Below are 57671 nucleotides of genomic sequence, written 5' to 3' on the forward strand. Positions count from 1 at the left end.
TCGAGGAGCTGTTTGTCCATCACCGCGAGCTCGGCATCGAGATCGGCGATATGCTCGCCCATCGCCGCGAAGGCCACCTTGGCAGTTGCGGGTATCTCGGGCGCCTCGGCCAGGACCGCCAGCAGCGCCTCGATATTGGCCGTGCCTTTGGCCGCGATCACGCCGAATTCGGCCGCATGCCCACGTAGCGCGTTGATCGCCGCAGTCCGTTGCCCGACCAGCAACTCCCGGTGCTTCACGATGATAGTCGCCGCCTGTTCGTCGAGGCTCTTCACCGGCACCGTCGGCATGCTCGGCCGCGACGCCGCTTCGCCGATCACCTCGGAATCATTGCGGTCGTTCTTGTTGCGCTTGACGAAAGGTTTCACATACTGCGGCGGGATCAGCTTCACCCGATGGCCCATGGCACCGAGCCGGCGGCCCCAGTGATGCACGTCGGCACAGGCTTCCAACGCCACTTCGATCGGCTCCAGCTTGGCGAAGAACGCCTCGACCTGCGACCGCCGGAGATCACGACGCAGCACCGGCCGTTCCACCTCATCGACCCCGTGGATCGTGAAGACATGCTTGGACGTGTCGATCGAAATCCGCTTGTATGCCATCGGGCGGCCCTCTCCTTGGGTTGGTTCACGACCCTTTCTTGGCACATCCGATGCCGTGCGGCCGTCCACCCCAACAATCTTGTCAGGTCGCCCAGTTGTTTGGTGCTTGCTTGCGGATTCCATCTGGGCCAGCGGTCATGCGACCGCGCCAACAGGCCGGACACATGAACGCCTTCGACCTGAAGCTCATCTCTCGTCCGACCCATTGAACCCCAGGGGCCGTCCACACATGGTATTACTTCCCTTTCCCCTTCACGGCGCTCCACGCCGTGCGCGCGGCCATGCGGGCGGTGATGAGGGCGCCGGCGACGGTGCCGGCGAGGGTCGGATGGCAGGCTTCGCCGGCGAAGGTGAGGCGACCTTCGGCGAGCGGCGTCGCGAGCGCGCGGCGGGCGCTGGCGGCGCCTGGCAGCGGGTAGGCATAAGCGCCGAGGAAGCGGGGATGGCTGCCCCAATCGGTGACAACGACGCCGGGGGCGAAGGCGCGGGCGGCGCGGGCGCCGAACAGGCGGGTGAGTTCGGCGCGGGCGAAATCCTCTGCGGCTTGGGTGCCGGCGCGGGCGAGTGCCCAAGCGGTCTCCCCGCCGAAGAAGCCGATGACGTGATCGCGCCCGCGTGGCCAGGCATTGAAGGCCATGAAGGGCTCGCCACGGGCGTCGAGCCGGCGCTCAACAAAGCACCCCGGCGGCAGGTCGAGCCGATCCTCCCCCGCCGCCCGTAATGCGACCTTACTCAAAAGCCCCATCGGCAGGGCAGCGATGGCGGCGGCGGTCATGTCTGGCAAAGCAGGCGCGAAGCTGATCCCGCCGGCGGCGAGGACGCCGGTGGAGACGGTGACGATGGCGGCCTTGGCGCGGATCGCCCCACGCGGCGTCGCGAGCACGACCTCATGCCCGCCCCAATCCAGGCGCGAGACCGGGGTTGTGAGCGAGAGCGTCCTCGGCGGCGGGGCGAGCAGGCGCAGGACATAGGCGCCGAACCCATCTGGCGGCAAGAGGTTGGTGCCCTCCAGCCGGTTCGCCCGCCAATCGGCGAGGCTCAGCCGAGCGGGGTCGGCGGCGGCGATCAGGGTGGCCTCGATCGCCTCGATATTGGCGTGCCAGGGGTTGGGCGGCAGGGCGTCGAGCGCGGCGGCGAAGCTCGGGTCGGGGCCGGGGGCGTCGGCGCGGGCGATGAGAGCGGTTTCCAGGACCTCCGCGGCAGCGTCGCGCGCAGCGAGTTCGGCCTCGCTCGCCCGCCGCCCATCGACGATGGAAATGCGGCGGCGGGTGCGGGCGGTATCGATCAGGGTCTCGCCGCGCCACCGGCCGAGGCGAGCGAGCGGGTTGCGCTCGGCGTTATGGAGCCAAGAGGCGCCGTGATCGAAGGGGGCGCCACCGAGGGCGGCGGGATGGTCGGTGAAGGCGCGGCCGCCCGCGCGCGGCAAGGCTTCGAGGAGGGCGACGCGGGCGCCACGCCGGGCGAGCCAGGCAGCCGCCGCGAGCCCGGCGACACCGGCGCCGACGATCGCGACATCGATCTCGCTCACCCCATCGCCGTCAGGCGGCGCCGCGCCGCCGCTTCCAGCGTGTTTTCGAGAAGGTAGGCAATGGTCATCGGCCCGACCCCACCCGGCACCTTGGTAATCGCGCTCGCCTTTGCCGCGCACTCGGCGAAGGCGACATCGCCGCGCAATTTGCCGTCCACGCCGCGATTGATGCCGACATCGATCACCACCGCCTCCGGGGCGATCCAGTCGCCACGCACCATTTCGGCGCGGCCGACGGCGGCGATGACGATCTCGGCGCAGCGGCATTCGGCAGCGATATCGCGGGTGCGCGAATGGAGCAGCGTCACCGTCGCATCCGCCGCTGTCAGAAGGGCTGCGACCGGCCGGCCGACGATCGCCGAGCGCCCGAGCACCGCCGCGCGCGCGCCGGCGAGCCGGGTTCCGGCCTCGGCGAGCAGCCGCATCACCCCGCGCGGCGTGCATGGCACGAGGGCGGGGAGACCAAGCGCGAGATAGCCGGCGTTGATCGGGTGGAATCCGTCCACGTCCTTGGCCGGGTCGATCGCCTCGATCACACGCTGGGCGCGGATATGGGCGGGAAGTGGCAGTTGCACCAGAATGCCGTCGGTCGCGGGATCGGCGTTGAGGTCGGCGATCAGGGCGAGCAGCGCCGACTCGGGGGTGGTCGCGGGCAGCGCGATGGTACGCGCCGCTATGCCCGACTCCCGGGCCGCGCGCTCCTTGTTGCGGACATAGACGGCGCTCGCCGGGTCATCGCCGACGATCACCACCGCAAGACCGGGGCGATAGGGGAGCTGCGCGATTTTCGCGGAGATGTCGGCGCGCATCCGCTCGGCAAGCGCTTTGCCGTCGAGGACGAGCGCGGTCACGGCCTGCGTTCTCGCATCACCTCAGAACAGCCCGGCGCGCCAGAGGCTGATCTGGATTTCGCCGAGCAGGATGCGCAGCGCTTGCAGCAGCACGACGAGGATGATCGGGCTGATGTCGATGCCGCCGAAATAGGGCAGGATCGAGCGGATCGGCCGCAGCGCCGGCTCGGTGATACGGTTGAGGAAATCGGCGATCGTCCAGACCAGCCGGTTGCGGGTGTCGAGCACGTTGAAGGCGATCAGATTGCTCATCACCGCGGCCAGGATGACGGCCCAGAAATAGAGCGTGATCAGCTCATTGAGCAGCCAGAAGAGTGCGTTCATGCGAACCCGATCAGGCGCGCGGGACGGCGCGCGGAAGGAGGGTGAAGGATCTCCCCCACCTCTAGCCAGGAAGTGCGCCGGCTTCAATCCCGGAGCGTGCGAAGCCGCGGATCGAGCCAATCGCGGAGCCCGTCGCCGAGCAGGTTGAGCCCCAACACCGCCGCCATGATCGCAAGCCCGGGAAAGATCGCAAGCCGCGGCGCCGTGAAAATATAGGTCTGCGCGTCGTTCAGCATCCGCCCCCAGCTCGGCGCCGGCGGCTGTGTCCCAAGCCCGACATAGGCGAGCCCGGCCTCGGCGAGGATGGCGAGCGCAAACTGGATGCTCGCCTGCACGATGAGAAGGGCGGCGATATTGGGCAGGATGTGCGACCGGCTGATCGCAAGCTCATTTCGCCCAAGCATCGCCGCGGCGCGAACGAAATCCCGCGCCCCGAGCGCCCGCGTCGCGCCGCGGGCCAAGCGGGCGAAAACCGGGACATTGAAAATCCCAATCGCGAGCGCTGCGGCCATCGCCCCGGGCCCGGCGAGCGCGGTGATGATGACGGCGGTGAGCAGGGCGGGAAACGCAAACAGGAGATCGGCGCCACGCATCACCAGATCATCGACGATCCCGCCGCGCCGCCCGGCGATGAGACCGAGCGGCACGCCGGCCGCAATGCCGGCCGCAACCGCGATCACCGCGATGGCGAGCGAATGATGCCCGCCGGCGATCAGCATCGAAAACACGTCGCGCCCGAGAGGGTCGGTGCCGAGCCAATGGGCGGCGGAAGGGGGCGCGAGCCGGTGCGCGATATCGATTTCGGTTGGCGGATAGGGCGTCCAGACCAAGGCGAGCAACGACATCGCCAGCATCAAAGTGCTGAGCGCGCCACCAATGATGAGCGCGACATGCCTTCGCATCAATGCCCACCTTGGGCGCGAAGGCGCGGATCGATCAACACATAGGCAATATCGACGAAGAAATTGACGACGATGACACTGCCGGCGAGCAAGACGACGAGTGCCTGGACGACGATAAGATCGCGCCCGGCAATCGCCTGGAAGACCAGCCGGCCGAGCCCAGGCAGCGTGAAGACGTTCTCGATAATGATGGTGCCGGCAAGCAGAAACGAGAATTGCAGGCCGAGGATGGTCACCACCGGGATCAGCGCGTTGGGCAACGCATGACGCCAGAGCGCGCGGCCAGGGCTTAGCCCCTTGGCGAGCGCGGTCCGCATGTAATTCTCCGCCAGGGTTTCCAGCATCGAAGCGCGGGTGATGCGGGCAAGGATCGCGCCTTGCGGCAGCGCCAGCGCCAAGGCGGGCAGGATCAGAGCGCGCGCGCCCGGCCATACCCCGCCGCCCCAGCCCGGAAAGCCACTGGCGGGGAACCACGCGAGTTTCACCGAAAATAGCAGGATCAAGAGCAACCCGAGCCAGAAATTCGGCACCGCGACGCCAACCTGCGCCGCCGCCATGGTGAGCGTATCGCCGACCCGGCCGCGGTTGGCGGCGGCAAAAACCCCTGTTGGAATGGCGATCGCCGTGGAGACTGCGATCGCCAGCAACGCGAGCGGCAGGCTGACCCCGATGCGATCGACGATCAGCCCGGCAACCGGCACGTGATAGGTGAAGCTCTCGCCGAAATCCCCGACCAGCATGGCGCCGAGCCAGGCGAAAAGCCGCACGATCGCTGGCCGGTCGAGGCCCATGGCGTGATGCAGCGCCGCCAGCGTGTCCGGCCGCGCATTGACGCCAAGGATCAGCGCCGCCGGATCACCAGGCAGCACATCGAGCACGAGAAATACCAACACCGCCGCTGCGAACAAAGTCAGCGCGAGCGTGAGCAGACGCGACCCGAGATAGCGGATCATCGAAGATAAGAAAGAATTTCTTCTTTTTCTGAAGAAAAAGAAGCAAAAAGACTTTCTTCCCGGTGTACTCGGCGTGGCAAGCGCTCTCGAGCCGGGTAGTGTCGTAGACATTGGTCAACGAAAAAGAGCAAATCTCTCATCTCAATTTCCCCAATAAGCGCCGGTGACGTCATTTGCCGGGATCGGATCATTGATCCAAAGACCATGCAGATGAGCGTTCCAGACGCCGATTTTCGGGAGGACGTAAAGGAAGACGTTGGGCTCGTCTTCGGCAAGCTTGCGCTGCATCTGCTGCAAAAGATCGATGCCGGCGGCGGGATCGGGGGTTTCACGATAGCGTTGAAAAAGCGCCCGGAAATCGGCGTTGGCGTAATTGAAATAATAATGATCGCGGGCATAGATCGCGAGATCGCGGGGCTCGGTATGGGCGATGATCGTCATGTCGAAATCGGAACGCTTGAACACCTGATCGAGCCAGGTCGCCCATTCCATCGGCACCAGCTCGACCTCGAGCCCGACCGCCTGCAGCATCGCCGCGATCACCTCACCGCCGCGCCGGGCGTAAGGCGGCGGCGGCAGCGCGAGCTTAAAGCGCATCCTCGGCGCGATCCCGGCCTCGGCGAGCAACGCCTTGGCGCGCGCCGGATCATAGGGGTAGGTCGCGGCGAGATCGATGAAACCGGGGTCGTTTGGCGTGTAATGCGAGCCGATGATCCGCGCCGCGACCGATATCGTCGCAGCCACCAGCGCGCGGCGGTCGATCGCATAGGCCAGCGCACGGCGGACGCGAATATCATCGAACGGTTTGCGGGCATCATTAAGGGCGAGCAGGGTTTTGCCTTCGGTCGCGCCGATAACGACGGAAAATCGTGAATCGGCGCGAAGTTGCGGCAGGATTTCAGGGGCGGGAAAATTGCCGAAAGCGTCGATGTCGCCAGCAAGGAGAGCGGCCGCGGCGGCGGCGGGATCGGCGATGAATTTGAAGGTAACGGCGGCAAGCTTCGGCGCGACGCCCCAATAGCCGGGAAAGCGCGCGAGGTCAACATGGTCGCCCTTCACCCAGCGCACGAAGCGGAACGGGCCGGTGCCGATCGGGTTGGTTTGATTGCCAGCCGCAGAATTAGGTGCGACCATCACCGCATCCCCCCAGCCGAGACCATAGAGAAAATCGGCGTCCGGCCGCTTGAGGGTGATCACCGCGGTTTCTGGCGCCGGGCAGTCGATCGCCGCGATCGGCTCGAAAATCTCCTTCTGCGCGTTGGTGCTGTCTGGCGCGCGGGCGCGGTCGAGGGAAAATTTCACGACGCCGCAATCAAACGGCGTGCCGTCATGGAAGGTGACATGCGGGCGAAGCGCGAAGCGGTAGGTCTTGCCATCGGGCGATATCGTCCACGACGCGGCAAGGCCGGGAACGGTATGGCCTTCGCCATCGATCCGCGTCAGCCCCTCGAAAACATTGGCGTAAACGATTTCGCGGATCGCCGCGGCGGCACCGGCGGTGGGGTCGAGGCCCGGCGGCTCCAACACCATCCCGAGCGTGAGCGTATCCTTGGCCCAAGCCGGGCCGGCGCCCGCGAGGATGATCCCGATGACCGCCAGCCACCATTGCGCCCGATACGTCATTGTCGTCTCCCCGTTCAAGGCGGCGAGACTGTCGCGAGCGCTGGCGACGCGGTCAAGAGGCGGCGGCGCGGTCGAGGAACCAGAGCGTCTCGCCGAGCGGGTGGAGATGCGCTGCCGGCACGTCCGCGCGGCCTTCGCGCACGGCACGACAGATCGCCGCCTTGCCCCTGCCGGCGACCAGAAAAGCCGCCGCGCGGCAGCTTTCAAGGGCGGGATAGGTCAGGGTGATGCGGATTTCGGGCCGGCCTTGCGCCACGGAGGCGACCCAAGCGCTGCGTTCGGCGAGCACCGCCTGGCCGGGGATGAGGGAGGCGGTATGGCCGTCTTCGCCGAGGCCGAGAAAAACGACGTCGAACAACGGCCGAGCGGGGTCGAGCGTCTCGGCACCGTAGGTCCGCTTGAGCAGCGCCTCATAGCGCGCGGCCGCGTCCGCGGGCGTACCATCGGTCGGGATCGGGTGGATGTTCGCCGCCGGGATCGCGATGTGATCGAGAAGGGTGCGCCGCGCCATGCCGTAATTGCTTTCGGGATGATCCGCCGGCACGAAACGCTCATCGCCCCAGAAGAGTTCGACACGTGCCCAGGGAATCGTGTCGCGATAAGGCGACGCCGCGAGTTTTTCGAACAGATCGCGCGGGGTCGAGCCACCGCTCAAAGCAATGCGCGTCGGCCCCGCGCCTTGCGCAATGCGCGCAACGAGCCAGTCGGCAACCGCCGTCGCAAGCGCCGCGCGATCGGCGGCGATGTGGAGGGAATCATGCATCCGAGAGCAGACCGAAAGGAAGAAAATCTTCTTTTTCTGAAGAAAAAGAAGCAAAAACACTTTCCTCCCGTTTCCCCTGCGCCGGCAATCTCCAACAGACAAACGTTTTTTGGTTCTTTTTTTTAAAAAAGAACAACAAGTCTACCCTCCCTAACCTTCCGATCCGGTCATTTTGTGGGTTGCTCGACATGGCCGCCGAAACCATAGCGCATGGCGGACAGCAGCTTGTCGGCAAAGCTTTCATCTTCGCGCGAGCGGAAGCGCGCATAAAGTGCTGCAGAGAGCACGTTGGCCGGCACCGCCTCGTCGATCGCCGCTTCGATCGTCCAGCGGCCCTCGCCGGAATCGGCGACATGGCCGGAAAAATGCGATAGATTGGGATTTTCCGCGAGCGCCGCGGCGGTGAGATCGAGCAGCCAGGACGAAATCACGCTGCCCCGGCGCCAGACCTCGGCGATATCGGGGAGGTTGAGGGTGAAACGCTCGGATTCCGGCAGCGCTTCCGAGACGCGATGGCGGAGAATATCGAACCCTTCCGCATAGGCCTGCATCAGGCCGTATTCGATGCCATTATGCACCATTTTGACGAAATGCCCGGCGCCGGCCGGGCCGGCGTGGAGGTAGCCCTGCTCGGCGCGGTGGTCGAATTTCTCCCGCCCCGGGGTCCGCGGCGCATCACCGGCGCCAGGCGCAAGCGCGCGAAAAATCGGGTCGAGATGATCAACGGTCGGCTTATCGCCGCCGATCATCATGCAAAACCCGCGCTCGAGCCCCCAAACGCCACCCGACGTGCCGACATCGACGTAATGCAGGCCGCGCTTTCGCAATTCGCTCGCGCGGCGGATATCGTCCTTGAAGTAGGTATTGCCGCCATCGATGACGATGTCTTCTTTTGTGAAGATTTCAGCGATTTTGGCGATGGTGTCCTCGGTGATATGGCCTGCGGGCAGCATCACCCAGGCGATACGCGGCGGCGCGAGCTTCTCGGCGAGTGCCGCGAGTGAGGGGGCACCTTCGGCGCCCTCCTTTTCGAGGGTGGCGATCGCGTCGGCCGAGAGGTCGAAGACGACGGTTTGATGGCCCGCGCGCATCAACCGCCGGGCGATGTTCGCGCCCATCCGGCCGAGTCCGATGATGCCGAGTTTCATGGTATTTTCCTCACGATTTTAGGGCGAGAGCACCCGCGAGAGCAGCCTCGAGGGCGGCGAGAGCGTGCGCGAGGTCGCCGCCCAGATGAATGCGAAGCACGCGCCGTTTGCGCTCGCCGAGCACCTCGAGATCCCCCAAGGCCTGCGCCGCTTTGACGACGCCAAAGCTCGCGCGCTGGCCGGGGACCGCGATGTCGTTCGCGTCCGATGCCGTGATCTGCAGGAAAATCCCGGAATTCGGCCCGCCTTTGTAAACCTGGCCGGTCGAATGAAGAAAGCGCGGGCCGAAGCCGACGCAGGTCGCGATTTTTTTAGCTGCAAGAATATGCTTACGGAGTTTTTCGAGCGCCGCCTCATGCGCCGGGTTGCGCGCAATATAGGCGAGGAGTGCCGCGTAATCCCCGGCTTTGGCGCGGGCAAAATGCGCAGCGAGCGCCTCGGCGAGGGTTTTCGCGCCTGAGAGTGCGCGCGCATTCAGGGGATCGGCGTAAACCGCGATTTCGCCGTCACGAAGCAGCGGTTCGCTTTCGGGAAGGGCGCCGGTCTTCTCGAACGCCTCGGTGAGCGCCCTGGTCTTGACCTTGCTCGCCTCGACATCGGGCTGGTCGAACGGGTTGATGCCGAGGACATTGCCGGCGACCGCGGTCGCGATCTCCCAGCGAAAAAATTCCTGGCCGATATGATGGGGTGAGGGCACGCGAAGGCGCGCGACCGGGCGGCCCGCTTTCTCCAGGGCCGCGACCAGCGCCTCCTGTGCCGCGTCGGCGTGGTCTTGCAGTTCGAGATAGGCGAACACGCGATCCTCGCTATACGCGTCAGGCGCAACCGGCGGCTCGTTGGCGATCGGGATCAGCCCGAGGCCGTGTTTGCCGGTCGATTCGGCGAGCAATTGCTCGAGCCAGGCACCGATCGCCTTGATCCCGGGCGAGGCGATGATCGTCACCTTGTCGTGCCCGGCGCGGGCATTGATGCCGAGGAAGACACCGAGTGCGACGCCAGGATTTTCGCTCGGCGGCACGCTCGCGCCGCAGGCATGGTACATTTGCTTGGCAAGGACGAGGAGCTGCGCGACATCGAGCCCGAGCGCGGCCGCCGGCACCAGGCCGAAATGCGACAGCACCGAATAGCGCCCACCTATCGTCTTCTCGCCCGGAAAAATCGCGCGGTAGCCATCCGTCTTGGCGATTTTCTCGAGTGCCGAGCCGGGGTCGGTGATGGCGACGAACTGCTTGGCGTTGTTCGCGCGGGCGAAGAAATAGCGCCGCATCAGCTCGGGCTCCAACGTCGAGCCGGATTTGCTGGCGACGATGAAAAGCGTGGTTTTGAGCGTGATCGCGGCCTCGAGGGCGGCGATCTGCGCCGGGTCGGTGGAATCGAGCATGTGAAAGCGTGGCCCCTTGCCGGCCGGGGCCAGCGTCGTCGCGAGCACTTCGGCGCCGAGGCTGGAGCCACCCATGCCGAGGAGCAAGATGTCGGTAAAACCCTCCTTGGCGATCTCGGCGCCGAACGCGGTGAGCGCCGGCAGCGCCGCCTCGCCGGCGGCAATGGCGTCGAGCCAGCCGAGCCAGTGATCCTCGTCGCCGCCCGTCCAGAGCGCCGAATCGCGCCGCCAAAGGAGACGGATCAGGCCTTCTTCGCGCCAGCGCTCCATCTCGGCGGCGAAGGTTTCGCCGTCCGGCCCCGGCGCGATCACTTGGCGCGGCGCTTTGCCATCCAGCACCTCGGCGCGGCGGCGCGCAACGGCGGCAAAGAGCTTGTCGGCATCGTCGGCGAAGCGGCGAACGCCGTCGATGACCAGCGCCTCGGTGATCGCATCGAGCGAGATATGCAGGCGCGCGAGCGACGAGAGAACCGCTTCGGCGTCGGCCAGGCCCTGCGTCAATGTCACCTTGGCGTGGCCGTGGTCACGCATCGCGTCCATCGTCGCCGGCGGCATGGTGTTGACCGTCTCCGGCCCGATCAGTTCATCGACATAGAGCGTATCGGGCAAGGATTTGCTTTTGGTACCGGTCGAGGCCCAGAGCAAGCGTTGCGGCCGCGCGCCCTTGGCCGCGAGTTTTCGCCAACGCGGAGTCTCGATCAGCGCCTGATAGCGCTGATAGGCGCGTTTGGCGTTGGCGATCGCGACCTTGCCGTCAAGGGCGCGCAGCGCCTCGGCTTCCGTGGCGGAGGCAGTCTTTAGCCGCTCGGCGACCTCGCGTTCGACCGCGGCATCGATCCGGCTGACGAAGAAGCTGGCGACGGAAGCGATGCCGGCGATGTCGCGCTTGGCGGCACTGGCAGCCTCCAACCCGGCGAGATAGGCCTCCGCCACCGCTTCATAGGCGGCAACCGAGAACAGCAGGGTGACGTTGACGTTGATCCCGTCGCCGATCAGGGTCCGGATCGCCGGCACACCGGGCTCGGTGCCGGGCACTTTGATCATCAGATTGGGGCGCTCGACGGCGCGCCAGAGCCGCCGCGCCTCGGCGATCGTGCCCTCGGTGTCCATCGCGAGATAGGGCGAGACCTCGAGGCTGACATAGCCATCGACCCCCTTGGTCCGCTCATAGACCGGGCGCAATTGGTCGGCCGCCATACGGATATCGGCGATGGCGAGATGCTCGAACAGGGCATCGACGTCGCGATCGGCGGCGCGCACGCAGGAAGCGAGATCGGCGTCGTAATCCGTCGAATGGGCGATCGCTTTTTCAAAGATCGAGGGATTGGAGGTAACGCCACGGATGCCGTCTTCGGCGATTAGGCGTTGCAAGTCACCCTTCTCCAATAACGGGCGGCTCACGAAATCGAGCCAAACCGATTGGCCGAGGGTGGGAAGCTGGGCCAGGGGATTGGTCATGTTCGATACTTTCATAAAACGCCACGCCGGACGCGAGAGATTATCCCTGGAGATTACCCGTTGAGCCGCTACGCTCAAGAGCGGCGGCCCCTCCGCCTCTTGCCTCGTTTGGAACATGGGGGCAGATGAGGCGTCGGAACGGCGGCCGCGGGCCGCGGGCGGGGATGAGCGGGTATGGATCACGAGTGCTTGAAGCAGCAGGCGGCGGCGGCGGCGGTCGCGGAAATCGTCGATGGCATGGTGCTCGGGCTCGGCACCGGCTCGACCGCGGCCTTCATGATCACCCTGCTCGGCGAGCGGATCAAAAGGGAGGGGCTCCGCGTCCGCGGCATCCCGACTTCCGAACGCACCGCGCAGGCGGCGCAGGCGGCCGGCATTCCGCTCACTGACTTCGCGCAAGACGCGGTGATCGATCTTGCGATCGACGGCGCCGATCAGATCACGAGCGGCCGCCTCGACCTGATCAAGGGGCTTGGCGGAGCGCTTTTGCGCGAAAAAATCGTCGCCGACGCGGCGCGCCGGCTGGTGATCATGGCGGATGCGAGCAAGCTGGTCACGACGCTCTCGGGTATCGTTCCGGTCGAGGTGGTGGCCTTCGGCTGGGAGGCGACTTCGCGCAAGATCGCGGCCCTCGGGGGCGCTGTGCGTCTCCGCCTGGCCGCCGATGGCGCGCCCTATCGCAGCGATGGCGGCAATGTCATCCTCGATTGCGACTTCGGCGCGGTTTCCGAGCCGGCGCCGCTTGATGAGGCGCTCCGCCGCCTCGTCGGCGTCGTCGAAACCGGGTTCTTCCTCGGCCGCGCCGATCTCGTCCTGCTCGCCGAGGAAACCGGGGTCAGGCGTCTTGCGCGCAGTGAGTAAGAAAGTCTTTTTGCTTCTTTTTCTTCAGAAAAAGAAGTTTTCTTTCCCCTTTTTAATGGATTCCTGGACTGCATGCGTCCCGTCGTCGTTCTGATCATGGGGGTTTCCGGTGTCGGCAAGACGACGCTCGGGGAAGGGCTTGCGACCGTTCTCGGCTGGCCGTACCAGGAAGGGGATGCGCTGCATTCGCCGGAGAATGTCGCGAAAATGGCGGCCGGGATCGCGCTTTCGGACGCAGATCGGGCGCCGTGGCTGGGTCGCATCGCCGCCTGGATCGCGGCGCGACGGGCGCAGGGCGGCGGCGGGATTGTCACCTGTTCGGCGCTCAAGCGCGCCTATCGCGACCGTTTGCTGGGGCCCGTGGGCGAGCGCGGTACGGATGTCGCGCTGATTTACCCGCAAGCCAGCGAGGCGGTGGTCGCGGCGCGGCTGGCGGCGCGGCGCGGCCATTTCATGCCGCCGGCGCTGCTCGCAAGCCAGTTCGCAACCCTAGAGCCCCCTGACCCGGCAGAGGCGCCATTGGTGGTCGATGCCAGCCAACCGCCGGCGGCGATGCGCGCGGAGGCCTTGGCACTGCTCGCGGTCAGGGCATGAGCGGCGGTTCGCCGGCACAGCGCGCGGTTGGCCTGTGGCTGATCGTGATCGCGGCGATGATCGGGGTGATGGTGGTTTTGGGCGGGGCGACGCGGGTTTCCGGCTCCGGGCTCTCGATCATGGAATGGGCGCCACTCTCGGGCGCCCTGCCGCCGCTCTCGGGCGCCGAATGGCGGCGATTGTTCACGCTCTATCAGCAGATCCCACAATATCATCTGCTGCATGAAGGGATGGATCTCGCCGGATTTCAGCATATTTTCTGGCTGGAATGGGTCCACCGGCTGTGGGGGCGGCTGCTCGGCGTTGCGTTTTTTCTCCCCTTGGTGGTGTTTTGGTGGCGGGGGTGGCTCCCGCGGCGGCTGATTTGGCGGCTGGTCGGGATTTTCGTCCTCGGCGGGATGCAGGGCGCGGTCGGCTGGTTCATGGTCGCCTCGGGATTTTTTCCCGACAGTACGGCGGTGGCGCCGGTGCGCCTCGTAATCCATCTCGGCCTCGCTCTCGTGCTCTATGCCGCCGTCTTGTGGACGGCGTTTTCCGAACTGATCCCCGCCCCGCCAGGGCAGCCGGCGGCGTTGGTGCGGGCCGGGGCGCGTCTGACGCTCGCTCTCGTCGCGCTCACCATCCTCGCCGGCGGGTTCGTCGCCGGACTCCATGCCGGGCTCGAGTACAACACGTTTCCGCTCATGGATGGGCGTTGGGTGCCGGCGGGCTATGCGACGCTGACCCCGTTTTGGTACAATCTCATCGCGAATATCGCCGCCGTGCAGTTCGATCACCGGCTGCTCGCGACCACCGCCCTGCTCGCCGCGCTGCTGACGCTCGTCGCCGGAGGCTGGCAGCGGGCGCGGCTCTCGCCCCTGCTGCGGCGTGCCTTGGCGGCGCTGGCGGCGATCATTCTCTTGCAATTTGCTTTGGGTGTGACCACGCTTCTGCTCGTCGTCCCGGCGCCGCTCGCCGTGCTGCATCAGGCCGGCGCCGTGGCGTTGCTCACGGCAGCGATTTTCGCCGTTTATGTTTCGTCTGCTGCCCGGAAGGATCCGCCATGACCCCGCTTGCCGCGACCGACCGCCTGTTTTTCGAGCGCGCCGAGGCAGCCCTCGACCGCGATACCGCCGAGCGCCTCACCGCCGAAGCCCTCGCCGGCGCCGATGACGGCGAATTATTCCTCGAATATCGCGAAAGCGAGCAGGTGAGCCTCGATGACGGGCATATCCGCACCGCCGGCTTCGATACCGCGCTCGGCTTCGGGCTGCGCGCCGTCTCCGGCGCTGCGACCGGCTATGCCCATGCCGGCGAGATCAGCGAGGCAGCGCTGCGCCGCGCCGCCGAGACCGTCCACGCGGTGGCCGCTGGCCGCGCCGGCCGCGCCGCCGCGCCGCCGGCGGGCAGCAATGCGCGCCTCTATGACGAGGCCAATCCGCTGCTCCTGATGCCGTTCGAGGCGCGGGCGCGGCTCCTCGGCGCGATCGATGATTACGCCCGCGGCAAGGATGGGCGGGTCAAGCAGGTGATGGCCTCGCTTTCGGGGGAGTGGCAGGCAGTGCAGATCGTCCGCGCCGATGGCCGCCGCGTCGCCGATCTCCGACCGCTGGTGCGGCTCAATGTCGCGGTTGTCGTTGAAAGCAATGGCCGGCGCGAGACCGGGAGCTTCGGCACTGGCGGGCGCTTTGATTATAGCCGCGTCACCGGCGAGGATACTTGGCGGGCGGCGGTGGACGAGGCATTGCGCCAAGCGCTCATCAATCTCGAAAGCCGCCCGGCGCCGGCGGGGGAGATGCCCGTCGTGCTCGGCGCCGGCTGGCCTGGGATTTTGCTGCATGAGGCGATCGGCCATGGCTTGGAGGGCGATTTCAACCGCAAGAAAACCTCGGCCTTCGCCGGCCTGCTCGGCCACCGCATCGCCGCTCCCGGCGTCACAGTGGTCGATGACGGAACGCTACCCGATCGCCGCGGCAGCCTCACCGTCGATGACGAGGGCACGCCGAGCGGGCGGACGGTGCTGATCGAGGACGGGATCCTCACCGGCTACCTGCAAGACCGCCAGAACGCACGCCTGATGGGCATGCGCCCGACCGGGAATGGCCGCCGCCAATCCTATGCGCATGCGCCGATGCCGCGTATGACCAATACCATCATGCTCGGTGGCCAGAGCAGCGCCGAAGAGATGATCCGCTCGGTCAAGCGTGGCTTGTATGCCGTTAATTTCGGCGGCGGGCAGGTGGATATCACCTCGGGCAAGTTCGTGTTCTCGGCCTCCGAGGCCTATCTGATCGAGGATGGTAAGGTGACGGCGCCGGTGAAAGGGGCGACGCTGATCGGCAACGGGCCGGATGCACTGACCAAGGTCGAGATGATCGGCGATGACATGGCGCTCGACCCAGGGATCGGCACCTGCGGCAAGAACGGCCAGGGGGTTCCGGTCGGTGTCGGCCAGCCGACGCTGAAGCTCGCGGCGCTGACCGTCGGCGGCACGGCTGCGTAAGAACTATCAAAAATAAGGTTTTTCGTCCTCGCCCCCGCCCCTCCCCTACCCGTCCCCGAGCGGTAGCTCGGTCTGCAGCGGGCGGGCGCGATGGGTGGTGGCGGCGATGGTGCCGTCGTGGAGTTCGAGGGTGATGGCTCGGCCGGGGCCGATGCTGGCGGCGCTGGTCAACACCCGGCCCTTCTCGCCGCGCACCAGGGCGTAGCCACGGGCCAGCACGGCGCGGTGGGAAACCGATTCGAGGCGGGCGGCAAGGCCCGCGAGATGGGTGCGGCGTTCGCGCAGGCGGGCGGCAAGGAGCGAGGGGGTCAGGCGGGCGAGGATTCGCATCGCGCGGCCGCGGCGCTCGGCGGCAAGGTGGCGAAGCGCCGCAGCGAGCCCGGTTGCGAGCCGCTCGAACCGGTTCCGACGCTGGGTGAGATAGGCGGGGAGCGCGCGGGCGAGCCGCCCGGCGCGGTCATCGAGGCGCTGCGACGCGGTGCCGAGGAGGGAAGGCAGATCGGGCAGTTTCGCCGCCGCGCGGGCGAGACGAAGCCGCGCCGCCTGTAGCCGCCCGGTCAGCGCGCCGGAAAGCCGCGCCGCCTTGTTGGCGAGGTCGGCAAGCAGATCGTCCCGCGCCGGCACCGCGAGTTCGGCGGCGGCAGTCGGCGTCGGGGCGCGGCGATCCGCGGCGAAATCGATCAGCGTGGTGTCCGTCTCGTGCCCCACGGCGGCGATCAGCGGGATCGGCGAGGCGGCTGCCGCCCGCACCACCGCCTCGTCATTGAACGCCATCAGGTCTTCGAGGCTGCCGCCGCCACGCCCGACGATCAGCACGTCAGGCCGCGGGATCGGCCCGTCCGGCGGCAGGGCGCCGAAGCCTTCGATCGCGGCGGCGATGCGAAGGGCCGCGCCCTCGCCCTGCACCGGGACAGGCCAGAGCAGGATCGGGCGCGGAAAGCGGCGCGCAAGCGTGGTGCGGATGTCCTGGAGCACCGCCCCTTGCTCGGAGGTGACGACGCCGATGACGCGCGGAAGCAGCGGCAGCGCCCGCTTGCGCGCCGCCGAGAACAGCCCCTCGGCCTCGAGCCGCACCCGCAGCGCCTCGATCCGCGCAAGCAGCGCGCCGACCCCGGCATAATCGAGCCGCTCGACGATGAGCTGATAGGAGGAGCGGTCAGCGTAGGCGGAAATCCGCCCGGTCGCGATCACCTCAACCCCGTTTTCCGGCTTGAGGTCGAGTTTCTGGGCGGTGAATTTCCAGATCACCCCGGCGAGCTTGGCGCCCTCGTCCTTCAACGCAAAATAGACGTGGCCGGAGGGGTAGCGCTTGCACTCGGTAATCTCGCCGCGCACCCTCACACGGCCGAAATTACCCTCGAGCGTCCGTTTCACGGCGCCAGAGATTTCCGAAACCGTATATTCCGGGATGTTGGAGACCGGGCTAAGGAGGGGGGGTGTTTCATCGCTCATGGCGGCGAGAGTAAGGATTTCGCGCCAGAGGTGAAGCCTCGGCCGGATTTGGGGTGAAGGGGATAGAATGCGGGTTCTGGTGCTGGGCGCGGGCGGGCGGGAGCACGCGCTGTTATGGCGGCTCTCGATGAGTCCGTTGGTTGCCAAACTCTGGTGCGCGCCGGGCAATGCCGGCACCGTCGAGATTGCCGAAAATCTGCCGATCAAGGCCGATGACGTCGAGGCTTTGGAGACGTTTGCCGTCGAACACGGCATCGATCTCGTGGTGCCAGGGGCGGAGGCGTCACTTGTTGCGGGCATTGCCGATCGGCTAGCGGCGCGCGGCATTCGCTGCTGCGGCCCGAGCGCCGCGGCGGCGCGGCTCGAAGGCTCGAAGACGTTTACCAAGGAAATCGCAGCCGAAGCCGCGATCCCGACCGCCGTCTGGGAGAGTTTCGACGACCCCGCCGCCGCCCGCGCCTATCTTCGCCGCCAGAGCGCGCCGATTGTGATCAAGGCCGATGGCCTCGCCGCCGGCAAGGGCGTGGTGGTCGCGGCCAGCCTCGCCGAGGCGGAATCGGCCATCACTGATTTCATGGAGAAAGGCACGCTCGGCGGCGCGGGTGCGCGAATCGTGATCGAGGAATGCCTCGTCGGCGAGGAGGTTTCCCTGTTCGCGCTTTGTGACGGCGAGACCGCGATCTTTCTCGGCGCGGCGCAAGACCACAAGCGCGTCGGCGACGGCGATAAAGGCCCCAATACCGGCGGCATGGGGGCCTATTCGCCGCCGCCGGTGCTGAGTGCCGATCTCCAGAATGCCGCCATGGCGCGAATCGTCCGCCCGGCATTGGCGGCGCTCGCCCGCCGGGGTTCGCCATTCCGCGGCATCCTCTTCGCCGGGCTGATGCTGACGCGCGATGGGCCGAAATTGATCGAGTTCAATGTCCGCTTCGGCGACCCGGAATGTCAGGTGCTGCTGCCGCGGCTGCACTCCGACCTGCTCCCAGCCCTGCTCGCCGCCTGCGATGGCGATTTGGCGAGCGTCGATCTCCGCTGGCGGGAGGAGGCAGCGATCACCGTCGTGGTCGCCGCCCGCGGCTATCCCGTAAAGCCGGTTGCGGGTGGCGAAATTCGCGGCCTCGAGGCGGCTGGCGCGGTGCCGGGGGTGCGGATTTTCCACGCCGGCACGGCCCGCGCCGCCGATGGCCGGCTGATCGCCGCTGGCGGGCGCGTCCTCTCCGTCACTGCGACCGCCAACACCCTGCGGGCGGCTCACGACGCTGCCTACCAGGCGATCGCCCGGCTCGACTTCGCCGATGGGTTTTGCCGCTCCGACATCGGCTGGCGAGCATTGGCGGGCAGCGGGTAGGGAAAGGAATTGTTCTTTTTTGTAAAAAAGAACCAAAAAACTTTTGTCCTTCAGCTCTTCGTCGCGTTAGCGCTGCTGGCGGCGATGATCGTCCGCGCCGCCGACCCGCTCGCCTACACTGTCGAGATCAAGCCGACCGGTCGGGCCGATCTCGACGCCCTCCTCCGCCAGTCCTCGACCCTGATTTCGCTGCGCGGCAAAGCGGCGATCGGCCCCTTCGCCCTCATCGCCCGCGCCCGCCAGGATATCGTCCGCTTTCAAAGCGCGCTCGAAAGCCAGGGATATTATTTGGGCAAAGTCACGATCAGCATTCTCGGGCATGATCTCGACGATCCCGCTTTACTCGCGACCCTCGATGCCCTGCCCGCCAAAGCGACCGCGCCGGTGGTGGTCAGCATCGACACCGGGCCGCTCTATCACCTCGGCAAGATCGATATCATCGGCGAGGTGACCGATAGCGAACGCGCCGCGACGGGCCTCAAGCCCGGCCAGCCGGCGATCGCCGCGGACGTCCTCGCGGGGCAAGGAAAGCTGCTCAAGGCCCTGAAACATGACGGCCACGCCTTCGCCAAAGTCGCGCCGCCGGAGGCGATCGCGCATGACGATACCCACACCCTCGATGTCAGCTTCCACGCCGATCCCGGCCCGCGCGTCGATCTCGGGCCAGTGACGCTTAAGGGGCTGAAAATGGTCAACCCGAATTTCCCCGAGGGGCTGATCACCTTGAAACAAGGCATGCCCTACGACGCCGATCAGATCGAGCAGCAGCGCCAGATCCTCGCCGGCCTGCCGGTGTTCGCCGGGGTGCAGGCGGAGACGCCGGACCAGCTCGATGCCAACGGCCAGTTGCCGCTCGATTTCGCCGCCACCGAAGCGCCGCGCCATGCAATCAATTTCAGCGGCTCCTACTCCACCGATCTCGGCGCCGACCTCACCGCGTCCTGGACCGACCGCAACGTCTTCGGCAATGGCGAGAGCCTGACGCTCTCGGCGAGCGCCGACGAAATCGGCGGTCTCGATGCCCAGTATCCCGGCTATAATTTGAGCGGCACCTACACCATCCCGCAATGGCAGCGCATCGATCAGACACTTTCCTTCAATGTCACAGCGTTGCAGCAATATCTTTATACTTATACACAAACTGCGCTTTACGCGACCTCGACGGTAACGCGCCAGATCACCCCGGCGCTCTCGGTCAATATCGGCGCCGGGCTCGAGCAGGAGGTGATCAGTCAGAACAACAGCAGCTTTTTTTATGCCTTATTCAGCACCCCGGTCGGGCTGAAATGGGACAATACCAACAACCCGCTGGAGCCGACCAAGGGCGTGCGCGCCACCGCGCAGGTGACGCCGACCGCCTCTCTCGGCGGCTATGATGGGCACGCCTTCTTCGTCATCGGCCAGAGCCAAGCCTCGACCTATATCGACCTCCTCGGCAATGGCCGAACGGTGCTCGCGCTCCGCGCCATGGTCGGTGACATTTGGGGCGCGAGCGAATTCCAGGTGCCTGCCGATCAGCGCTTTTATGGTGGCGGCAGCGCCAATATGCGCGGCTATCGCTACCAATGGGCGAGCCCGCAATTCGCCGATCAGTTGCCAGCCGGTGGCCTCGCGATGGACGCCGGCACGGTGGAACTGCGTCAGCGCATCGGCAGCAACTGGGGTGCCGCGACATTTTTCGACGTCGGCCAGGTGAGCGAGCAGCCCGCCCCCTTCACCGGCCAGACCTATCCGAGTGTCGGCGTCGGCGTGCGCTATTTCACCGGATTCGGCCCGATCCGGGTGGATTTCGCGGTGCCGCTGGTGCAGGTTCCGGGGGATTTCCCGTTCGAAATCTATATCGGACTCGGGGAGGCATTCTGATGGGGCGCGTCGTGCGGCGTCTTGCGACCGGAATGGGGGCGGCATTCGCCGCCATCATGCTGGGGCTCGTGCTGGGGCTCACGCTCGTCGGCGTTGCCCTCAATACCGGCCCCGGGCAGCAGGCGGTCGAGCGCTATGCGCCGACGCTCACCGGCGGCATGGTGCATCTTGCCGGGCTCACCGGGCGCTTCCCCGACCGGTTGCGCCTCGGCGCCCTCGAACTCGATGATGGGCATGGCCCCTGGCTCCGGATCGAAGACGCGGCGCTCGATCTCGACCTCGCCGCGCTCATCGAGCGTGAGCTGCGGATCACCCGGCTGGCGGCGGGCCGCATCAGCGTCGCGCGACTGCCCGAAGCCACGCCTGCGCCGGCACCCCCGCCCGCGCCCGCGCAGAGCCACAGCCTGTTGCCGCTTCCGGTCCGCCTCGTGCTCGCGCGGCTCGAGATCACCCGCCTCGAGATCGCGGCGCCGGTCGCGGGTCAGGCGATGGTGCTCGCGATCCAGGGCTCGGCGCGGTTTCGCGCCCTCGACGATGCCGAGGCCGCGCTCGATGTCACCGCGCTCGATGACCATCCCGGGCATTATACCGCGCGGCTCACGCTCGCCGGGCCCGATGTCACGGCGCGGGTGAATTTGGACGAACCGACTTCCGGACTGATCGCGACCCTCGGCAAGATGCCGAGCCTCGGCGCCATTTCCGCCGCCGCTCATCTTGCCGGGCGACGGACAGCGGCGGCGCTCGGCGTCACGCTCACCGCCGGCCCGCTCCGGGCCGCTCTCTCCGGCCAGATCGATCTCGATCACCTCGCCGGCGACCTGAAACTCACCGCCAACGCCCCGGCGATGGCGCCGGCGCCGGACGTCTCGTTCCGCGCGGCAACCCTCGCGGCGACGGCAACGGGGCCGTTTGCGGCACCCCGGTCGAGCGGCCATCTCGAGATCGACGGGCTCGCCGCCGCGGGCGCGCGGGTCGGGACGATCACCGCCGATCTCGCTGGCGATACCCGCACCAGCACTGCCCGCCTCAATGGCCGCCTCGAGGCGATCCATCTCCCGGGTCCGGCCCCCGATCTTCTCGCCACCGCCCCGCTGACGTTCGCCGCCACACTCGCGCTGAAAGCGCCGACCCGGCCAGCGTCGCTCACCCTCGACCATCCCCTCCTCCATCTCGCGGCCCAAGCAACGCTGGGCGGGCCGATCGCGGCGACGGCGAGCCTCGATCTCCCCGACCTCGCGCCGCTGGCAGCGATCGGCACGGTCGATCTCGCCGGCCGCGCCCACCTCCTTCTCTCGGCAACGCTTCCCGACGCCGGCCTCGCGAGCGCCGATCTCGCCGGCGACGTTGCGATCGCGGGCGGCATGGCGCCGATCCCGGCGCTGCTTGGGACGACGCATCTCGCGGCGGCGGCGCGCTATGATCGCGCCCACGGCGACGTGCCGGAAGCCGCGCTCACCGTCGATGGCCAGGCTCTATCGCTCGCCGCGGCGGGCGGGATGATTGGTGGATCGCTGGGATGGGATTGGCATCTCGCGCTTGCCGATCTCGCGGCGGTGAATGCGGCGCTCGCCGGCGCGATCGACGGGCATGGCCACGTCGCCGGCCGGCTCGATGATCTCGCCGCCACCGCACGCGTCGCCGGCCGCGTTAGCGCGGCGCCGCTGCCAGAGACGCCGTTCAGATTAGAGGTTGCCGCTCAATCCCTTCCGGCCGCGCCGCGCGCCCATCTCACGCTTGCGGCGACCCTCGATCGCGCGCCGCTCCATCTCGCCCTCGATGCCGCGCGCGATGCTGATGGCGCGGCCCGGCTCGCCCTCACCGATCTCGGCTGGAAGAGCCTTACCGGCACCGGCCAGGCCGAGCTTTCCCCGGCCGCGAGCCTGCCGACAGGGAAATTCACGCTCCGCTTCGCCCGCCTCGCCGACATTGCGCCCGTCATCAGGCAAAACCTCATCGGCAGCATGACCGCGACGGCGACCGCAGAGCAAGACCAGGCGACGTTGGATCTGACCGCGGACGACGCCGGAATAGCGGGAACGGCGCGCGTCGCCCATGCCCGCCTTGCGGCCAGCATCACCGCGCCAATCAGCGCGCCGGCGCTTTCGGCACGGCTTTCCCTCGCGGGGATCGCCGCCGGCAGCCTCGCCGGCGATGCGACGCTGTCCGCTGCCGGCAAGCGCGACGCCCTTGTCGCCAAGCTCGACGCCAGCCTGAAAAACCTCGCGGGTGCGCCGGCCAGCGCCGCCGCCAGCGCGACCCTCGATGCCGCGGCCAAGCGTGTCGCGCTCACCGCGCTCGCGGCGTCTTGGCATGGCGAGACATTGCAATTGCTGGCGCCGATGCATCTGACATTCGCCGACGGCATCGCGCTCGACCGCCTCGCGCTTGGGCTCGGCGCTGCCCGCATGACCCTTGCCGGCCAACTCACGCCGCGCCTCGATGCGACCGCGCGCCTCGACAATCTCACCCCGGCGCTTGCGGCGCCATTCCTGCCGCAGCTCGCCAACAGCGCCGGGGTCGTAACCATGGCCGCCCATCTCAGCGGCGCACCGGCGCGGCCGTCCGGCACGGTCACGCTGACAGCGACCGGCCTACATGCGGCGAGCGGGCCGGCGAGCGCAATGCCGCCCGCCGATCTTCGCGCCAAGGCCGCTCTCGATGGCCATAAAATCCAGCTCGACAGCGCCCTCGATGCCGGCCGCGATGCCCATCTCGTGGTCGCCGGCGCGGTGCCGATGGACCCGGATGGGGCCTTTGCGCTCACCGCGCGCGGGCGGCTCAACCTCGCTCTCCTCGACCCCATCCTGACTGCCGGCGGCCAGCGCGTCACCGGCGCGCTCGCGCTCGATGCCGGCATCTCGGGCACCCGTGTCGCGCCATCGCTCTCTGGCCGCGCGACGCTGAGTGATGGCGAAGCGAGGGATTTCGCGCAGGGGCTCGATCTCCGCGCCATCGCCGCCCGCCTGGACGCAAGCGGCCAGACTCTGCGCATCACCAACCTCACCGCCAAGGCCGGGCAGGGAACCATCACCGCTTCCGGCACGATCGGCGCCCTTGCCCCAAACATCCCGCTCGATCTCAAGCTCAGCGCTCAGAACGCGAGCCCGATCACCACCGATCAGCTCACCGAACGGCTCGACAGCGACCTTCATATCTCCGGCGCGGCGCTGACGGCGATCGCCCTCGGCGGCACAGTGACGATCAAGCGCGCCGAAATCACCATCCCCGATTCGCTGCCGCCCACGGTCACAACCCTTCAGGTCCGGCGCGCCGGCGCGCCACCACCACCGGCGCAGCCCTCGACCAGCGGTCCGGACATCACCCTCGCGCTCGCCATCATCGCGCCGGAGGCTGTCTTCATCCATGGCCGCGGCATCGACGCCGAACTCGGCGGCCGCCTCGATGTCAGCGGCGAGGCCAGCGCGCCGGCGGTGAAGGGCGGGCTCACGCTCCGGCGCGGCCTCGTCAGTCTCGGCGGCACCTCGCTCAATTTCACCTCTGGCACGATCGGCTTCGAGGGCGGGCATAGTATCGACCCGGCGCTCAACCTCGTCGCCACCAGCTCGAACGGCAATGTTTCGGCGACGCTGACCGTCGGCGGCTTTGCCTCAGCGCCGAAAATCACCCTCACCAGCGCCCCGGAATTGCCACAGGACGATATTCTCGCCCATCTCCTGTTCGGGCAATCGGCGTCGCAGCTCAGCGCGCTGCAATTGGCCGAGATCGCCGCCGGGGTCGCGCAGCTTTCCGGCGCGGCCGGGCCGAGCGGGGCGATGGATAGTCTCCGCAGCTCCCTTGGCCTCGATCGCCTAACCGTCGGCACGCCGACCAATCAGACGCCGGGCCCGGCGAGCGGGCCGGGCGCGGCGCAATCGGTGCCGACGCTGGAGGCCGGCCGCTACATCGCCCCGGGCGTCTATCTCGGCGCGAAGCAGGGCACCACCGGCACCAACGACACCCAGGCCGAGCTGCAGGTCAATCTCGGGCGGGGCGTCAAGCTCGACACCACCGCCGGCAGCGGCTACGGCGCCAACAGCGTCGGCCTGAGCTATCAGCTCCAATATTAATATGACTAACAAGTTTAATAAAATCGTCACTATCTTGCCCGGCACGGAGCGTTCACATAATCCATGCATGATTAAAATTTTTTGAACGATCGTCTTCTTGTTCTTGAGTTGGCGCCGAAATTAATCTAGAAAAACGAGAAGCTGCGAGCCACGCTGGTCTGCCAGGAGGCGGTGAGGTGGCTGAAGTGGCTGTCGGTGTGGGGGTATGTGGCATGAAAACCTCGATTTTGACGCGGATGCGGCACTCGCTGGCGGGTCCGGTATATGCGGCAACGATGTTGGCGGCATTCCCGTTCCTTGCGGCCGCTACGCCGGCGCTAGCGGGAACGATCACCGGTTCCGCCGTTTTGTCCCTCCCAACCGTCAGCCCGTCCGTCACCGGGGACGATCTCTTTTCCCTCATCGCGGCGGGGCGCGGATTGACGTTTTCGGGAGGAACTGGATTTTCGGCGTCTCCCGTCGCCTGGGCCCAAGGAACCGGCTCCTTGACCCCCATGGGGGTGGACGGCAATTCCGCGATCACCGCCTATTCGGGCAATGAGAGCCTTCCCAGCAGCGTCAGCTTCAGTTTTGGCACGCCCGATAATTTTACCCTCGCCTCCGCCCTTGGCACCTTCACCGGCGCGAGTTCGATCACCATCAACGGGCAGCAATACCATTCCGAGATCCTCAACGAGACTGGCAGCGCGGCCTCGGGCAGCGAATCGGTGACGGTCTATGAAGTCGGCAATTTTGTTGCCGCCAATCCCAGCTCAGGGGCGAATATTCTCAGCTATAACGGGGTTTCCTCGCTCGATCAGACGATGAGCATCACGCTCACTTTCAACGAGACCGGGATTCAGGCGTCAGGCGCGACCATCGTCAATAATGGCAGTATTTCGGGGAGCGGCACGATCTCGACCCCCGGCTTGGTGCCACCCACCACCAACGGCAATCCTCCGGTCCAGGTGCCCGAACCGGCCTCATTGGTTCTGTTCGGGACTGCTCTCTTCGGGCTTGGCGCGGCGCGCCTGCGCCGCCGCTGAGCGGCTGGCGCGGCCACCCCAGGGGAAAAGCGGCCAACCTACCGCTTTGGCTTAGGATGGCCGGCAGCGTATCAAATTCATCGCCGAAAGCGACATCACCACGGTGTCGTGCTGATTGATGACCTCGATCGCGCTCCGGATCATGCCGCGATCGGGCTTCGAGCGTGAACGCTCGGCCTCCGTGATCCGCACCCGGATACGAAGCTGATCTCCCGGCCGCACCGGCGCGCGCCAGCGCAGCTCATCGATGCCGGGCGAGGCAATGCTGGTCGATGAGAGGAAATGCGTCGCGAGCAGCCGCATCATCAGCCCGGCGGTGTGCCAGCCGCTCGCGATCAAGCCACCGAACGGGCCGGACGCGGCGGCCTCGCGGTCGATATGGATCGGTTGCGGGTCGAATTGCCGGGCGAACGCGATGATTTCGGCCTCGGTCACGCCGACCGGGCCGTATTCATACGCCGAATCGAGCGGATAATCCTCGAAATAGCGGATTGCGGCCGGGCTTGGCGGATCGCGCGTCATAGCCTCCGCCGCTCCCCGGGGCGGCGGTGCCCCCTCCCCCGCGCGGGTGTCAAAATCCCTCGCGCTCCAATCGCTTGCGTTCCATCTTGCGGGCCCGGCGTACCGCTTCGGCGGCCTCACGGGCACGGCGTTCGGAGGGTTTCTCGTAATGACGCCGCAGCTTCATCTCACGGAACACACCTTCGCGCTGCAGCTTTTTCTTGAGCGCCTTGAGCGCCTGATCGACATTATTGTCACGAACAACGACTTGCACTTGGCGGCTTTCTCCTTTCGCTGGATCGCGGCCGCGGGCCGATCCCGCGTCGCAAACAAAAGACGCCCGGTGGGCGGCCTCTGCCGTCCGGGCGAGGCGCTATAGCACGCGCCAGCCTCTCGCCAAAGCTTTTTCCAGCGCTTATGTGAAGACCATGGCCATTTTGAAGATCGCCCGCATGGGGCATCCCGTGCTGCTCGAAAAAGCCGCCCCGGTCGATGACCCAACGGCGCCGGAAATCCGCCGCCTGGTCGCCGATATGATGGAAACGATGCTGGACGCGCCCGGCGTCGGGCTCGCGGCACCGCAGGTGCATGTGCCGCTCCGGCTCTTCGTCTATCGCGTCCCCACGGCCCGCGGCGGCGATGACCCGGAAGACGCGCCGCTCGCCCCGAGCGTTCTGATCAACCCCGAGATCGAGCCGCTCGGCGACGATATTCGCCTCCGTTGGGAGGGGTGTCTTTCGATCCCCGGCCTTCGCGGCGCCGTGCCGCGGCCGTGGCGCGTCCGCTATCGCGGCCTCGATGCCGAAGGGTCGCCGGTTGAGCGCATCGCCGCCGGATTCCATGCCGGCGTCGTGCAGCACGAGACCGATCACCTCGATGGCATTCTCTATCCGATGCGCATGACCGATTTCCGCTTGTTCGGCTTCGATCAGGAACTCGCGCGCGCGGCGGAGCAAGCCGCATCATGAGCGAGACAGCGGCCGATCCCATCCTCAGCGCACGCGAGGCAGCACTCGAACGGCTGCTCGCCGAGCCGGACTTTCCCGGCTGGTCGCGCGCAGCGCTCGCCGCCGTCCTCCGCCGCCACGGCGAGGCCGAAGCCGAGGCGACGCGGCTCTTTCCCGGCGGCGCACTCGACATGATCGATGCGTTCACCGCGCGCGTCGATCGCCTCATGGTCGCGCACGCCGATCTCACCGGGCGCGGCCTGACCGGGCGGGTGCGGGCACTGCTCGCGGCGCGGCTCGCGGTCATGCGGCCGCATAAGGAGGCGGTGCGTCACGCGCTTGGTCGGCTCGCGCTCCGCCGCCACCGGCTCGCCGCCCTTCGCCTGCTTGCCCGCAGCGTGGACGCAGTCTGGCACGCCGCCGGCGACGAGGCCACGGATTTCTCCTGGTACACCAAACGCGCGACGCTCGCCGGCATCTATAGTGCGACGCTGCTTTATTGGCTCACCGACGCCAGCCCCGATGACGCGGCGACGCTTGCCTTTCTCGACCGGCGCCTCGCCGGGCTGAAAACCTTCGGCCAGTGGCGCGCACGCCTGCAAACCCGTCTGCCCTTTGCCTGCGGCACCCTCGCGCCCTCTTGAGACCACTCCCGGGCTTGCCCAGATAATTTGGGAGAACACCCCGCCGGCCGCCACAGCCGGGGCCGGCGGGAGGTCGCCTAAGTCACGAGGGACATCATCATGGATATCGAAAAATTCACCGAGCGTACGCGGGGGTTCCTGCAGGCCGCGCAAACCATCGCGATTCGCGAATTCCACCAGCGTCTCGGCGCCGAACATCTCCTAAAAGCGCTGCTCGACGATGAGGAGGGCGCCGCCTCCGGCCTGATCCGCGCCGCGGGCGGCAGGCCGGAGGCGGCCAAGGCGGCGGTCGACGCGGCGATCGCGAAGCTGCCAAAGGTGCAAGGAAGTGGCGCGGGGCAGCCGCAGGCCGCGCCCGATCTTGTGCGCGTGCTCGATGCCGCCGAACAGGCGGCGCGCAAGGCGGGCGATGAGTTCGTTGCGCAAGACCGTGTCCTGGTCGCGCTCGCCAGTGTCGAGAGCCCCGCCGCCCGCGCTTTGTCAGAGGCCGGGGTGACCCCGCAAACGCTCGAGAGGGCGCTCAATGACATTCGCAAAGGTCGCCGCGTCACCAGCGCCAATGCCGAGGCCAATTTCGACGCGCTCAAAAAATATGCCCGCGATGTCACGCAGCTCGCACGCGATGGCAAGCTCGACCCGGTGATCGGGCGCGATGAGGAAATTCGCCGCACGATTCAGGTGCTCGCCCGTCGCACCAAGAACAATCCGGTGCTGATCGGCGAGCCCGGCGTCGGCAAAACCGCGATCGTCGAGGGTCTGGCGCTGCGCATCGTCAATGGCGACGTCCCCGAGGCGTTGGCCGGCAAACGCCTGTTGGCGCTCGATCTCGGCGCGATGGTTGCCGGCGCCAAGTTCCGCGGCGAATTCGAGGAGCGACTCAAAGCGGTGCTCAAGGAAATCGAGGAAGCGGGCGGGGAGATCATCCTCTTCATCGACGAGATGCACACCCTCGTCGGCGCCGGTCGCGCCGACGGCGCGATGGATGCCTCGAATCTCCTGAAACCCGAACTCGCGCGCGGCGCGCTGCATTGTATCGGCGCGACAACGCTCGATGAATATCGGAAACATGTCGAGAAAGACGCGGCTTTGGCGCGGCGCTTCCAGCCGGTCTATATCGACGAGCCGAGCATCGAGGATACGATCAGCATCCTGCGCGGCATCAAGGAGAAATACGAACTCCACCACGGCGTGCGCATCACCGATGGCGCCATCGTCGCCGCTGCGACACTTTCGAACCGCTACATCACCGACCGTTTCCTGCCCGACAAAGCCATCGACCTGATCGACGAGGCGGCGAGCCGGCTGCGCATGCAGGTCGACAGCAAGCCGGAGGAGTTAGACGAACTCGATCGTCGCATCCTCCAGCTCAAAATCGAGCGCGAGGCGCTGAAACGCGAAGAAGATGCGGCCTCGCGCGAGCGGCTCGAAAAACTCGAGAAGGAACTCGCCGATCTCGAGGAAAAGTCAGCCGCCAAAAGCGCCGCTTGGGTGGCCGAGAAAGCCCAGCTCATGGAGTCGCAAAAGCTCAAGGAGAGGCTCGACCAGGCGCGGAGCGAGGTCGAGATCGCGCAGCGGCGCGGCGACCTCACCCGCGCCTCCGAACTGCTTTATGGCGTTATTCCCGATCTCGAAAAAAAGCTGGCCGCCTCCCATCAGGAGGGCAAGCTCGTCAACGAGGCGGTGACCGAGGAACAGATCGCCGGCGTGGTCTCGCGCTGGACCGGCGTCCCGGTCGATCGCATGCTCGCCGGCGAACGCGCGAAACTCATGCGCATGGAAGATGAATTGCGCAAGCGCGTGGTCGGCCAGGAAGATGCGCTCCGCGCCGTCGCCAACGCCGTCCGCCGCGCCCGCGCCGGCCTGCAGGATCCGAACCGGCCGATCGGGAGTTTCCTCTTCCTCGGCCCGACCGGCGTCGGCAAGACCGAAACCTGCAAGGCGCTGGCCGAATTCCTGTTCGATGACGAGCGCGCCATGGTCCGCATCGACATGAGCGAGTTCATGGAAAAGCACAGCGTCTCGCGCCTGATCGGCGCGCCGCCCGGCTATGTCGGCTATGACGAGGGCGGCGTGCTGACGGAAGCGGTGCGGCGGCGGCCCTATCAGGTGATCCTGTTCGACGAGGTCGAGAAAGCGCACGAGGATGTTTTCAATGTTTTGCTCCAGGTGCTCGATGACGGACGGCTGACCGACGGCCAGGGGCGGACGGTCGATTTCAAGAACACGATCATCGTGCTCACCAGCAATCTCGGCAGCGACATCCTCGCCGCCCAGCCCGAAAATGAAACCACGGCGATGGTCCATGGCCAGGTGATGGCGGTGGTGCGGGCGCATTTCCGGCCGGAATTCTTGAACCGCATCGACGAGATCATCCTCTTCCGGCGCCTGCAGCGCAGCGATATGGCGGCGATCGTCGAAATCCAGCTCGGCGCCCTCGCGAAACTGCTCGCCGACCGGCACATCTCGCTCATCGTCGATCAGACCGCGATCGAGTGGCTGGCGCGCGAAGGCTTCGATCCGGTCTATGGGGCGCGGCCGCTCAAGCGGGTGATCCAACGCAACCTGCAAAACCCGCTCGCCGGGCACATCCTGGAGGGCGGCGTGAAGGATGGCGACACCGTGCGGATCAGCGCCGGACGCGACGGACTCCTGATCAATGGCGAATTGGAAAACGCCGCCTGACGGAAAAAGAAGGGAAAACCCGCTCTCTCAAACTCGCTAAAAACCCTCCACCCGCAGCGTCGGTGCCGATGGCACTGACGCTGCCAATCTTTGTGCCCGCCATCCTCTGCCGCGCGTTGCACCGAAGCGTCGCCCGTCATTCCACGGGGCATCAGGTCGTGCCATAGAAGGGCAGCGCGCCCGAATCTCCGAAATGCCGAGCGTGACAAGATACGTAGCCATACGTTACCGACACGCGAATGCCGCCTTGAAATAGGATTTATGTCTTATTCTATGGCGTTATACACAGGGCAAATCGTATTATTACGCAAGATTGCAAACCAACCGTGGTTTTCGCATTGTCGCGGCCGCAACCCTGATGTTACCTTTCGGAATGGATTTGCCATTTCGAGGGGGGTTCCATGCCAGTCCGGCGACGTGGTGGTGTTTTCTGTCTTTTGGGTTCGTTGTTTCTGCTCGGAACGCCGATATCTCTGCATGCTCAGCAGGCGAGCTCTTCGCAGAACGCGCATGAGCCGCCATCGCGCCCTGTCGCCTCCTCTCAGGCACGGCGGCATGGCCGCTCCGGACACAAGGCCCTGCCTCACGATTTGGCGGCGGGGCGGCGCGGAAATAAATCCTATTTCCAGCGAACGTCGTACCGTACGTCGGGGCATGTACTCCAATGCGTGCCGTTCGCTCGCGCGGTTTCAGGGATCGATCTGCACGGCGATGCCTTTACCTGGTGGGATAAAGCGGCCGGCGTCTACGCCCGCGGCAACCGACCCGAGATCGGCAGCGTGCTCGCCTTTCGTGCCAATCGCGCCATGCGGCTCGGTCATGTCGCGGTGGTGAAGCGGGTCATCAACTCTCGCGAGATCGAAATCGACCACGCGCATTGGGGGCAGAATCGCGTCACCCGTAACATGATAGTCATCGACGTCTCGCCCGCGAATGATTGGACGGCTGTCCGCCTCGCTCTCGACAACCAAGGCAAATTCGGCAGCATCTATCCCACGTACGGCTTCATCTATGATCGCGGGGTCGGGAATAATTTTGCCGCTGCCGGCGAGCCGCGAGCGCTCCCGCTCAATCCGGCGCCGCGTGATCTTCGCACGCCAGCCGAGCGGCAGACGACGCCGGTTCTGACCGCGATACCGATGGCCGACGAAGTGGCGGAGGCCCCGGCTTACGACAACCTCACCGCCGACGCGCCAGAACGCAATCTCCGCTAGCGCGCCGACGCATTTCGTCGAAGTAGCCGATCTTCACTGCGATAGCGTCACCGGAATGCGGAGATAGCTCACGCCATTGGCCTCCTTGGGCGGCAGGGCGCCGGAGCGGAGATTGACCTGGATCGAGGGCAGCAGCAATTGTGGCGTCGCGAGGGTTTTATCGCGCGCCTCACGGAGGGCAACGAATTCGTCCTCGTCGATGCCGTCACGGACATGGATGTTGCCTGCGCGTTGCGCGGCAACCGTGCTGACCGCGGCAAAGCCGTCGCGACCCGGCGTCTGATAATCATGGCAGAGGAAAAGCCGCGTCTCTCCCGGCAGGGCGAGCAGGCGGCGGATCGAGCGATAGAGGGTGCGCGCGTTGCCGCCGGGAAAATCGGCGCGGGCGGTGCCGTAATCTGGCGCAAACAAGGTGTCGCCGACGAAAACCGCATCCGCGACGCCGTAGCTGACGCAAGCCGGGGTATGCCCAGGCGTTGCCATCACCCAGGCGTCGAGCGACCCGATCTGGAAACGCTCGCCATCCTCGAACAGGTGATCGAATTCCGCGCCGGCGCCGGAGAGGTCGGTTGCGTTGAATACCGGGCGGAAGATTTGCTGCACCTCGCCGATGCGAGCGCCGATGCCGATTTTGGCGCCGGTCTCGCGCTTGAAAAACGCTGCGGCCGAAAGATGATCGGCATGGACATGGGTCTCAAGGCACCAATCGATGCTCAGCCCTCGCGCCGCCGCCGCCGCCAGGATCGCCGCTGCCATCCGCGCCGAGGCCTTGCCCGAGGCGTAATCGAAATCGAGCACCGGGTCGATCACCGCCGCGACCTTGGTCTTGGGATCGGCGACGAGATGGCTCAGCGTGTGCGTCGCCGGGTCGTAGAATGAGGTGATCTCCGCGCTCATGACACCCGCCGCGCCTCGATCCGCTGCCAAATCGCGGCGGCGAGATTGCTGCCGTCGAACCGCGCGATTTCCTGAATCCCGGTCGGCGAGGTGACATTGATTTCGGTGAGCCAGTCCCCGATCACATCGATGCCGACGAAAATCAGCCCGCGGTCGCGCAACATCGGGCCAATGCGCGCGCAGATGTCGCGCTCGCGCGGTGTCAGCAAGGCCGCTTCCGGCCGGCCGCCGACATGCATGTTCGAGCGCGCCTCACCCGCCGCCGGCACCCGGTTGATCGCGCCCATCGGCTCACCATCGACGAGGATGATGCGCTTGTCGCCGGCGCGCACGGCGGGTTCGTAGCGCTGCACCATGAGCGGCTCGCGCGAGGTGGCGAAATGCCATTCGAGCAGGGCCGCGAAATTCTCGTCATCGGGGCGGATGTGGAAAACGCCGGCGCCGCCATTGCCGAACAGGGGTTTGACGATGATGTCCCGGTGGGTTGCGCGAAAGCCGCGAATGGCCTCGAGATTCCAGGCGACCATGGTCGGCGGCATGATGTCGGGGAAATGCGTCACCAGCAGCTTCTCGGGCGCATCCCGCACCGCGCGCGGATCGTTCACCACCAGGGTCCGCGGGTGGATATGTTCGAGGAGGTGGGTTGCGGTGATATAGGCCATGTCGAAGGGCGGATCCTGGCGCATCAGAACCACGTCCATGCTCGCAAGATCGAGCCATTCGGGTTTACCCGCGGTGAAATGATCGCCGGCGCGGCGGCGGACCGAAACCGGGCGCGCGAGCGCACGCAGCACGCCATCCTCGAGCACCAGGTCGCGGACATGGTAATACCAGAACGCATGCCCGCGGGCCTCGCCCTCGAGCATCAGGGCGAAGGTGGAATCGGCCTCGATATTGAGGCTTTCGATCGGGTCCATCTGCACGGCGATTTTCATCGTGGTCCTGGTCCTTGGGTCAGAGCGCTATCTCAGGTCTCAGAGCGGCGATTTTCCCCGAAAAGGCAATGCCCGCGGCACGGCCAAACAGATAAAAATTTTTTGGTTCTTTTTTGCAAAAAAGAGCGATCTTTCTTTTACGTCTTCCCTCACACATGAGGGGCCGGCCTAAAATCCAGCGGATCTCGTAAAATATGAGGTCATCCGGGCGCGCTATGCAAGCGCCATGCGGAGGCGGCGTGGCGCGCGAGATTTCCGCCCGAGACGGACTCCTATAGGATCACTGATCCCCGGCGGTGACCGCAACCGCGACCGCCAGCGTCTCGGCGGCGTCGCCGCGTCTGATCCCGCGCGTCGGCGCCGCGGCGAGATAATCGAGGCCGACGCTGGTGCGGATATAGGCTTCGGTCGGGCAAACGCCGTTCGAGGGGTCGAACCCAACCCAGCCAATGTCAGGGACAAACGCCTCCGCCCAGGCATGGCTCGCCTGGTCGTGCTCCGGTGCCATCCCGGTCCATAAATACCCCCCAACATAGCGCGCCGGCATGCCACGGGCGCGGGCGGCGGCGATGAAGAGATGCGCGTGATCCTGACAGACCCCGCCCCCGCGCGCGAGCGCTTCGGTCGCGGTGGTGGCGGTATCGGTCACGCCAGGGCGATAGGCAACCCGCTCGCCGACGGCGCGCATCAGCGCGTGCAGCACGGTGAGCACCGACTCTCCCCCGCCGATCCCGCGCGCAAAATCGACGATCGCCGGCTCGGCCGCGGTGAGCCTCGTCTCGCGCAGGAAAAACAGCGGCGGCAGGGGCTCGGCGGCACCGCGCACGACGCCATCCGTGGCCTCCGTCTCGACCTCGCCGGTGACTAGGATGGTCACCGCCCGGTGGGGATGGTTGATCGCATGGCAATGGACGATGTTGCCAAACCCGTCGATGAAAGAAGGCAGCGGGCGGCCGGGCATGACGCGCACCTGCCAGGAAAGCACGCGCTGCCCGTCATGCGAGCGCGGGGCGAGGCGCAGCACCTGGGTCATCGCCATCACCGGGGCATCATAGTGGTAGCTGGTCTCATGCCGCACTCGCAAACGCACGCCCACCCCGCTCACATCAAGTAGAGACGGCTGATCTCGCCGCCGAGACGGGCCGTCTGGTCGAGAAAGGCGACGAGGAATTCATGCAGCCCGGACTGAAAAATATCCTCGATCCGGCCGAAGCAAAGCCGCGCATACATCTCGCCGGCGAGACGATGGCATTCCCCGCGCTTGCCGCCATAGGTGTCGGCGAGGAGATCGAGATGGCGGGTGATCTGCTCCATGCTCGCGCGCAGCGACCGCGGCATCTCCGGGCGCAGCAGCAACAGCTCGGCGATCAGCCAGGGCTGCAAGCGGTCATGATAGATCCAGTGATAACTGCGCAACGCCGAGACCGAGCGCAATATCGCCTGCCATTGATAATAATCGAGAGCGCCGCCAACCCCTTCATCGCGTGGCAGCAGAACGTGGTATTTGACGTCGAGCAGGCGGGCAGTATTGTCGGCGCGCTCCAGAAAGGTGCCGAGGCGGGTGAAAAAGAAGGCGTCGTTGCGCAGCATGGTGTTGGCATAGGCGCCGGTGAAGATCAGAGAGCGCTCTTTCACCCAGTCGAGAAAATCGATCAGGCCGTGTGCGATGATCGCCGCGGGATCGAGATCGCGGAGCCGCATCCAGCTCTGATTGAGCGCCTCCCACATATCGACGGTGAGTGCGGTGCGCACCGCGCGGGCGTTGCGGCGCGCAGTTTCGAGGCAGGAGAAGATGCTGGAGGGGTTATCGGCATCGAAGACCATGTAGGCGATCACCGTCCCGGCCTCGGCGGCCTCATATTTGCCGAAAAACCCGTCCTCGCAGCCGGCGGCGCGGAGCGTCGAGTACCACTCATTGCCGGCATTGCCCAAAGAGTGGGCAAGGCTCGCCATGCGATGCCCGACCGTCAGGATACGGGCGACATTCTCTGCCCGCTCAACATAGCGGGCGAGCCAGAATAAGCTGTCGGCGGTGCGGCTCAGCATCACGCCTCCAGCACCCAGGTATCCTTGGTGCCGCCGCCCTGGCTGGAATTGACCACCAGCGACCCCGCGCGAAGCGCGACGCGAGTCAATCCGCCGGGAACGATACGGATCTCCTTGCCGACCAGAACGAAGGGACGAAGATCGACATGGCGCGGCGCGATCCCGCTCTCGACATAGGTCGGGCAGGTGGAGAGCGCGAGCGTCGGCTGCGCGATATAATCACCGGGGCGAGCGCGGAGGCGGGCGGCGAAGACGTCGCGTTCGGCGCGGCTCGCCTGCGGGCCGATCAACATGCCATAGCCGCCGGAACCCCGCGCCTCCTTCACCACCAATTCGTCGAGATGGGCGAGGACATAGGCGAGATCCTCGGCGCGGCCACAATCGAAGGTCGGCACATTGGCGAGCAGCGGCGCCTCGCCGAGATAGAAACGAATCATTTCCGGAACATAACGATAAACCGATTTATCATCGGCGATGCCGGCGCCGACGGCATTGGCCAGCGTCACATTGCCGGCGCGATAGGCGCCGAACAGGCCGGGGACGCCGAGTGTCGAATCGGGGCGGAAGGTCAGCGGATCGAGGAAATCGTCATCCACCCGGCGATAGAGGACATCGATCCGGCGTGGCCCCTCGGTGGTGCGCATGAAGACGATATTGTCTTCGATGAAGAGATCCGCGCCCTCGACGATCTCGATCCCCATCTCGTCGGCGAGGAAAGAATGCTCGTAATAGGCGCTGTTGAAGGCGCCCGGGGTCAGCAACGCGACCGCCGGCTCGCCCGGACACTGCGGCGGGGCCACCGAGCGCAGGGTATCGAGCAGATCCTCGGGGTAATGCGAGACCGGCGCGACGCGATGGCGCCCGAGCAGGCCGGGGAACAGGCGCATCGTCGCCTCACGGTTCTCCAGCATGTAGGAAGCGCCCGAGGGCACCCGGCAATTATCTTCGAGCACGCAGAATTCGCGCGGCCCGAGGCGAACGATATCGATGCCGGCGATATGGGTATAGGCGCCGTGGACGGGTATGAAATCCTGCATCTCAGGGCAAAACCCCTCATTCATGAGGATCAGCGCCTCGGGTATCCGCCCGGCGCGGAGGATTTCGCGCCCCTGATAGACATCAACGAGAAACGCGTTCAGCGCCCGCACGCGCTGGCGGAGGCCGCGCTCGAGAAAGGCCCACTCCTCCGCATCGAGCACCCGCGGAATGATGTCGAAGGGAATGGTGCGCTCGGGACTACCGCCTTCGGTATAGACCGCGAAGGTGATGCCGACCCGGCGGAACAAAAGCTCCGCCTCCTCATGCTTGCGGCGGAGGAGATCGGGCGGGAGATCCGCGAGCCAATCGCGGATCATGGCGTAAGGGGCGCGGCACGCCCCCGCATGATGCATTTCATCGAACCCGGCCGAGCCTTCCCCCTGCCCTGCCGCCGGCATTCTCTCCTCTGGCAAATCTCCCTCTGGCGGTGCCATCGCTTCCCCACCTATCCGCATCGGACAGGGACAATAAAGCAAATCTCGTGCCAAAAATACAAAAGACCGCGTCGAGGTCTCACCGTCCGCCGAGATAGCGGCGGCGGAGATGCGCCATGAAATCCTCGGGGTCGAGCGGTTTGCCGGTCGCGGCGCGGAGCAGATCGTTGAACCCGAGCAGGCTGCCGCGGGCATGGATCTCGGCCCGGAGCCAGGTGCGGAGCGGGGTGAAATCGCCGGCGGCGAGCGCCGCGTCGAGCCCCGGCACCCCCCTCCGCGCCGCCGCCATCAATTGCGCCGCCGCCATCGCCCCGAGCGTATAGCTCGGGAAATAGCCGAACGCGCCGTCATACCAATGGATATCCTGGAGACACCCCTCGGCGTCATGTCGCGGGGTGATGCCGAGCAGCGCCGCCATCCCCTCGCGCCACGCGCCGGGAAGGTCGGCCGGGGCGAGATCGCCCGAGATCAACGCCCGCTCGAGGCGAAAGCGGAGGATGACATGGGCGGGGTAGGTCACTTCATCGGCATCGACGCGAATAAAGCCGCGCCCGACACGCCGCCAGAGTCGCGCCAAGTTTTCCGGCGCGTAAAGCGCCGCAGCCCCGCCGAAACTTTCATGCAAAATCGGGCCGAGCCATGCAAGAAACGCATCCGAGCGGCACGCCTGCATTTCGATGATCAAGGACTGGCTCTCATGCACCACCATCCCTGCCGCCATGCCAACCGGCTGGCGAGCATAAGCGGTCGGCAAACCCGCCTCATAAAGCGCGTGTCCGGTCTCATGCATCACGCCCATCAGGCTTTGCGCGAAATCGGCCTCGTCATAGCGGGTGGTGATGCGGATATCGGTGGGCGTGCCGCCGGAGAACGGGTGCAAGGAACGATCAAGCCGGGCATGGCTGAAATCGAGCCCGGCGCGGGCCGCCAAGCGCCGGCAAAGTGCCTCCTGCGCTGCCTCGGGGAATGGGCCGGGGGGAATTTGCGGCGCAACCTGGCGCGCCAGCGCGAGCGGCAACGCCTCGGCGAGAAAAGCCTCGTAGGTCGCGAAAATCGGCACGACGTCAGCGGCGCGCACGCCACGCTGAAACCCCTCCATCAGCGCGTCATAAGGATCAAGCCCGAGCGCCGCCCCGAGTGCCGCGGCCGTTTCCCGCGCGAGCCGCACGACCTCGGTGAAAGCGGGTAAAACCTGCGCAAAATCCGCCGCCGCGCGCGCCCAGCGCCAGATTTTCTCGCACGCCGCATTGGCCCGCGCCTGCGCCTCGACGAGATCGCCCGGCAGCGCCGCGGCGCGGCGATAGCGCTCTGCCATCAAAGCGAGATTGGCGCGCTCCCATGGATCATCGCCGGGATCGGCGCCGGAGAGCCACTCCGCCACCTCGCCGGCGATTAGCAACTCATGCGCAAGCCCGGCAAGGACCGCAAGTTGCTCGCCGCGCGCCGCCCCGCCCCCCGGAGGCATCATCGTCGCGGCGTCCCACCCCAGCATCGCCTGCGCTTCCTCGATCACCGCGATGCGGGCAAAGCGCGCCCGGAGACGGGTGTAAGCTTCATTCATCGCCGCCGGCTCCCTCCTGCCGCCAATATCTTCGCAGCCAAAGACCGTAAATCACCGCAAGCGCGATCGCGAGCCCGAACCAGGTCAGGGCGTAGGAGAGGTGATTGTTCGGTGGCCGCGGCAGGTTCTCGGCCGGCGCCGGGATGCCGCCGGGCGGCGGCGGCCCCATCGCCATCAGCGTGAACGGCGCGACCGTTTTGAGGCCGAGCGCGGCGCCGATCCGAGCCGGGTCGAGGGTATAAAAGCGCAACCGCCCGGGATCGTCGCGCGGCGTGAACCAGCCCGGGCGCGCCGGCAGCCGGACGAAGCCGATGACGCTTACCGCTGGCGCCGCTTCGGCGAAAGCGGCGAGCGCGCCATCGGGGATCCAGCCGCGTGCGACCAGGAGCGGCGGTCCCGCCGCCGGCACCAGCACCTGCAATAATTGTCCGCCCATCGTCGGCCCCCGCGCCGTCTCGCGCACTTCGGCGCCGTAGAGCGCGATCACTGGCAGATAGCGGCCATGGACGACGACTTTCTCGAAGGGCGTCGGCGCCGCCGGCAGCGCAACCGGCGGCGCCGCCTCGGCGGCCGCTATCGCGGCGAGAATGCCGTCTTTCCAGGCCAGCCGCCGCAACTGCCAAACGCCGAGCCCCAGCAAAACCGCCAGCATAACCGCCGTGCTCAGCGTCGGGACCAGAAAATTGCGGCGTTTGCGCTGGCGGCGCGGCGCGGTCACGGCCCCATCTCGGTGCGGCGATAGCGATATTGCAACACGATTAGCGCCGCCTTCAGCGGGCGCATCATCGCGATGGCGAGCGGGACCGTCACCACCGGCCACAACACCGCATGCACCCAAAGCGGCGGCGAGAACGTGAATTCGACCCAGAATGCCAAGACGACGATCACCGCGCCGAGGACGAGAATAACCGCGACCGCCGGACCGTCACCGGCATCATGGGCGCTGAGATCGAGACCGCAAACTGGGCAGGCGGGGCGCACCGTGAGCAGGCCCGCGAACAGTTTACCCTGGCCGCAACGCGGACACCGCCCCGCAAGCGCCGCCCAAATCGGCGAGATCGCCGCATCCGGGGCCGGCGGCATCGGCGCTCAGCCGGCGGATACCGGCGACGCCCCCCACCAATAGATGCACACGAACAGGAACAGCCAAACGACATCGACGAAATGCCAATACCAGGCTGCCGCCTCGAAGCCAAAATGCCGCTCGGGCGTAAAATCGCCACCAGACGCGCGGAGGAGGCACACGATCAAGAACAACGTCCCGACGATGACGTGAAAGCCGTGAAACCCGGTCGCGAGGAAGAACACCGAAGGGTAGATGGTGCCACCGAAATGAAACGGCGCGTGGGAATACTCAAGCGCCTGAAAGCCGGTAAAGCTGAGCCCGAGCAACACCGTCAGCAACAGCCCCATGACCAGCCCCTTACGGTCATTCTCCAACAGGCTGTGATGCGCCCAGGTAACGGTGGTGCCCGAGAGCAGCAGGATCATGGTGTTCAGGAAGGGAATATGGAACGGGGCGAAGGTGTGGATCCCCTCCGGCGGCCAGACCATTTCCTTGGCGCCGGCGACATGCTCGGGAAACAGCGCGAAATTGAAAAACGCCCAGAAGAAAGCAACGAAGAACATCACTTCGCTGGTGATGAAGAACATCATGCCGTAGCGCAGGCCAAGCCGCACCACCGGCGAATGCATCCCCGGCGTGTGGCTTTCCTTGAGCACGTCACGCCACCAGAAGAACATCACCCCGAGCACGCCGAGCAGACCGAGAATGAGCAGCGTCCAACTATGATAATGCGCCTCGAAGACGATGCCGAGCACGGTCAGGCCACCCGCCAGAGCGCCAACGATCGGCCACGGGCTGGGATCGACCAGATGATAAGGCTGCTTCAGGCCAGAACTGGCGACAGGGAGGGCAGCGGCGTGGGTATCAGTGCTCATGTCTCGTCCGTCTCATCTCGGCCGGGCTTGATCCGGCGGTGGAAAGGCTTCGTCCGCGCATCATGGCCAAAAGAGCGCACGATTCAAGTGGTTGATCAGCGAAAACTGGGTGTGCGCCATGGGCGGGGAGCGATATCAGATCAATGGCGCGTCATCTTGGCGATGGTGATGGCATAGAATAGGCCGGCGAGGGCAAACAGCACCACGAACAGCGCCCAATTGCGCCCCCGCCGGCGCCGTTCGAGATCGGCGGGCTTGATCGGCGGCGGCGCTGGCACCGGCTCGGTCATCACGCCGTTCACCCGACCAGACGGTCGACGGCGAAGGCCGCGAACAGCGCGAAAAGATAGAGGATGGAATAGCGAAAAGCCGCCCGCGCTGGCGCATCCTTGGTCAGGCTCCGCCCCGTCGCATCCACCGCGTCGCGCAGCACCCGCCAGGCGCTCACCAAAAAGCCAAGCCCGAGCCCGCACGCCGCGAGGCCATAGATTCGGCCAGCCTCGCCCAACACCCATGGCAAGAGCGTGATCGGCACCAAGACCAACGTGTAGAGCATGATCTGCCGACGCGTCGCCCGCGGGCCGGCCACCACAGGCAGCATCGGCACACCGGCGCGCGCGTAATCGCCATGGGCGTAGAGCGCGAGCGACCAGAAATGCGGCGGCGTCCAGAAGAAAATAATGGCAAACAGCACGAGTGGCGTTAGCGCGAGATGCCCGGTCACCGCGACCCAACCGATCAGCGGCGGGAAGGCCCCGGCAGCCCCGCCGATGACGATGTTCTGCGGCGTCCGCCGCTTCAGCCACATCGTATAGACGAACACGTAAAACAGGATCGAGGCCGCGAGGGCAGAACCAGCCGCGACATTGGTCGCAAGCCCCATGACCAGAACCGAGGCGACGGCCAGCGCAATCCCGAAGCCGAGCGCATCCGCCGGCGCGATCCGCCCGTCCGGCACTGGCCGCCGCGCCGTCCGCCGCATCACTGCGTCGATGTCACGGTCGTACCACATATTGATCGCCCCGGCCGCACCAGCGCCGACCGCAATGCACAGGATCGCCGCGAGACCGAGCACCGGATGCATTCCCCCCGGCGCTACCAGCAAGCCGACCAGCCCGGTGAAAACGACCAGCGTCATCACCCGCGGCTTGAGCAGAGTCATCCAGTCGCCCACGGTCGCGACCGCGACGAGCGGCGAGGAGATGATCTCCCCGCCAGGCGCTTCGATCCAAACAGAATCGCTCATACCCGTCTCTGCCGTCAGCGGATCTGCGGCAATTCCTCGTAAGTGTGGAAGGGCGGCGGCGAACTCACCGTCCATTCCAGCGTCGTCGCGCCCTCGCCCCAATAATTATCGCCGACACGCTCTTTCGAGGTGAAGGTGCGGAACATGACGTAAAAGAACACTAGCGCCGAGAGTCCCGCGATGTAGGCGCCGATCGAGGAGACATAGTTCCAGCCGGCGAACGCCTCCGGATAATCGGGGTAGCGCCGCGGCATCCCGGCAAGACCAAGGAAATGCATCGGGAAGAAGGTGAGATTGACGCCGACGAAGAACATCCAGAAATGCACCCGCGCCCAGAATTCCGGGAATGGCCGCCCGGTCATCTTGCCGATCCAGAAATAAATGCCGGCGAAGATGCCAAACACCGCGCCGAGCGATAGCACATAGTGGAAATGGGCGATGACGTAATAGGTGTTGTGCACGATCTGATCGATGCCGGCATTGGCGAGAACCACGCCGGTGACGCCACCGATGGTGAAGACGAAGATGAACCCGACCGCCCACAGCATCGGCACCGTCATCTCGATCGCGCCGCCCCACATGGTCGCGATCCAGGAGAAGATCTTCACCCCGGTCGGCACCGCGATGACCAGGGTCGCGGCCATGAAATAGGCGCGGGTATCGACATCCATGCCGGAGACGAACATGTGATGCGCCCAGACCACGAAACCAACGACGCCGATCGCGACCATCGCATAGGCCATGCCGAGATAGCCGAAGACCGGCTTCTTGCTGAAGGTGGAGACGATGTGGCTGATGATCCCGAACGCCGGCAGGATCATGATGTAGACTTCAGGATGACCGAAGAACCAGAACAAATGCTGGAACAGGACCGGATCGCCGCCGCCTTGCGGGTCAAAGAAGGTGGTGCCGAAATTGCGGTCGGTGATCAGCATGGTGATCGCCCCGGCAAGCACCGGGATCGAGAGCAGCAGCAGGAACGCCGTCACCAGCATGCCCCAGACGAAAAGCGGCATCTTGTGCAACGTCATGCCGGGGGCGCGCATGTTGAAGATGGTGGTGATGAAGTTGATGGCGCCGAGCAGCGACGAAATACCAGCGAGATGGAGCGCGAACAGGGTGAAATCCATCCCCGGGCCGGGTTCGTACATAGCATTCGAGAGCGGCGGATAGAGCGTCCAGCCTGACCCCGATTCGCCCATTAGCAACCCGGCGCAAACCAAAGTCAGGGCCGGCACCAGCAGCCAGAAGCTGATATTGTTGAGGCGTGGGAAGGCCATATCCGGGGCGCCGATCATCAGCGGTACGAACCAGTTGCCGAACCCGCCGATCAGCGCCGGCATGACCACGAAGAAAATCATGATCAGCCCGTGCGCGGTCACGATGGTATTCCAGATCTGACCGTTCTCGACGATGTGCTGGCCGGGATACATCAGTTGCGCGCGCATGATCATCGAAAGCCCGCCGCCGATCACCGCGGCAACCGCGGCGAAAATCAGGTAGAGCGTGCCGATGTCTTTGTGATTGGTGCTGAACAACCAGCGCGCGGCGAAGCCGGGATAATGCCCGTGATGCTCGCCATGAGCATGATCATGGGTGGTTGCACTTGCCATCGCTCATCAACTCCTCGAAAAACGCCGCCCGAAAAGCAGGGTCAGCGCTGCGCCTCGTTCATTAGCCCATCCGCCGCCGCCAGGCGGTTGTCGCCGAGCCTCGCCGGTGCGTTCTCCGACGTCTGCTCCTGCGCCTTGGCTTTGGCTGCCCACGCCTTGAAATCAGCGTCGCTCAGCGCCTCAACCACGATCGGCATCTGGCTGTGGTTCATACCACAGACTTGGTTGCATTCGCCGTAATATCTACCCGGTTTCTCGACCCGCACCCAGGTTTCGATGCTGCGTCCGGGGATCGCGTAGCGCTGCACGCCGAGGCTCGGGATAAAGAAGCTGTGGATGACGTCGGTCGAGGTGGTGAGGATGCGGATATCCTTGCCTACCGGCACGACCAGCGGGTTATCCACCTCCAGAAGACGCATCTGCCCGGGTTTTAACTGGCTGTCCGGAATGATGCGGCTTTCGATATCGAGCCCGCCCTGGTCGGGATAGCCATATTCCCAATACCATTGATGCGCCGTGACCTTGATCGTCAGCGCCGGATCATGGGTCCGATCCTCGTAATAGACCAGGCGGAAAGAGGGAATGGCGATGATCACCAGGATCAGGATCGGCAGCACCGTCCACAGCACCTCGATCAAGGTATTGTGGCTGGTCCGACTCGCCTGCGGGTTGCGCTGCGCATTGTAGCGATAGAGCACCCACACCAGCAGCGCGCCGACCAGAAGCGTAATCAGCGTGATGATCACCAGCACGAAATCGTGCAACGCGATGATGTCGTGCTTCACCGGGCTGAAGCCCGGCTGCATGTCCATCTCCCAAGGCTTGGGCGCTTGCGCCAGCGCCGGCCGCGCCAGCCCGATCACCCCCATCGTCGCGATGAGCATGCTGACAAGTATAGCGAAACGCCGCCCCAGTAATCGCATCGGCCGATCTTCCCGTTTTCGACGTGTCGGCCACGCTGTGGCCGGCGGATATGAAGATATCGGTTAGCCCCGCTGCCGTCCGCGATCAAGAGGCGATGTCAAAAGTGCCGCGTTCAGCGACTGAGATGCCGCTCGACCGCCGAGTCCGGCGGCGGCAGGCCAGCCAAAATATCGCGCGCCAACACCCGCCCGAGACAGACCTGCAACCGCCGCGCATCCAAAAGCCGCTCCGCCCGCCGGGCATGCTCGAGATCGACCCCCCCTCCTTCGGCCCAGCCGCGCATCAGATCGAAGCGGGAAAACAGCATCACCCCCGGCGCGGTCGCGGCGGCCCGCAACACCGCCTCGTAAGGACGCAAATCGGCATGCATGCGCAAGACCCGGCTGTAGGGCAGATCAACCAGGATCAACCCCGCCCCCGCCCGCGCCACGGCCGCGCGGCCATCCTCGAGCGCGCGGGCAAATGCCGCAGCGGAAACCCGCCGCAGCGCCTCGATCGTGCCGGTCTGCCAGATCACCAGTTGCACCGGATGCTCGGCGAGCCGCGCGGGGAGATCGCGGCTCATGGTTTCGGCGGCCATACCGCGCCCGCCATAGAGGCTGAGCACAATGTCGGCACTGGGCATCGCCGCCTTTAGAATCTGGGCCGCGCGATAGGCGAAAGAATCGAAAATCCGCCCGGGCGGCGGGCCGAGAACGCTGCCCGAGCCGATAGCGAGGATTTCGAGATGCCCGCCTGGGCGAAGCCCCGCGCGCAAGGCGGGAGATGCCAACGGCGCTGCCGGTGCCGAGGGCGCGGGGCAAAACCCTTTGGGCAGCGGCGGCGGCGGATCGCTGCCGGGACTGGCAAGCACGATGCGCGCCGAAATCGGTGCCGATGGCGCAACCCCCTCCTGCCAGGCAGCCCCCGCCGGGGTGACAAGACAATACGCCGCCAAAGCAAGCGCCAGAACCGCGCGCCCACCCTGCCACGCACCCCATCTCTGCCACGCATAGGTCACGAAAAGGCGCGCTACCAGCGTCAGCCCCCGGCGACAAGCCCTCGCGGCTCGGCCGCGAGACCGGCCGCCAGACGCTCGACATCCGCCGCCGCCGGGCTCGCCGGGTGACGGGTGAGGAGAAGGCTCTGGCGACGGATCGCCTCGCGCACCCGGTCGTCACGCCGCACCGCGCCGGCATAGTCCGGCGCGCGGCCCAGAAAGGCCTGGCAAGCCCGCGCCAGCGTCGCAAACGTTTTTTCGCCCGCGGCCTGGCTCGCCGCCTGGTTCACCACGACCCGGACATCGCCGCCCCCTTTCTCCGGCAGGCAATCGGCGGCGTAGAGTTTTAGCACCGCATAGGCATCGGTGAGGCTGGTCGGCTCATCGGTCGCGACCACCACCAGGGTATCGGCCGCCACCGCCATCCGCCGCACCGCGCGATCGAGCCCGGCGCCAAGATCGAGCACGACGGTCTGATAGAGCGCGGTTGCGGCCCGCAATTCCGCCAACACCCGGGCCAGCGCCGGCGGCTCCAAGGCGGCAAGCGCGCCCGAGCCGGAACGGCCGGCGAGAATGTCGAACCCGCCCGGCGCAAACGCGGTGACACTCTCGGCCAAGCTCGCCCGCCCGGTGATCAGGCCGCCGAGATCGCGCTCCGGCATCAGGCCGAGCTGGATATCGACATTGGCGAGACCGAGATCGCCATCGAACAGCAACACCCGCCGCCCGGCGCGGGCGAGCGCGTGGGCGAGGGTGATCGCGAGCCAGGTCTTCCCCACCCCCCCCTTGCCCGAAGCGATGGCGATCAGACGCCCGCGCCGCAGCGGCAGCACCTTGCCCACCGGCACACCGGGACGGTCGCCTTGGCTGATCGAACGGACATCGAGCATCATGCATACGCCTCTGCTGGAGGCCGGGCAGTGGCCGGGCCAACGCCCCGAACCAGTCGCTCGGCAAGAAAATCGGCGGTCATCGGCACCAACCCGTCGGCGGCGCCACTGCCCACCCCGGCCTCGGCGAGGCCGAGCCGGCCGGCGGCGGCGGCGGCGAGCACGCCGCCCAGCCGCCGCGCGACATCGAGCCGGGTCGCAACCAGGGCGAGCGCGCCGGCAGCGGCGAAGGCGGCGGCGAGATCGGCGGCTTCGGCGACATCGAGCCCAGCCGGCAGCACCAAAACGACCCGCGCCCCCGCCGCGCCGGCGAGAGCGGAGATTTCCGCGCCGGCGGCGGGATCGAAAGGATCGATCCCCGGCGCGTCGATCAATACCGGCGCCCCCTCGCTCCGCCGCGTCAGAGCGCGGGCGAGCGATACCGGCTGACTCGCGACCAAAAGATTGAGGTCGAGCAGCCGCGTATAAGCCGCCAATTGTTCGGTCGCGCCGGCGCGCTTGCCATCGGCGGAAATCACCAGTGGCGCGCCCCCCGCCAGCACCAGCCGGGTCGCCAGCCGCGCGACCGTCAAAGTCTTGCCGGCGCCCGGCGGGCCGACGAACAAGAGCGGCGCCGCCCCGGCCGCGAGCGGCAAGGTGGCAAAAGCGAAATGACGGGACAGCATCGTCGCGAGATCGCCCTCTTCGAGCAATGCCGCGAGCGCCTCCGGAACCGCGTGAAACGCGAGTGCCTCCCGCCGTTCGCGCTGACCGCCGGCGGCCAGCGGATCCCCCGCCGCGCCAGAGGGGGACGCCGCCTCGGGATCGAGCGCGGCCGTCACCTCGACACCGCCCGCCACCCGTCGGCTGCCGAGAATGAGCGCCTCGGCGCCGAGTTCGCGGCGCAACGCCGCCATCGCTTCCGCCATGGTAGGCGCGCGATAGAGCTTCAGTCGCATCGCGTGCGTCCCCCATCAGGCGGGGCGGGGCGCCACAGCCGGCGCCCGCCCACCCGCAACGCCATCCTCATGTCCCGGTGCGAACCCATCATATCGTACCGACGGTGCGAATGCGGGCGCGTGGATGGATTTCCGACTGTGCTAGCACCGCGGTCGCCGGGCGGATGCGCTCGACGATCGCGCGCACATGCGGGCGGATCGGCGCGCTGGTCAGCAACGCCGGCGCCTCGCCGCCCGCGGCAGCCTGCTCGAAGACCGCCCGGAAGCGATGCATGAAGTCCTGCAGCCGCTGGGGCGACATCACGAGCTGGCGATCCTCGGCCGGTCCCACCAGAGCATCGGCGAAGGCCCCCTCCCATTCCGGAGACAGCGTGACCAGCGGGATATAGCCGGCGGCGCCGACATGGCTGTCGCTCAGTTGCCGCGCGAGGCGGGCGCGCACATGCGCGACGATGGCCCCGAAGCCGCGCCCCTGGCCGCTCGTTGCCTCCTGGATGCCCTCCAGAATGGTGGGGAGATCGCGAATCGAAACCCGCTCGGCAAGCAGCGCCTGCAAGACACGCTGCACCCCGCCGACCGAGATCTGCGTCGGGATGATGTCTGCGACCAATTTCTGCTGTTCGCGCGGCAATTCATCGAGGAGTTTCTGGGTCTCGGCATAAGACAGCAATTCCGCCATGTTCTCGCGCACGATCTCGGTCAAATGGGTCGCGAGCACGCTCGGCGGATCGACGACGGTGCAGCCGCGGAAGGTCGCCTCCTCGCGCGCTTCCGGCGCGATCCAAAGCGCCGGCAGGCCGAATGCCGGCTCGGTGGTGCGTTCGCCGGCAAGCTCCGGCCGCCCACCCTTGGGATCCATGGCGAGCAGCGCGTTCATCCGCACCTCGCCCCGCCCGGCCTCGATCTCCTTGATGCGAATGGCATAGCCCTCGGCGGGAAGCTGCATATTGTCCTGGATGCGCACCGGCGGCAGCACGAAGCCCATTTCGGCGGCGATGGCGCGGCGCATCCCTTTGATCTGCTCGGTCAGGCGCGGCGGATCGCCGCTTGCCAACGCAAGCAAGCCATAGCCGAGTTCGAGCCGGATCAGATCGATACGCAGCGCCTCGCTGATCGGCGGTTCGGCCGGTGCCGCCGGCGCGCCCGCGGGAAGCGCGAGCGATAGCGACGGCGCATAGTTGCGCCGCAGCCACGCAGCCCCCCCCGCGACCCCAGCAAGCCCGAGAAAAGGGAGCGCCGGTAAACCCGGCATCAGCGCCAGCACCGTCGCGGCGCCAGCGGCGAGCGCGAGCGGCTTCGGCCGCCCGCCGATCTCGGCGAGCAGGGCGACATTCGCCTTGCCCTCCATGCCGCCCTTGGTGACGACGATGCCAGCGGCGGTGGAGACCAACAAAGCCGGGATCTGCGCGACCAGCCCATCCCCGACGGTCAGCGTGGTGAAGGTCGCGGCGGCATCGGCGAACGGCATGCCATGGCGCACGAGACCGATCGTAAGGCCACCGACGATATTGATTGTGGTGATGATCAACGCCGCGATGGCATCGCCGCGGACGAACCGCGCGGCACCATCCATCGCGCCGTAAAAGCCGCTCTCGGCCTCCAGTTCGCGCCGCCGGCGGCGTGCCGTCTTGTCGTCGATCATGCCCGAGGAGAGATCGGCGTCGATCGCCATCTGCTTTCCGGGCATGGCATCGAGGCTGAAGCGCGCGGAAACTTCGGCGATACGGCCAGAACCTTTGGTAATGACCATGAAATTGACGACGAGCAGGATCGCAAACAAGATGACGCCGATCACCACGTCGCCGCCCATGAGAAAACCGCCAAAGGCGGCAACAACATGCCCGGCCGCGAGCGGCCCCTCATTGCCGTGGGCGAGGATCAGCCGCGTCGTCGCGACTTCGAGCGCCAGGCGCAGCAGCGTCGTCAGCAGCAACAAGGTCGGGAAGCTCGAGAAATCGAGCGGCTTTTCGAGAAACAGCGCGACCATCAGGACAAGGATCGACGCCGTGATCGAAAGCGAGAGACAGATATCGAGCACGAAGGGCGGCAGCGGCAGGATGAGCACCGAAAGCAAGGCAACGACACCGAGCGCGAGCCCGATATCGCTCCCCGGCAGATAGGGACGAAGCCGCCCGCCGAAGACGGCGAGCCAGGGCGCCGCTGGTTTCGCCGCGATGTCGGCCATGGCGCCTCAGGCCACCGCCGCAGACGCCATGCTGCCGGCCGGCGGCGGCGGCACGGCAAGTCCCTGCGCCGCGTAATCGCGAAGCTTGTTGCGCAGCGCCCGGATCGAAATGCCGAGCATGACCGCGGCATGGGTGCGGTTGCCGAAAGTATGTTCCAGGGTTTCGAGAATGAGATCGCGCTCGACCTCGTCAACCGTGCGCCCGACCAGCGCCGAAACCGGCGCCGCGCCTGGCGCCGGGGTCGCGACCGCACCCCCCGCGGGCGTTGCGGGCCGGCCGTTTGCCGCGAGCGCCAAGCCTTCCGCCGCCGGCAGTTCAATGGCCGCGAGATCGATCTCGTCGCCTTCCGCGAGCAGCACGGCGCGATGGAGGATGTTTTCGAGTTCGCGCACATTGCCCCGCCAGGGATGGCGGCGCAGCGCGGCGCGCGCTTCCTCCGCCAGCGGCCGCGCCGGCACGCCGTTGAGTTCGGCGAAGCGCTGCGCGAAATGTTCCGCCAAGGCGATGATATCGGCTGGCCGCTCGCGGAGCGGCGGGATCACCAGATTGACGACATTGAGTCGGAAATAAAGATCCTCGCGAAACCGCCCCGCAGCGATCTCGCTCTTGAGATCGCGATTGGTGGTGGCGATGAGGCGCACATTCACGCGCACCGGTCCGTTGCCGCCGAGACGGTCGATTTCGCGCTCCTGGATCGCCCGCAATAGCTTCGCCTGAAGGCGGATATCCATCTCGCTGATTTCATCGAGCAACAGCGTGCCACCGTCAGCGGCCTCGAATTTGCCGACCCGGCGCGCGATGGCGCCGGAAAAGGCGCCCTTCTCGTGGCCAAAAAGTTCTGACTCCAGCAAATTCTCTGGAATCGCCGCGCAATTGAGGGCAACGAACGCCGCCGCCGCACGGCGCGAACGGCGATGGACATGGCGCGCCAGAACCTCCTTGCCGGTGCCCGATTCTCCTGAGATCAGCAGCGACGCGTCCGAACGCGCGACCTGCTCGGCGCGGCGAAGGGTTGCGAGCATGAGCGGGTCGCGCACGATCAACGCGTGGCTCTCCCCAGCCACGGATTCGAGAATGGCCGCGATCAACTCGGCATCCGGCGGCAGCGGCAGGAATTCCCGCGCCCCCGCCTCGATCGCGCGCACCGCCGCCTCCTGATCATTGCCAACCCCGCACGCGACGACCGGCACCAGGATGCGCTCGGCAAACATCGCGCGGATCAGCGCCGCGATGTCGTGGCGGACGTCACAGAGCACGAGATCGACGCGGGCATCAGCACGCAGCCGGATCAATGCCGGCTCGATGCCATCGGCCTGGTCGAGCCGGACGCCGCGCGCGATCGCGATCTGCGCCGCCTGACCGAGTTCCGCCGCCAAGGATCCGATGATCAGAACTTGCATCGTCCGCAACCGCCCCTATCCGCGAAAGCGCCTCAAACCACCCGATCCGCTTTGACGATTTCGGTCATCGTCACGCCGAGCCGGTTATCGTCGACCATCACCACTTCGCCACGCGCGACGAGCCGGTTATTGACGTAGATATCGATCGCCTCCCCGAGTTTGCGGTCGAGTTCGACCACGGCGCCGCGGCCGAGCTTGAGCAATTGATTGACCTGCATCGTCGCCTTGCCGAGAACGGCGCTCACCGTGACCGGAATGTCGTAGACCGCTTCGAGATCGCGCGCACCGCGCGGCACGCTGGTATCGGTGATATCCAGCGCGTCACTACCCTCGATGAAATCCGGCTCATTCGACATCGGCCAATTCCCTTTCCGCATGACTGTCCGCATCCAGCCCGAAACCCTGCCACAATTCGACGAGCTGGCGCCGCAGCGCCGCACTATCGCGGCTGGCGCGGCCATTTTTCCAGGTAATCGTGACGTCGCCCGCGCTCATGCCGGCCTCGCTGACGAGACGCACCTTTGCGGCAAGCGATCCATCGAGACGCTCGAGATCCGCCGCCAGCGTCTCCCGATCGCCAGCGGCGATGGACACTATGATCTCGGGCTCAAGCGCCATCGGCGGCAGCAATTCGCGCATCAGCCGGCTGATTTCGGCGGCGCCATGGCGGCGAACGAGATCGGGCAATACCGCCGCGAGCGAGCCCGTCAGCATCCGCGCCAGGGCGTGCCCGATCTCGTCGGCGCGCAGCTTCGCACCCGCCGCCGCCTCCGCGAGCGCCCCCCGGATCGCCGCGAGCAGGCCATCGAGCGCGGCCTCGCGCGCGCCGAGCACCATCGCCCGTCCCGCCGCGACACCCGCTTCGTAGCCGCTGAGCCGCGCCGCCTCAACATCCTCGGCCGTGAAGACCGCGGTGATGATTTCGGGCTCATTGGCCTCATCCGCCGCCGGCGTCTCCGCCACCGGTGCGTCAATCGCATCGAAATCCTCGATGAACAGGTTTCGTTTGCCGGCTTCGGCACGCGGCGGAATTTTCGTCGCCCCGCTCAATAGACCAACTCCTCGCCCTTGCTTTCGCTGATCTCGATCTGACCTTGCGCGGCAAGTTCCTTGGCCACCAAGACGATGCTGGCCTGTGCCTCATCGACGTCGCGGAGTTTGACCGGCCCGAGATTTTCGATCTCCTCACGCAGCATGCGCCCGGCGCGTTCGGACATGTTGGAGAGGAAGAGATCACGCACTTTCTCAGAGGCGCCCTTAAGGGCGATAGGCAGCTTGTCCTTCTCGACGGTGCGCATCAGAACCTGAATAGCCACACCGCTGAGACGTTGCAGATCCTCGAACGTGAACATCAACGCCTTGATCCGCTCCGCCGATTCACGGTTGCGATCCTCGAGCGCGGCAAGGAAGCGGGTTTCGCTCTGGCGGTCGAGATTATTGAAGATTTCCGCCATCATTTCATGAGAGTCGCGCCGGGTGCTGCGCGCGAGATTAGACATGAACTCGGCGCGCAACGTGCGTTCGACACCCTCCAAGACTTCCTTCTGCACGCTCTCCATGCGCAGCATGCGCATCACCACCTCCATCGCGAAGGACTCGGGCAGCAACGCCAGAACCCGCGCCGCGTGGTCGGGCTTGACCTTCGAGAGAACGACGGCAACGGTCTGCGGATATTCATTCTTGAGGTAATTCGCGAGCACCGCCTCGCTGACATTGCCGAGCTTGTCCCACATCGTGCGCCCGGCTGGCCCTCGGATTTCCTCCATGATCTGCTGGACGCGATCGCGCGGCAGGGCGCGCTGCAAGATCCGCTCCGTGCTCTCGAAGCTGCCGACGATATTGCCAACCCCACCGAGGCTTTCGGAAAAATCGTTACACAAGCGCTCGACAAGATCGGCCCGCACCGAGCCGAGCTGCGCCATCGCTGCGGAGATTTCCTTGATCTCGTCCTCATGCATCAGGGCAAAGATACGCCCGCTCTGCTCCTCACCGAGCGCCAGCATCAAAATCGCGGCCTTTTGCGACCCGCTCAAGCCGCGCGGATCATCGATCTTGGCCATCGCTCAGCTCTGCTCCTCGGCCATCCAGCCACGCATGATGGCGACAGATTCTTCTGGATGCTTATCTACCAGATCAGCGATCTTGCGGATCGAGGAAAGCCTCATCTGTCCCTCTATATTGGCGAGCGTCGTCATCCTCTCATCCTCCAACATGGCGACCTGCGCCGCTCCCGGGAGCGCGACGCCATCGACCCCGGCAAGCAGGTTCCCCGCCGCCACGTCTTCCCGGCCATCAATCGGCCCGGCCAGCGCCGGCGGCGCCGCGATCGTCGTCAGACGCAGCACCATCGGCCGCAAGACGGCGAGCAGGGCGAGGACGCCGACGATGCCAAAGAGCAGCGTTTCGACGAGATGGACGATGTCAGCATGTTCGAGCGCAAGGCCGAACGGGCCGGTCGCCGTCGGCGTCGCGATGTCGCCCTGCGTGAAGCGCATGCTCACCACCTGCACCTGATCGCCGCGCTTCTCATCAAATCCAACAGCGCTTTTGACCAGAGCGCTGATCCGCGCGATCTCTTCGGGACTGCGCTCCTGCCATTCCAGCTTGCCACTCTTGCCCGGCATCATGGCGCCATCCACCATCACCGCGACGCTGATGCGCTGGATCTGCGGCGCGTCATGGACCAGGGTTCTTACCGATTTGCTGATTTCGTAATTCGTCGTATCTTCCTGGCGCCCTTCCTGGCTGGTGGTATTCGAGGTGCCGTTGTCGGGATTGGGGAGATTATTCTGTACCGAGACGTTGTTCGCGCCATCGGTCGATTTTGAATTGTCGGTGACGCTCTGCTGGCTGCGCACCACCTGCCCGTCGGGATCGTATTTCTCCTCGGTTTGATGCAACTGGTCGAAATTCATCTGCACCGAGGCCTCGGCGCGAACATGGCCAAAGCCAAGACTTTGCTCCAGCATCTCCTCGACGGCGCGCGAGAGGCGAAGCTCGGTCGCGCGGCGGATTTCGTCCGCGGTCATCGCCGCCGCACCATCACCGACAGGGTTGCCGGCGCGGGCGAGAAGATTGCCGCGGCTATCGACGATCGAGATGTTCTGTGGTTTCAAGCTCGGCACCGCGGCGGCGACGAGATTGAGGATCGCCTGTACTTCGTCGCGATCCATCCGGGACGCGCCGGCCATGGTGAGGAGCACGCTCGCCTGCGCCTCCTCGGGGTCGCGTGAAAACGGCTCGCGCCGCGGGAGCACGAGATGCACGCGGGCGGCGCGAACGCCATGGATCGCGCGAATGGTGCGCGCAAGCTCGCCCTCCAGCGCCCGGGTCTGGTCGATCGCCAATTGAAACTGATTGGCGGTCAGCGTGTCGGAGCGATCAAAGATTTCATAGCCGACCGAGCCGCCGCTCGGCAGGCCATCTTTCGCGAGCAGAAGCCGCGCCTTCGCCACCTGATCGGTGGGAACGAGGATCTCCGCGCCGTCATGGCCGCTTTGATGGGCGATATGGGCGTGATCGAGCTGCTCGACGATCTGCGCTGATTCCCGCATGTCGAGATCGCTGTAGAGCAGAGCCATGCGCTGCTCGGTGCCGCGAAAGGCGAGCAGCGCGAGCAGACCGAGCGTGCCGACCGCCACCGCCGCCATCGCGGCAAGACGCAGTGGGCCGAGCGTCTTAAGGCCATCGAGCAGCGGCTGCATCACGCTGCCCCTACGCTGACCATAGCGCCCAAAACCGCCCGGCGCGCCGAAGCCGCCAAGGGCCAAAGCATCCACCGCTCCATGCTCCACCCGCTCCCGGCCATTTGGCCTTTTGCCATGGGCAGAGATTGCCGGGTGGCGATTACCTTGGGGTTAACAGCGCGGTAGATTTTGCCGGGTCGTGGCCGAGCGCCCGAGTCGGGACCTGCCCCCAGACCACCCTTCCCTGCGCCCCACAGGCCGGGCAGAGCGGCTGCCAGGCGGCCAAGTGGGCGGCGCAGGCATCGCAATGCCAGGTGGGATCGGGCTCGGCCGCCGCCGCCTGCCGCAGCGCCAATGACAGTGCCTCGTTGGCGGCGGCCCGGTATTCCTCGTCGGTGGCCTCGCGCTCGGCGATGTCAGCGAGCAGCAAGAAAACGCGGCGCTGGCGGAGCGTCGCGCGCGCGGCTTCGGCGTGATGCCGTGCCTGACCGATCAGCCCCGCGTCGAGCGCCACGCGGGCGAGGAGGAAATGACTTTCGGCATCATCCGCCCGCCCCGCGACCAGTGTTTCGGCGGCGCGCAGCCGGGCCACCGCGTCCGCGAGCGGCGCGAGCGCGAACGCCGCGAGATCGGGATGTGGGTTGGCCGCCCAAGCAGCGCGCAACAACCGCATGACGGCCCGCTCCTTGCCGACCGCGCGCAACCGTTCGGCATAGGCGAGAGCGGCGGGGGTGAGCCGGGGATCATCCTGAAAGGCACGGCGGGCAAGGCGTAGTGCGGCGGCAGGATCGGGCTCGGCGATCGCGGCGGCGGCGGCGTAAGCCGCGCGCGGCGCATCCGGCCCCGCCAGAGCCAGGGCCTCCGCCCAGGCGCCGCGGCGGAGCGCTATCGCCAAACGCTCACGCCGCAGCCACGCAGCCCCAGGGAACGCGGCTTCAGCGCGCCGCGCGAGCTGCGCCGCCGCCTCCCAATCCTCCCGTCCGGCGGCCTGCTGAAACAGGCCGCGCAGCCCAAGGAAACTCGCCTCGCGATGCCGCGCCAAGGTCTCGAACAGCGCCGCCGCCTCGGCATCCTGGCCGGCCTGGCGCGCGGCATAAGCGGCAAGCAGCAGGGTTTGCGGGGTATCGCCGAGCCCGCGCCGCGCCCGCTCGCTCTCGACCCGCGCCGCAGCCCCTTCACCGGCCGCGAGCGCCACCAGCGCCCGCGTCACCGCCCTCTCGCCGCGCCGCCGCCCCCGCGCCTGCCGCCAGCGCCGCCAGCGCCGCGGCAAAAAAAGGAGACGGAGGATGAGCCGCACGACGCCATAGGCCAGCGCGAGCGCGATGACGAGCAAGATCGCCGCTGCCGCCCCAGAGGTTTCGATCGTCCAGGCGCCGATCTCGAGATTCACGACGCGCGGCAGCGCGAAAAAACCGAGGGTGAGGAGAACCGTTGCCGCGGCGGCGAGCAACAGGAACAGAACGCGCCGCATCAACGCCCCGCCAGAAGATCGGCGAGCGCGCGGCGCGCGGCGAGGAGGCTTTCGGCGTTCTGCCGCCATGGCGCGAGCGCCGCCGCCGACGCGCCCTCGATCGGCGCCAGGGCGGCAAGCGCGCCCGCGAGATCATCGTTGGCGAGCGCGGCCTCCGCCTTTGTCAACTGGGCGGCAAGCCTGTCGCCGACCAGCACCTGATCGCCGTGCCGCACCGTCACCGCCGCGCCGAGCCAATCCATCAGCCGCGCGCCTAAGCCGGGGGGCGGATTAGCGGCGCGGGCAGCCGCCGCCGCGGCGGGAAACGTTGCGCGAAGGGAGGCAAGCGTCGGCGGCGGCGTCTCGGCGAAACGCGCCAGCGCCGGCGGCGCGCCCGGCAGATCGCCGAGCGGCTGACCAGCGGCGAGCGCGTTTTCCGCCGCCCGTAAGCGGGCAAGCCGCGTCGTCTGGTCGGCGACGATCGCGATCTGGCGCGAGACCGCGCCATCATTTTGCGCCAAGGTATCGAGCCGGGCTTCGTCGTCACGCAAGCGCGCCAGCAGCGCCGCAGCATCGATCGCGGCCGCGCCCTGCTTCGCTTGCGCGAGGTCGGCTTGCTGCTTGGCTAAGCTCGCGAGCCGCGCCTCATCCTCCGCCAGCCGCTGCACGAGTGCCGCCGTGTCCCCCCCTCCCGCCGGCGCCTGTTCGAGTGCTGCAAGACGTTTGGCGGTCTCCTCGAGCCGAGCCTCGAGCGGCGCGAGATCGACCTCCCCGCCCGATGCGGCCGGCCGCGCCGCCACCTCGTGCTCGAGGGCGGCAAGGCGCGCCTCCGTGGCATAAGGCGGAAACCGCCAGAGATAGGCGAGGCCACCGGCGAGCAATACGAGGTCGAGCAGCACCAAAAGCGGTAACAGCGATGTCGTCCGGGCGACCGGCCGGGCAGCGTCGGCCGCCTGCGCCGCGGGCGCGGTTTCGCCTTCGCAAGCGGCCTCGGTGGCAGGCGGCGGCGCGGGGATGGGATCTTCGGTCATGGCAAGAGCGCCAGCAAAGCCTCCTGATCGGGATGATGAGCCTCGCGTACCTCCCGCCACGGCAAGGGGCGGAGTTCGGCGGCGGTGGCGGCACTGATCGCCAGCGCAACGAGCGCGCTGAGGCGATCGGCTATCCCTTCAGCTTCCACCAGGCGCCGGAACACCCGCGCCGTCTCGGCAGAGAAGAATAGCCCGGCCCGCACTGTTGGTCCCTCCGACGACGGTCTCGATAACGATTCCGCCGGCGCCGTAAGGGCCGCGCGGGCGGCAGCCGGCAAGGAAGCCGCCGCCGCCGTGGTATAGACCGCCCGGCGCAGAACGCGAAACCCCTGGGCGGTGAGCGCCGCCTCAAGGGCGGCACCTTGCCCCTCGCCGACCGCGAGCAGCAGCGGCTTGCCGGCAGGATCGAGCGTCGCACCGGCGAGGGCGGCAAGCCGCGCCGCATCCGCTGCCGCGCTCGCGACCGCGCCATGGCCGGCGCGGCGGGCGCGCGCGGCCGTTGCGTTCCCGACCGCGAGCAGGCGGAGCTGCCGATGCGTCGCCGGCAGGTGATCGACGGCGTTGCCGCTTCCGACCAAAATCGCCTGTAGCTCCTCGGGCGGCGGCAGATCGGCCGGGCATGGTAAAATTGTCAGGAGCGGGGCGATTACCGGCGTATAGCCGCGGGCGGTGAGCAGAGCCGCCGTCGCCAGCGCGGCCGGCAGCGGCCTTGTGACGAGAACGCCACCGCTCTCCCCTCGCGTCGGCGCGGCCGGGCGAGCGTGGTCAGGCAAAGATATCGGCGGGGCTTTCGGCGCGCAGGCTCATGCCGAGTTCGGTGCCGAGCCGCGCCGCTTCCCCGGCCTCGCCGACGATCTCGCGCTTAAGCAGGAAACTGCCATCGGCGCGCGCGACGAGGCCAGTCAGATGCAGCCGCTGATCCGGCAAAACCCGCGCATAGCCGCCGATCGGCGTGCGGCAGGAGCCATCGAGACAAGCGAGCAACGCTCGCTCTGCGGTGGCGACCGCCTTGGCCTCGGGATCCTCGATGCCGGCGAGGAGATCGAGCAGTTCCTCATCATCGGCGCGGGCGGTGATGCCGATGATCCCCTGCCCCGCCGCCGGCACCATGACCACGGGGTCGAGAACCAGCTTCGGCACCTCGGCGAGCCCGACCCGGCGCAGCCCGGCAAGCGCGAGCAGGCTCGCATCACACGCCCCCGCCGCGAGTTTGTCGAGCCGGGTCTGGACATTGCCGCGCAGCGTCACGATGCGAAGATCGGG

At 66.6% G+C, this 57671-nt stretch carries 51 protein-coding genes (1 of these 51 running past the window's edge); 12 read left to right on the forward strand and 39 right to left on the reverse strand.

All coding sequences use genetic code 11. From position 1 onward, the window contains the following. The 10 genes from ACP5M5_RS02870 to ACP5M5_RS02915 form a co-directional block, all read right to left on the reverse strand. The coding region (locus ACP5M5_RS02870; protein ID WP_427935420.1) for an IS110 family transposase at positions 1-602 on the reverse strand (602 nt) is incomplete at its 3' end. Between the two features lie 235 nt (positions 603-837). Continuing rightward, entirely contained in the window at positions 838-2130 is a 1293-nt protein-coding gene (locus ACP5M5_RS02875; RefSeq protein ID WP_427935422.1) for a flavin monoamine oxidase family protein, read from the reverse strand. Next, positions 2127-2981: a bifunctional 5,10-methylenetetrahydrofolate dehydrogenase/5,10-methenyltetrahydrofolate cyclohydrolase gene (locus ACP5M5_RS02880; RefSeq protein WP_427935424.1), complete on the reverse strand. Its 855-nt coding sequence runs from the start codon at positions 2979-2981 to the stop codon at positions 2127-2129. The genes ACP5M5_RS02875 and ACP5M5_RS02880 overlap by 4 nt, the downstream gene beginning before the upstream one ends. A 21-nt stretch (positions 2982-3002) precedes the next feature. Then, positions 3003-3305 carry a YggT family protein gene (locus tag ACP5M5_RS02885; protein WP_114912442.1) on the reverse strand — a complete coding sequence of 101 codons (303 nt, stop codon included), beginning with the start codon at positions 3303-3305 and terminating at the stop codon, positions 3003-3005. Positions 3306-3388: 83 nt separating this feature from the next. After that, positions 3389-4207, reverse strand: coding sequence for an ABC transporter permease (locus tag ACP5M5_RS02890; RefSeq protein ID WP_427935426.1), 819 nt, complete (start codon positions 4205-4207; stop codon positions 3389-3391). Continuing rightward, on the reverse strand, positions 4207-5160 hold the full coding sequence (locus tag ACP5M5_RS02895; RefSeq protein WP_427935427.1) for an ABC transporter permease: 954 nt from the start codon (positions 5158-5160) through the stop codon (positions 4207-4209). The genes ACP5M5_RS02890 and ACP5M5_RS02895 overlap by 1 nt, the downstream gene beginning before the upstream one ends. 141 nt (positions 5161-5301) lie before the next feature. Further along, positions 5302-6783, reverse strand: coding sequence for an ABC transporter substrate-binding protein (locus ACP5M5_RS02900; RefSeq protein WP_427935429.1), 1482 nt, complete (start codon positions 6781-6783; stop codon positions 5302-5304). A 52-nt stretch (positions 6784-6835) separates the two neighbouring features. Then, the gene (gene pgl / locus ACP5M5_RS02905) at positions 6836-7546 is read right to left on the reverse strand and encodes a 6-phosphogluconolactonase (RefSeq protein ID WP_427935430.1); all 711 of its coding nucleotides are present in this window, start codon (positions 7544-7546) and stop codon (positions 6836-6838) included. Between the two features lie 167 nt (positions 7547-7713). Next, the gene (gnd, locus tag ACP5M5_RS02910; RefSeq protein WP_427935431.1) at positions 7714-8694 is read right to left on the reverse strand and encodes a phosphogluconate dehydrogenase (NAD(+)-dependent, decarboxylating); all 981 of its coding nucleotides are present in this window, start codon (positions 8692-8694) and stop codon (positions 7714-7716) included. 10 nt (positions 8695-8704) lie between these two features. After that, entirely contained in the window at positions 8705-11533 is a 2829-nt protein-coding gene (locus tag ACP5M5_RS02915; RefSeq protein WP_427935432.1) for a bifunctional transaldolase/phosoglucose isomerase, read from the reverse strand. A 174-nt stretch (positions 11534-11707) separates the two neighbouring features. Here ACP5M5_RS02915 and rpiA point away from each other — a divergent pair, with 174 nt between their 5' ends. From rpiA to tldD, 4 genes are all read left to right on the forward strand, one after another. Further along, positions 11708-12394, forward strand: a complete 687-nt coding sequence (rpiA, locus tag ACP5M5_RS02920) for a ribose-5-phosphate isomerase RpiA (protein ID WP_427935433.1) — start codon at positions 11708-11710, stop codon at positions 12392-12394. Positions 12395-12466: 72 nt separating this feature from the next. Further along, a complete protein-coding gene (locus ACP5M5_RS02925) occupies positions 12467-12988 on the forward strand; it encodes a gluconokinase (protein WP_427935434.1) in 522 nt (173 codons plus the stop codon). Next, positions 12985-14034, forward strand: coding sequence for a COX15/CtaA family protein (locus ACP5M5_RS02930; RefSeq protein WP_427935435.1), 1050 nt, complete (start codon positions 12985-12987; stop codon positions 14032-14034). Before ACP5M5_RS02925 ends, ACP5M5_RS02930 begins: the two co-directional genes overlap by 4 nt. Next, entirely contained in the window at positions 14031-15470 is a 1440-nt protein-coding gene (gene tldD, locus ACP5M5_RS02935) for a metalloprotease TldD (protein ID WP_427935436.1), read from the forward strand. The genes ACP5M5_RS02930 and tldD overlap by 4 nt, the downstream gene beginning before the upstream one ends. Before the next feature lie 45 nt (positions 15471-15515). Here tldD and xseA read toward each other — a convergent pair whose 3' ends face one another. Next, positions 15516-16922 carry an exodeoxyribonuclease VII large subunit gene (xseA, locus tag ACP5M5_RS02940; protein WP_427935437.1) on the reverse strand — a complete coding sequence of 469 codons (1407 nt, stop codon included), beginning with the start codon at positions 16920-16922 and terminating at the stop codon, positions 15516-15518. A gap of 67 nt (positions 16923-16989) precedes the next feature. Here xseA and purD point away from each other — a divergent pair, with 67 nt between their 5' ends. The 4 genes from purD (at position 16990) to ACP5M5_RS02960 (ending at position 25225) form a co-directional block, all read left to right on the forward strand. Further along, positions 16990-18270, forward strand: a complete 1281-nt coding sequence (gene purD, locus ACP5M5_RS02945) for a phosphoribosylamine--glycine ligase (protein ID WP_427935438.1) — start codon at positions 16990-16992, stop codon at positions 18268-18270. Between the two features lie 84 nt (positions 18271-18354). Beyond that, entirely contained in the window at positions 18355-20133 is a 1779-nt protein-coding gene (locus ACP5M5_RS02950) for an autotransporter assembly complex protein TamA (protein WP_427935439.1), read from the forward strand. Further along, a complete protein-coding gene (locus ACP5M5_RS02955; protein WP_427935441.1) occupies positions 20133-24200 on the forward strand; it encodes a translocation/assembly module TamB domain-containing protein in 4068 nt (1355 codons plus the stop codon). The genes ACP5M5_RS02950 and ACP5M5_RS02955 overlap by 1 nt, the downstream gene beginning before the upstream one ends. A 494-nt stretch (positions 24201-24694) precedes the next feature. Then, complete coding sequence (locus tag ACP5M5_RS02960; protein ID WP_427935520.1) at positions 24695-25225, forward strand: PEP-CTERM sorting domain-containing protein; 531 nt, start codon at positions 24695-24697, stop codon at positions 25223-25225. A 51-nt stretch (positions 25226-25276) separates the two neighbouring features. Here ACP5M5_RS02960 and ACP5M5_RS02965 read toward each other — a convergent pair whose 3' ends face one another. Together ACP5M5_RS02965 and rpsU are read right to left on the reverse strand one after the other, a co-directional pair. Then, positions 25277-25747, reverse strand: a complete 471-nt coding sequence (locus tag ACP5M5_RS02965) for a MaoC family dehydratase (protein ID WP_427935442.1) — start codon at positions 25745-25747, stop codon at positions 25277-25279. A 49-nt stretch (positions 25748-25796) separates the two neighbouring features. Further along, the gene (rpsU, locus tag ACP5M5_RS02970; protein WP_114912459.1) at positions 25797-26000 is read right to left on the reverse strand and encodes a 30S ribosomal protein S21; all 204 of its coding nucleotides are present in this window, start codon (positions 25998-26000) and stop codon (positions 25797-25799) included. A 154-nt stretch (positions 26001-26154) separates the two neighbouring features. On the opposite strand from rpsU, the gene def reads away from it, so the two are divergent. The 4 genes from def to ACP5M5_RS02990 all read left to right on the forward strand — a co-directional run bounded on the left by def (position 26155) and on the right by ACP5M5_RS02990 (position 31213). After that, a complete protein-coding gene (gene def, locus ACP5M5_RS02975; protein ID WP_427935443.1) occupies positions 26155-26694 on the forward strand; it encodes a peptide deformylase in 540 nt (179 codons plus the stop codon). Then, a complete protein-coding gene (locus ACP5M5_RS02980) occupies positions 26691-27317 on the forward strand; it encodes a COQ9 family protein (protein WP_427935445.1) in 627 nt (208 codons plus the stop codon). Before def ends, ACP5M5_RS02980 begins: the two co-directional genes overlap by 4 nt. 99 nt (positions 27318-27416) lie before the next feature. Next, positions 27417-29999: an ATP-dependent chaperone ClpB gene (gene clpB / locus ACP5M5_RS02985; RefSeq protein ID WP_427935447.1), complete on the forward strand. Its 2583-nt coding sequence runs from the start codon at positions 27417-27419 to the stop codon at positions 29997-29999. A gap of 668 nt (positions 30000-30667) precedes the next feature. Continuing rightward, positions 30668-31213, forward strand: a complete 546-nt coding sequence (locus ACP5M5_RS02990; protein WP_427935449.1) for a CHAP domain-containing protein — start codon at positions 30668-30670, stop codon at positions 31211-31213. A 33-nt stretch (positions 31214-31246) separates the two neighbouring features. Here the strand turns inward: ACP5M5_RS02990 and ACP5M5_RS02995 are convergent, their stop codons facing one another. The 26 genes from ACP5M5_RS02995 to hemC all read right to left on the reverse strand — a co-directional run. After that, the gene (locus ACP5M5_RS02995) at positions 31247-32110 is read right to left on the reverse strand and encodes an MBL fold metallo-hydrolase (RefSeq protein ID WP_427935451.1); all 864 of its coding nucleotides are present in this window, start codon (positions 32108-32110) and stop codon (positions 31247-31249) included. Beyond that, positions 32107-33045 (reverse strand): glutathione synthase, encoded by a 939-nt coding sequence (gshB, locus tag ACP5M5_RS03000; RefSeq protein ID WP_427935452.1) that lies wholly within the window; start codon positions 33043-33045, stop codon positions 32107-32109. Before gshB ends, ACP5M5_RS02995 begins: the two co-directional genes overlap by 4 nt. 280 nt (positions 33046-33325) lie before the next feature. After that, a complete protein-coding gene (locus tag ACP5M5_RS03005) occupies positions 33326-34135 on the reverse strand; it encodes a transglutaminase family protein (RefSeq protein ID WP_427935453.1) in 810 nt (269 codons plus the stop codon). An 11-nt stretch (positions 34136-34146) separates the two neighbouring features. Continuing rightward, on the reverse strand, positions 34147-35091 hold the full coding sequence (locus ACP5M5_RS03010) for an alpha-E domain-containing protein (RefSeq protein ID WP_427935454.1): 945 nt from the start codon (positions 35089-35091) through the stop codon (positions 34147-34149). Next, a complete protein-coding gene (locus tag ACP5M5_RS03015; RefSeq protein WP_427935456.1) occupies positions 35091-36527 on the reverse strand; it encodes a circularly permuted type 2 ATP-grasp protein in 1437 nt (478 codons plus the stop codon). Before ACP5M5_RS03015 ends, ACP5M5_RS03010 begins: the two co-directional genes overlap by 1 nt. Positions 36528-36642: 115 nt before the next feature. Further along, the gene (locus ACP5M5_RS03020; RefSeq protein WP_427935458.1) at positions 36643-38124 is read right to left on the reverse strand and encodes a carboxypeptidase M32; all 1482 of its coding nucleotides are present in this window, start codon (positions 38122-38124) and stop codon (positions 36643-36645) included. Beyond that, entirely contained in the window at positions 38117-38842 is a 726-nt protein-coding gene (locus ACP5M5_RS03025; protein WP_427935460.1) for an SURF1 family protein, read from the reverse strand. Before ACP5M5_RS03025 ends, ACP5M5_RS03020 begins: the two co-directional genes overlap by 8 nt. Next, the gene (locus ACP5M5_RS03030) at positions 38839-39207 is read right to left on the reverse strand and encodes a DUF983 domain-containing protein (protein WP_427935462.1); all 369 of its coding nucleotides are present in this window, start codon (positions 39205-39207) and stop codon (positions 38839-38841) included. The genes ACP5M5_RS03025 and ACP5M5_RS03030 overlap by 4 nt, the downstream gene beginning before the upstream one ends. Before the next feature lie 6 nt (positions 39208-39213). Further along, positions 39214-40065 carry a cytochrome c oxidase subunit 3 gene (locus ACP5M5_RS03035; protein WP_427935464.1) on the reverse strand — a complete coding sequence of 284 codons (852 nt, stop codon included), beginning with the start codon at positions 40063-40065 and terminating at the stop codon, positions 39214-39216. 140 nt (positions 40066-40205) lie between these two features. Next, a complete protein-coding gene (locus tag ACP5M5_RS03040) occupies positions 40206-40355 on the reverse strand; it encodes a hypothetical protein (protein ID WP_427935465.1) in 150 nt (49 codons plus the stop codon). A gap of 8 nt (positions 40356-40363) precedes the next feature. Next, on the reverse strand, positions 40364-41311 hold the full coding sequence (locus ACP5M5_RS03045; RefSeq protein ID WP_427935467.1) for a heme o synthase: 948 nt from the start codon (positions 41309-41311) through the stop codon (positions 40364-40366). Between the two features lie 14 nt (positions 41312-41325). Continuing rightward, positions 41326-42924 carry a cytochrome c oxidase subunit I gene (ctaD, locus tag ACP5M5_RS03050; RefSeq protein WP_427935468.1) on the reverse strand — a complete coding sequence of 533 codons (1599 nt, stop codon included), beginning with the start codon at positions 42922-42924 and terminating at the stop codon, positions 41326-41328. 41 nt (positions 42925-42965) lie between these two features. Next, positions 42966-43847: a cytochrome c oxidase subunit II gene (gene coxB / locus ACP5M5_RS03055; RefSeq protein ID WP_427935469.1), complete on the reverse strand. Its 882-nt coding sequence runs from the start codon at positions 43845-43847 to the stop codon at positions 42966-42968. A 113-nt stretch (positions 43848-43960) separates the two neighbouring features. After that, positions 43961-44848 (reverse strand): hypothetical protein, encoded by an 888-nt coding sequence (locus ACP5M5_RS03060; RefSeq protein WP_427935471.1) that lies wholly within the window; start codon positions 44846-44848, stop codon positions 43961-43963. 20 nt (positions 44849-44868) lie between these two features. Then, the gene (locus tag ACP5M5_RS03065) at positions 44869-45720 is read right to left on the reverse strand and encodes a MinD/ParA family protein (RefSeq protein WP_427935472.1); all 852 of its coding nucleotides are present in this window, start codon (positions 45718-45720) and stop codon (positions 44869-44871) included. Then, complete coding sequence (locus ACP5M5_RS03070) at positions 45717-46655, reverse strand: GTP-binding protein (RefSeq protein WP_427935473.1); 939 nt, start codon at positions 46653-46655, stop codon at positions 45717-45719. The genes ACP5M5_RS03065 and ACP5M5_RS03070 overlap by 4 nt, the downstream gene beginning before the upstream one ends. A gap of 88 nt (positions 46656-46743) precedes the next feature. Further along, positions 46744-48840 (reverse strand): flagellar biosynthesis protein FlhA, encoded by a 2097-nt coding sequence (gene flhA, locus ACP5M5_RS03075; RefSeq protein WP_427935474.1) that lies wholly within the window; start codon positions 48838-48840, stop codon positions 46744-46746. 6 nt (positions 48841-48846) lie between these two features. After that, on the reverse strand, positions 48847-50241 hold the full coding sequence (locus tag ACP5M5_RS03080) for a sigma 54-interacting transcriptional regulator (protein ID WP_427935475.1): 1395 nt from the start codon (positions 50239-50241) through the stop codon (positions 48847-48849). Positions 50242-50273: 32 nt separating this feature from the next. Then, a complete protein-coding gene (fliN, locus tag ACP5M5_RS03085; protein WP_114912478.1) occupies positions 50274-50597 on the reverse strand; it encodes a flagellar motor switch protein FliN in 324 nt (107 codons plus the stop codon). Further along, entirely contained in the window at positions 50587-51291 is a 705-nt protein-coding gene (locus ACP5M5_RS03090) for a hypothetical protein (RefSeq protein WP_427935477.1), read from the reverse strand. The genes fliN and ACP5M5_RS03090 overlap by 11 nt, the downstream gene beginning before the upstream one ends. Continuing rightward, positions 51288-52301: a flagellar motor switch protein FliG gene (fliG, locus tag ACP5M5_RS03095; protein WP_427935478.1), complete on the reverse strand. Its 1014-nt coding sequence runs from the start codon at positions 52299-52301 to the stop codon at positions 51288-51290. Before fliG ends, ACP5M5_RS03090 begins: the two co-directional genes overlap by 4 nt. A gap of 3 nt (positions 52302-52304) precedes the next feature. Further along, the gene (gene fliF, locus ACP5M5_RS03100; RefSeq protein WP_427935479.1) at positions 52305-54020 is read right to left on the reverse strand and encodes a flagellar basal-body MS-ring/collar protein FliF; all 1716 of its coding nucleotides are present in this window, start codon (positions 54018-54020) and stop codon (positions 52305-52307) included. 67 nt (positions 54021-54087) lie between these two features. Continuing rightward, complete coding sequence (locus ACP5M5_RS03105; protein WP_427935480.1) at positions 54088-55398, reverse strand: heme biosynthesis HemY N-terminal domain-containing protein; 1311 nt, start codon at positions 55396-55398, stop codon at positions 54088-54090. Continuing rightward, complete coding sequence (locus ACP5M5_RS03110; RefSeq protein ID WP_427935481.1) at positions 55398-56408, reverse strand: hypothetical protein; 1011 nt, start codon at positions 56406-56408, stop codon at positions 55398-55400. Before ACP5M5_RS03110 ends, ACP5M5_RS03105 begins: the two co-directional genes overlap by 1 nt. Next, positions 56405-57181, reverse strand: a complete 777-nt coding sequence (locus ACP5M5_RS03115) for a uroporphyrinogen-III synthase (protein ID WP_427935482.1) — start codon at positions 57179-57181, stop codon at positions 56405-56407. Before ACP5M5_RS03115 ends, ACP5M5_RS03110 begins: the two co-directional genes overlap by 4 nt. Beyond that, on the reverse strand, positions 57174-57671 hold the 3' portion of the coding sequence (gene hemC / locus ACP5M5_RS03120) for a hydroxymethylbilane synthase (RefSeq protein ID WP_427935484.1). It continues 507 nt past the right edge of the window; only the last 498 of its 1005 coding nucleotides appear in the window; the start codon falls outside the window, past its right edge; its stop codon occupies positions 57174-57176. The genes ACP5M5_RS03115 and hemC overlap by 8 nt, the downstream gene beginning before the upstream one ends.

The sequence above is a fragment of the Acidibrevibacterium sp. genome, from assembly GCF_049965395.1.
Lineage (GTDB): Bacteria > Pseudomonadota > Alphaproteobacteria > Acetobacterales > Acetobacteraceae > Acidibrevibacterium > Acidibrevibacterium fodinaquatile.

Coding starts and splice junctions, on each gene's coding strand:
- ACP5M5_RS03035 (WP_427935464.1), bottom strand. CDS start 40,065: ATGAGCACTGATACCCACGCCGCTGCCCTCCCTGTCGCCAGTTCTGGC.
- ACP5M5_RS02980 (WP_427935445.1), top strand. CDS start 26,691: ATGAGCGAGACAGCGGCCGATCCCATCCTCAGCGCACGCGAGGCAGCA.
- coxB (WP_427935469.1), bottom strand. CDS start 43,847: ATGCGATTACTGGGGCGGCGTTTCGCTATACTTGTCAGCATGCTCATC.
- tldD (WP_427935436.1), top strand. CDS start 14,031: ATGACCCCGCTTGCCGCGACCGACCGCCTGTTTTTCGAGCGCGCCGAG.
- pgl (WP_427935430.1), bottom strand. CDS start 7,546: ATGCATGATTCCCTCCACATCGCCGCCGATCGCGCGGCGCTTGCGACG.
- gshB (WP_427935452.1), bottom strand. CDS start 33,045: ATGAAAATCGCCGTGCAGATGGACCCGATCGAAAGCCTCAATATCGAG.
- ACP5M5_RS02960 (WP_427935520.1), top strand. CDS start 24,695: ATGGGGGTGGACGGCAATTCCGCGATCACCGCCTATTCGGGCAATGAG.
- ACP5M5_RS03030 (WP_427935462.1), bottom strand. CDS start 39,207: ATGCCGCCGGCCCCGGATGCGGCGATCTCGCCGATTTGGGCGGCGCTT.
- ACP5M5_RS03015 (WP_427935456.1), bottom strand. CDS start 36,527: ATGCCGGCGGCAGGGCAGGGGGAAGGCTCGGCCGGGTTCGATGAAATG.
- ACP5M5_RS03105 (WP_427935480.1), bottom strand. CDS start 55,398: ATGCGGCGCGTTCTGTTCCTGTTGCTCGCCGCCGCGGCAACGGTTCTC.
- ACP5M5_RS02885 (WP_114912442.1), bottom strand. CDS start 3,305: ATGAACGCACTCTTCTGGCTGCTCAATGAGCTGATCACGCTCTATTTC.
- xseA (WP_427935437.1), bottom strand. CDS start 16,922: ATGAGCGATGAAACACCCCCCCTCCTTAGCCCGGTCTCCAACATCCCG.
- def (WP_427935443.1), top strand. CDS start 26,155: ATGGCCATTTTGAAGATCGCCCGCATGGGGCATCCCGTGCTGCTCGAA.
- fliN (WP_114912478.1), bottom strand. CDS start 50,597: ATGTCGAATGAGCCGGATTTCATCGAGGGTAGTGACGCGCTGGATATC.
- ACP5M5_RS02965 (WP_427935442.1), bottom strand. CDS start 25,747: ATGACGCGCGATCCGCCAAGCCCGGCCGCAATCCGCTATTTCGAGGAT.
- purD (WP_427935438.1), top strand. CDS start 16,990: ATGCGGGTTCTGGTGCTGGGCGCGGGCGGGCGGGAGCACGCGCTGTTA.
- ACP5M5_RS03080 (WP_427935475.1), bottom strand. CDS start 50,241: ATGCAAGTTCTGATCATCGGATCCTTGGCGGCGGAACTCGGTCAGGCG.
- ACP5M5_RS02900 (WP_427935429.1), bottom strand. CDS start 6,783: ATGACGTATCGGGCGCAATGGTGGCTGGCGGTCATCGGGATCATCCTC.
- ACP5M5_RS03065 (WP_427935472.1), bottom strand. CDS start 45,720: ATGATGCTCGATGTCCGTTCGATCAGCCAAGGCGACCGTCCCGGTGTG.
- ACP5M5_RS02950 (WP_427935439.1), top strand. CDS start 18,355: ATGATCGTCCGCGCCGCCGACCCGCTCGCCTACACTGTCGAGATCAAG.
- ACP5M5_RS03110 (WP_427935481.1), bottom strand. CDS start 56,408: ATGACCGAAGATCCCATCCCCGCGCCGCCGCCTGCCACCGAGGCCGCT.
- ACP5M5_RS02925 (WP_427935434.1), top strand. CDS start 12,467: ATGCGTCCCGTCGTCGTTCTGATCATGGGGGTTTCCGGTGTCGGCAAG.
- ACP5M5_RS03045 (WP_427935467.1), bottom strand. CDS start 41,311: ATGAGCGATTCTGTTTGGATCGAAGCGCCTGGCGGGGAGATCATCTCC.
- ACP5M5_RS02895 (WP_427935427.1), bottom strand. CDS start 5,160: ATGATCCGCTATCTCGGGTCGCGTCTGCTCACGCTCGCGCTGACTTTG.
- fliG (WP_427935478.1), bottom strand. CDS start 52,301: ATGGCCAAGATCGATGATCCGCGCGGCTTGAGCGGGTCGCAAAAGGCC.
- flhA (WP_427935474.1), bottom strand. CDS start 48,840: ATGGCCGACATCGCGGCGAAACCAGCGGCGCCCTGGCTCGCCGTCTTC.
- clpB (WP_427935447.1), top strand. CDS start 27,417: ATGGATATCGAAAAATTCACCGAGCGTACGCGGGGGTTCCTGCAGGCC.
- ACP5M5_RS03010 (WP_427935454.1), bottom strand. CDS start 35,091: ATGCTGAGCCGCACCGCCGACAGCTTATTCTGGCTCGCCCGCTATGTT.
- gnd (WP_427935431.1), bottom strand. CDS start 8,694: ATGAAACTCGGCATCATCGGACTCGGCCGGATGGGCGCGAACATCGCC.
- ACP5M5_RS02930 (WP_427935435.1), top strand. CDS start 12,985: ATGAGCGGCGGTTCGCCGGCACAGCGCGCGGTTGGCCTGTGGCTGATC.
- ACP5M5_RS03070 (WP_427935473.1), bottom strand. CDS start 46,655: ATGCGACTGAAGCTCTATCGCGCGCCTACCATGGCGGAAGCGATGGCG.
- ctaD (WP_427935468.1), bottom strand. CDS start 42,924: ATGGCAAGTGCAACCACCCATGATCATGCTCATGGCGAGCATCACGGG.
- ACP5M5_RS02955 (WP_427935441.1), top strand. CDS start 20,133: ATGGGGCGCGTCGTGCGGCGTCTTGCGACCGGAATGGGGGCGGCATTC.
- ACP5M5_RS03040 (WP_427935465.1), bottom strand. CDS start 40,355: ATGACCGAGCCGGTGCCAGCGCCGCCGCCGATCAAGCCCGCCGATCTC.
- ACP5M5_RS03020 (WP_427935458.1), bottom strand. CDS start 38,124: ATGAATGAAGCTTACACCCGTCTCCGGGCGCGCTTTGCCCGCATCGCG.
- rpiA (WP_427935433.1), top strand. CDS start 11,708: ATGGATCACGAGTGCTTGAAGCAGCAGGCGGCGGCGGCGGCGGTCGCG.
- ACP5M5_RS02890 (WP_427935426.1), bottom strand. CDS start 4,207: ATGCGAAGGCATGTCGCGCTCATCATTGGTGGCGCGCTCAGCACTTTG.
- ACP5M5_RS02915 (WP_427935432.1), bottom strand. CDS start 11,533: ATGACCAATCCCCTGGCCCAGCTTCCCACCCTCGGCCAATCGGTTTGG.
- ACP5M5_RS02995 (WP_427935451.1), bottom strand. CDS start 32,110: ATGAGCGCGGAGATCACCTCATTCTACGACCCGGCGACGCACACGCTG.